The organism is Pseudomonas sp. SWRI92, from assembly GCF_014268685.1.
Lineage (GTDB): Bacteria > Pseudomonadota > Gammaproteobacteria > Pseudomonadales > Pseudomonadaceae > Aquipseudomonas > Aquipseudomonas marvdashtae.
Window position 1 is genome coordinate 115,181 of the sequence record NZ_JABWQY010000013.1, and the last position, 45,606, is coordinate 160,786.

The following is a 45,606-nucleotide window of genomic DNA, read 5'->3' on the forward strand; positions in this document are numbered from 1 at the left end:
GCTTGGTGCCTCGGCCATGGGCTTGCCAAAAATGAAAGTCGAAGCTGTGGCGTAAGGCAACAGTTTGCTGTTGCAGAACGGCGACGAAACGATGGTATGAACCTGGAAGTCAGGATCCTGGCTATGAGCCAGGCAACTGGTCAAGGACCCATGTACGTCACCCGACACGAAAATCACGTTTTTGATCCGATGATTGCGGATGGTTTCAAGCAAGCGCAGGCGCTGCTCGGGAAAGGCCTGCCAGGCATCCCCGCCATTGAAGCTGCGGTCGGGGTAGAGCAGCACGCTCGTCACGACAAATTTGACCCGGGCGGGGCTGTTGATCAGCCAGTCGAAAAGCGATTGTTCCTGTTCTTCATCGAGGATACGCCGAGCGTGCGCCGACAGGTTGCGTCGGGTCCGGGTGTCGGTAACGAACCACTCGATATCGCCATGAGCGAACTGATACCAGTAATGCTTCAAGGAACGACTGAGCGTACCGTCATTTAAAAGTTCGTGCGCCGGGCTGTGGCTGGCCTGATAAAGTTCATACGCTTCAAGAGCATTTACATAAAGGGTCTCATCCCCTTCGTTCTTACTGGCAGGCCAGTTGTCTTCGATTTCATGGTCGTCGAGCATCATGTACGTCGGTGCGCCGGACATCAGTTTTTTAATATGGGGTTGGGAAAAGGCGCTGCGATACTTGAGCAGGATTTCCTTGAAAGTGCGATCCGGGGCAATAATATTCAAGTCATCGAGATATACCTGATCCCCGGTCATTAATACCGCACTGATGGGCGGATTGGCCTGCTCCATGATTCGATTGATACCGGCGAACGTGCGATCCCCCTGTTCCGGTCCTGCCGGAACGCCGAAGGTCATTCGCAGGTATCGGCAGGAGCCAACGATGTAGCTCCGGGCAACGTAAGGCTTGCTAGAGGGTGTTTTCAGTTCATAAATGTCCCTGGGCCACTGCAACGGCAGCTCTTGGATGGTTTCCACCGTATGGGTTGGATTCAAGAGGGTTATCCAGCCGGCCTGATATTCGTAGGCGGTGTCGGCCTGGAGGTCCTCCAGGACGATGACTTCGGACATGTCGCGGTGAGGTGTCAGTTGAACGAATTGTGCTTTTGACCATGCGGTATCACCTTTTCGCCTATAGCGAATACCAGCAAATGCCGGATTCTTATTGTTTTCTTCGCCGCGCAGGAATATGCGTGTGTGGTCGGTAGTTGTGTGGCCGACAATAGGGCCGACAGTTGGCTTTAGCATGTTCGAATCCATTCGAAGTTATATAAATTTAGTGCGAGCTGTCAGTGGGCGCGCTGAACTTATGCTATAGCTCGAGAGGCAATAAATATTGATAGGGGAGGGGGCGATTGCTGTGGGCAATTACTAACAGGGTATGTAGTCTTTTTTTGCGTAACGAGTAGGAAAAGTCGTTTAAGCACACACTGTTTTATTTCACGCAAAAAAAAGCCCCGCCAAATGGGCGGGGTTGAGGTACGAGCGTGGCGCTCGGAAAACGGATTCCCAACGGCCCTCCGCGAGGAGGGCCGTTCGGTGTCACAGCAGGATGGTGCGGATGTCGCCCAGCAGGTCGCTCAGGCGCTTGGTGAAGCGTGCAGCGGCGGCGCCGTTGATCACACGGTGATCGTAGGACAGCGACAATGGCAGCATCAGCTTCGGCTGGAAGGCTTTACCGTCCCAGACCGGCTGGATGGTGGCCTTGGAAACACCCAGGATCGCCACTTCCGGCGCGTTGACGATCGGCGTGAAGCCGGTGCCGCCAATGTGGCCGAGGCTGGAAATGGTAAAGCAGGCGCCCTGCATGTCGTCGGCGGTGAGCTTCTTGTTCCGGGCTTTTTCAGCCAGGGCAGCGGCTTCGCCAGCCAGTTGCAGCAGGCTCTTCTGGTCGACGTTGCGGATGACCGGTACCAGCAGGCCTTCCGGGGTGTCGACGGCAAAGCCGATGTGCACGTACTTCTTGCGAATCACAGCCTTGCCGCTTGGGGCCAGGGAGCTGTTGAAGTCCGGCAGTTCCTTGAGCAGGTGTGCACAGGCCTTGAGCAGCAGTGGCAGCACGGTCAGCTTCACGCCGGCTTTTTCGGCCACGGCTTTCTGTGCAACGCGGAAGGCTTCCAGCTCGGTGATGTCGGCCTGGTCGAACTGCGTCACGTGCGGGATGTTCAGCCAGCTGCGATGCAGGCTCGACGCGCCGATCTGCATCAGGCGAGTCATGGCCACTTCTTCGGTTTCGCCGAAGCGGCTGAAGTCCACTGCCGGAATCGGCGGGATACCCGCGCCGCCGGTGGCGCCTTCGGCCGGTGCGTTCTTGGCCTTCTGCATCATGGCCTTGACGTAGGCTTGCACGTCTTCCTTCAGCACGCGGCCGTGAGGACCGCTTGGGCCAACGGCCGACAGCTCGACGCCGAATTCACGGGCCAGCTGACGCACCGCAGGACCGGCGTGCACCTTGGCACCGCTTGGCGCAGGTGCGGCAGCAGGGGCTGGGGCAGGCTCGGCCTTGGCGGCGGGCGCGGCGGCTGGGGCTGGCGCTGGAGCGGCTTCAGCCTTGGCGGCAGGCGCTGCAGCCGGGGCAGGGGCCGAGGCACCCGCTACTTTCAGCTTCAGGATCAGGTCACCGGTGCCGACTTCGTCGTCCAGTTTGACCTCGACGCTTTCCACCACACCGGCGGCCGGCGATGGGATTTCCATGCTGGCCTTGTCGGATTCCAGGGTGATCAGCGACTGGTCGGCTTCGACGGTGTCGCCGGCCTTGACCAACACTTCGATGATCTTGGCCTTGCCCGACGAACCGATGTCCGGGACATGAATGTCCTGGACCGTGGCCGCGGCAGGCGCAGCAGCGGGTGCGGGAGCCGCTTCGGCAGCCGGTGCGGCGGCAGGCTTTTCAGCCGCCGCCGGGGCAGCGGCAGGGGCGGCCGCTTCAGGCGCCTCGGCGGCGCCCTCGACTTCCAGCTCCAGCAACTCGTCGCCTTCTTTCAGGCGATCGCCCAGCTTCACTTTCAGGCTCTTGATGATGCCGGCCTTTGGCGCGGGCACTTCCATGCTGGCCTTGTCCGATTCAAGCGTCAGGATGCTCTGCTCGGCTTCGATACGGTCGCCGACCTTTACAAACAGTTCAATTACTTCACCTTCACCGCTGCCGATGTCAGGTACGCGAATGAGTTCGCTCACGGAAATTCTCCTCAGCAGTCCAGTGGGTTGCGTTTTTCCGGGTCGATGCCGAACTTGGCGATGGCTTCGGCCACCACTTTAGGTTCGATATCGCCACGGTCAGCCAGGGCTTCCAGGGCTGCCAACACAACGAACTTACGGTCGACTTCGAAGAAGTGACGCAGCTTTTTGCGGCTGTCGCTACGGCCGAAACCGTCGGTGCCCAGCACTTTGAATTCCTTGGAAGGAACCCACTGGCGGATCTGCTCGGCGAACAGCTTCATGTAGTCGGTGGAGGCGATGACCGGACCTTTGCGGCCGTTCAGGCACTCTTCGACGTAGCTCAGTTTTGGCTTCTGGCCAGGGTGCAGGCGGTTGCTGCGCTCTACGGCCAGGCCGTCGCGACGCAGTTCGTTGAAGCTGGTAACGCTCCAGACGTCGGCGCCGACGTTGAACTCTTCACGCAGGATCTTCGCCGCTTCACGCACTTCGCGCAGGATGGTGCCGGAGCCCATCAGCTGGACGTGGTGCGCCGCTTCGCGGGTGTCTTCTTCAAGCAGGTACATGCCCTTGACGATGCCGGCTTCCACGCCGGCCGGCATGGCTGGCTGCTGGTAGGACTCGTTCATCACGGTGATGTAGTAGAAGACGTCCTGCTGCTCTTCGGTCATCTTCTTCATGCCGTCCTGGATGATCACCGCCAGCTCGTAGCCGTAGGTCGGATCATAGGTGCGGCAGTTCGGGATGGTCCCGGCCAGCATGTGGCTGTGGCCGTCTTCGTGCTGCAGGCCTTCGCCGTTCAGCGTGGTCCGGCCGGCGGTGCCGCCGATCAGGAAACCACGGGTACGGCTGTCGCCAGCGGCCCAGGCCAGGTCGCCGATACGCTGGAAGCCGAACATCGAGTAGAAGATGTAGAACGGCAGCATCGGCTGGTTGTGGCTGGAATACGAAGTACCGGCGGCAATGAAGGAGCTCATGGCGCCCGCTTCGTTGATGCCTTCTTCGAGGATCTGGCCCTTCTTGTCTTCGCGGTAGAACATCACCTGGTCTTTATCGACTGGCTCGTAGAGCTGGCCGACGGACGAGTAGATGCCCAGTTGGCGGAACATGCCTTCCATACCGAAGGTGCGGGCTTCGTCCGGGATGATCGGGACGATGCGCGAGCCGATTTCCTTGTCCTTGACCAATTGCGCGAGGATCCGCACGAAGGCCATGGTGGTGGAGATTTCACGGTCGCCCGAGCCGTCCAGGATAGCCTTGAGGGTTTCCAGTGGCGGCGTCGGGAGGCTGAAGCTCTTGGCGCGGCGCTGGGGCACGAAACCGCCCAGTGCGGCACGGCGCTCGGCCAGGTAACGGGCTTCGGCGCTGCCTTCTTCCGGCTTGAAGAACGGCAGGTTTTCCAGCTCGCTGTCCTTGACCGGAATGTCGAAGCGGTCGCGGAACAACTTCAGGCTGTCGACGTCGACTTTCTTGGTGTTGTGCGCGGTGTTCTTCGCTTCGCCGGCACCGGTGCCATAACCCTTGATGGTCTTGGCCAGGATGACGGTCGGTTGCTCTTTGTGATTGACCGCCTGGTGGTATGCCGCATAGACCTTGTATGGGTCGTGGCCGCCACGGTTGAGCTTCCAGATCTCGTCGTCGGACAAGTCTGCAACCATCGCCTTGAGTTCAGGCGAGTTGAAGAAGTGCTCACGGACGAACGCGCCGTCCTTGGCCTTGTAGTTCTGGTACTCGCCGTCGATGACTTCGTCCATGCGGCGTTGCAGGATGCCGTCGACGTCCTTGGCCAGCAGTGGGTCCCAGAAACGGCCCCAGATGACTTTGTTGACGTTCCACTGGGCACCACGGAACACGCCTTCGAGTTCCTGGATGATCTTGGCGTTGCCGCGAACCGGGCCGTCGAGGCGCTGCAGGTTGCAGTTGATGACGAAGATCAGGTTGTCCAGCTTCTCGCGGCCGGCCAGGGAGATTGCGCCCAGGGATTCCGGCTCGTCGCACTCGCCGTCACCCATGAAGCACCAGACTTTCTGCTTGCCGGCCGGGATGAAGCCACGCGCTTCCAGGTACTTCATGAAGCGCGCCTGGTAGATCGCCTGGATCGGGCCCAGGCCCATGGAAACGGTCGGGAACTGCCAGAAGTCCGGCATCAGCCAAGGGTGCGGATACGAGGACAGGCCGTTGCCATCCACTTCCTGGCGGAAGTTGTTCATCTGGTCTTCGGTGATGCGGCCTTCCATGAACGCACGGGCGTAGACGCCTGGCGATGCGTGACCCTGGAAGTAGATCAGGTCGCCGCCGTGTTCGTCGGTCGGGGCCTGGAAGAAATAGTTGAAGCCGATGTCATACAGCGTCGCGCTGGAGGCGAAGCTGGAGATGTGACCGCCCAGGTCAGAATCTTTCAGGTTGGTACGCATGACCATGGCCAACGCGTTCCAGCGCACCAGCGAGCGAATGCGGCGTTCCATGAACAGGTCGCCAGGCATGCGTGCTTCGTGGGTAACGGGGATCGTGTTGCGGTACGGCGTGGTGATGGCGTAGGGCAGTTGCGAACCGCTGCGGGTTGCGAGTTCACCCATACGGGTCATCAGATAATGAGCACGGTCTTCGCCTTCTTTGTCGAGAACCGATTCCAGGGCGTCCAGCCATTCCTGGGTTTCGACGGGATCGAGGTCTTGCATGGCTTGCTCCAGGGCGGAAAGGCTACCAGAATCGGTTGCCTGAGTTTGCGACTGGCCTTGTGGGCAGACGATATAAATTCTTGGATTGCCGAAGGTTGTCTCGGCGGCGTGTAGTTTTACTACAAATCGTCGGCCGTTTCAGCCTTTCGAATGTATAGACGAGTAGTAAAGCTACACCCGAGCGGCTTATGGCCCCTCGTTTCGTTGTGAGAATAATCGTTACTGTTGGTCTTTAGCCAACTCGAACAGGTAAAAACTTGATGCCGGCTGCCAATAAAACCAGAAAATCAGCTATTTATCATCTTTGTTCGACAGTCGATCAGGTAGTGGCTTTTGAAAAAACACTACATCCAGCCTTTCCCGCGCCGATCAAGGATAGACCATGAGCCTGCCCTCGCTAGCCGAAATACCGGCGATTCTCCAGTCATTGGTCAGTCGTGCCGAGCAGTCGTTCCGTGCGGCGGTCGCCGCTCTGGATGACGACCACGGGCTATCGGCCTGGACGGCGCAGCGTTGGTCCGAGTTCCACCGCATCGCCGCCGCCAGTGACTTTGTCATCGAGCAAAGTGTACGAGACCCTTCGATGCTATTGGAACTGGTGCGCAGCGGTGAACTGGACCGCAGCTTCGCCCCGGGTGAGATGCGCGCGCAGATTGCTGCCGCCGTGCAGGCCGCCGAGACCGAGGATGAGCTGGGGCGCGTGCTGCGCCGCCAGCGAACCCGTCAACAGGTGCGGATCATCTGGCGCGACCTGATCCGCCAGGCGGATCTGGTCCAGACCTGTCGCGATCTCTCGGACATGGCCGATACCTGCATCGACCAGGCCTATCAATGGCTGTACCAGCGCCTCAGCCAGCAGTTCGGCACGCCCACCGGGCGACGCAGCGGCGAACCACAGCACATGGTCATCCTGGGCATGGGTAAGCTCGGTGCGGTGGAGCTGAACCTGTCGTCGGACATCGACCTGATTTTCGCTTACCCCGAAGGGGGTGAAACCGCGGGTGTGAAGCGACCGTTGGATAACCAGGAGTTTTTCATTCGGGTCGGCCAGCGCCTGATAAAAGCGTTGGACCCGATGACGGTCGACGGTTTTGTGTTTCGCGTCGACATGCGCCTGCGTCCTTATGGTTCGGCCGGCGCGCTGGTGTTGAGCTTCAACGCGTTGGAACAGTATTACCAGGACCAGGGGCGCGACTGGGAGCGCTACGCCATGATCAAGGCGCGCGTCGTCGCCGGCGACCAAGTGGCCGGCGCGCAACTGCTCGACATGCTGCGCCCATTCGTTTACCGCCGTTACCTGGATTTTTCCGCCATCGAAGCGCTGCGCACCATGAAGCAACTGATCCAGCAGGAAGTACGGCGCAAGGGTTTGGCCGACAACATCAAGCTGGGCTCGGGCGGCATTCGCGAGGTGGAGTTCATTGCCCAGGCGTTCCAGTTGATCCACGGCGGTCGCGACTTGAGCTTGCAGCAGCGCCCGCTGCTTAAAGTGCTGAGCACCCTGGAAGGCCAGGGCTATCTGCCGGCCAAGGTCGTTAATGAACTGCGCCAGGGCTATGAATTCCTGCGTTACACCGAGCATGCGATCCAGGCCATCGCCGACCGCCAGACGCAGATGTTGCCGGACGGCCCGCAAGACCAGGCGCGCATAGCGTTCATGCTGGGCTTCGCTGATTGGCCGACGTTCCATGAACAGTTGATGTACTGGCGCGGCCGCGTGGCGTGGCATTTCGGCCAGGTCATTGCCGACCCGGATGAGGAAGAGGGTAGCGAAGGCGAAGTCGCGGTGGGCGGCGAGTGGTTGCCGTTGTGGGAAGACAGCCAGGATGAAGAGGCAGCGTGTCGTCAATTGGAAGAGGGCGGCTTCGTCGATGCGCCCAAAGCCCTGAAGGCCCTGGCGGCGCTGCGCGCAAGTCCGCAACTGCGCGCCATGCAGCGCCTGGGGCGCGAGCGTCTGGATGCGTTCATTCCGCGCTTGCTGGCCCAGGCCGTGGAGCATGCGAATCCGGATCTGGTCCTTGAGCGAGTGTTGCCGCTGGTAGAGGCCGTGGCCCGCCGTTCGGCCTATCTGGTTTTGTTGACGGAAAACCCCGGCGCCCTGCGACGTTTGCTGACGCTGTGCGCAGCGAGCCCGTGGATCGCCGAGCAGATCACCCGTTTCCCACTGCTGCTCGATGAATTGCTCAATGAGGGTCGCTTGTTCAAGCCGCCCCTCGCGCCGGAGTTGGCAGCGGAATTGCGTGAGCGCCTGACGCGCATTCCCGAGGATGACCTCGAGCAACAAATGGAAGCCCTGCGCCATTTCAAACTGGCTCACCGCTTGCGGGTCGCGGCCTCGGAAATCGCCGGGAGCCTGCCGCTGATGAAGGTCAGCGATTACCTGACCTGGCTGGCCGAAGCGATCCTCGAACAAGTGCTGGCCTTGGCTTGGCGCCAAACTGTTGCCAAGCACGGCGTGCCATTACGCACCGACGGCAGCCTGTGCGATCCGGGATTCATTATTGTCGGTTACGGGAAAGTCGGCGGGCTGGAACTGGGGCATGGTTCCGACCTGGACCTGGTGTTCATCCACGATGGCGACCCACAGGCGGAAACCGACGGCCCGAAACCCATCGACGGCGCGCAGTTCTTCACCCGGCTCGGTCAGCGGATCATTCACTTGCTGACGGCGCAGACCAACTCCGGGCAGTTGTACGAAGTGGACATGCGCCTGCGACCGTCGGGGGCGTCCGGGTTGCTGGTCAGTTCCCTTGGGGCGTTTGCCCGCTACCAGGAAAACGAAGCCTGGACCTGGGAGCACCAGGCGCTGGTGCGCGCCCGGGTCCTGGTGGGCAGCCAGGACGTCGGCCAGGCCTTCGAGAAAGTCCGCGTGCAGGTGCTGGGGCGCAAGCGTGATCTGCCGACGCTGCGCCAGGAGGTCAGCGAGATGCGCGCCAAGATGCGCGACAACCTCGGCAGCAAGGCCACTGCCGCCGGGACCGCGCCGAACGCCTTCGAGGCCACGGCGCCCTTCGACCTCAAGCAGGATGCCGGAGGTATCGTCGATATTGAATTTATGGTGCAATACGCGGCCCTGGCGTGGTCCGAGGAACACCCCACGCTGGTGCGCTACACCGATAACATCCGCATCCTGGACGGGTTGCAGGAGGTCGGGTTGATGCCGGTCGAAGATGCCACGCTGTTGCGCGAGGCCTACAAGGCCTACCGCTCCGCCGCTCACCGCCAGGCCTTGCAGAAAGACGCCGGGGTGATCACTGGCGACCAGTTCGTCGATGAGCGCCGGCAGGTGCTGCGGATCTGGCGTGAGCTGGGGCTGAGCTGAGTTTTGAGTGTGGGAGCGCATAGTCGCGAGAGGGAAATGCGACGACATCGTTGAGCAGGGTCGCTCCCGCGGTTGTAGATTGAAGGCAGCAGGCAACGACCTAAGCCACAGTGATTCTCGAGGCGGGGAGGCGTAGGCCTCCCCGTATCGTTTTTGGAAGCCACATGAATATTCTGATCGTTGGGCCCAGTTGGGTCGGTGACATGGTGATGGCGCAGACACTGTTCCAGTGCCTCAAGCAGCGTCACCCGCAGTGCGAAATCGATGTCCTGGCCCCGGAATGGAGTCGGCCGATCCTTGAGCGCATGCCCGAAGTGCGCAAGGCCTTGAGCTTTCCGCTCGGTCACGGCGTGCTGGAACTGGCGACTCGTCGACGCATCGGCAAGTCCCTGGCTGGCCAGTACGACCAGGCGATCTTGTTGCCCAATTCGTTGAAGTCGGCGCTGGTGCCGTTCTTTGCCGGCATTCCCAAGCGCACCGGCTGGCGTGGCGAGTTTCGCTACGGTCTGCTCAACGACGTGCGCACGTTGGACAAAGAACGTTATCCGCTGATGATCGAGCGCTTCATGGCGCTGGCCTACGAGCCTGGGGTGCGGTTGCCCAAGCCCTATCCGCGACCGAGCCTTGCGATCGACCCGGTGACCCGCGAAGCGGCCCTGGCCAAGTTCGGCCTGAGCCTGGATCGTCCGGTATTGGCCTTGTGCCCAGGCGCCGAGTTCGGCGAATCCAAGCGCTGGCCGGCGGAGCATTACGCCCAGGTGGCCGAGGCGAAGATTCGTGAAGGCTGGCAGGTCTGGCTGTTCGGCTCGAAAAACGACCATTCGGTGGGCGAGGATATCCGCTCGAGACTGATCCCGGGCCTGCGAGAAGAATCGACCAATCTGAGCGGCGACACGTCCCTGGCCGAGGCCATTGATCTGTTGTCCTGCGCCGATTCCGTGGTCTCCAACGACTCCGGCCTGATGCACGTCGCGGCGGCCCTGAACCGTCCGTTGGTGGCAGTCTACGGCTCTACCTCGCCAGGTTTCACGCCGCCCTTGGCCGACAAGGTCGAAGTGGTGCGCCTGGGCATCGAGTGCAGCCCTTGCTTCGATCGCACCTGCCGCTTCGGTCATTACAACTGCCTGCGCCAGCTCATGCCGCCGTCGGTGAACGATGCCCTGGAGCGTTTGCAGGGCACTCCCGTGGAGGTCCGTTAACTTGCGGGTATTGCTGATCAAGACCTCGTCGCTGGGGGATGTGGTCCACACCTTGCCGGCGCTGACCGATGCGGCGCGAGCGATTCCTGGTATCCGGTTCGATTGGGTGGTGGAAGAGGGTTTTGCCGAAATTGCTACCTGGCACCCGGCGGTGGGCAGGGTCATCCCGGTGGCGATCCGGCGCTGGCGCAAGAACCTCTGGCAAACCATCAAGAGTGGCGAATGGCGACGCTTCAAACAAAGCGTGCGCGCCGAAAAATATGACTTGGTGATCGATGCCCAGGGCCTGCTGAAAAGCGCCTGGCTGACTCGCTACGTCAAGGCACCGGTGGCCGGCCTGGATAAGCACTCTGCCCGTGAACCAATGGCCGCGCGTTTTTACTCCCGGCGTCTGGCGGTGGCCCGTGGGCAACATGCGGTCGAGCGCGTGCGGCAGCTGTTTGCCCTGGCGCTGGGGTATGACCTGCCCAAGACCCAGGGCAGCTACGGCCTGAGCGTCGACCGGCTGGTGGAGTTGCCGCGCGCCTACCCTTACGTGGTATTCCTGCATGGCACGACCTGGGAGTCCAAGCACTGGCCCGAGCTTTACTGGCGCCAGCTCACCGAGCGCATGGGCCAGTTCGGCGTGGTGGTGAAATTGCCGTGGGGCAACCCTGCCGAGAAGGCCCGGGCCGAACGCATTGCCAGCGGGCTGCGCAACGCCCTGGTGTTGCCGAAACTGAACCTGGCCGGGATGGGCAAGGTGCTCGCTGGCGCCCAGGCGTGCGTGGCCGTGGATACGGGCCTCGGTCATCTGGCTGCCGCGTTGGACGTGCCGACCATTTCGCTACTCGGCCCCACTAACCCGGTACTGACCGGGGCGTACGGCAAGGGCCAGATTCACCTCGCCAGCGACTTTCCCTGTGCGCCCTGCATGCAAAAACAATGTACGTATCCACCGACCGCCGAAGATGCCCGTCGGTTTGACCTGAAACGCGAGCAGCCCCTGTGCTTCACCCGTGTAAACCCTGAGCGTGTTGCCAGCCACCTGAGCACGTTATTGGCTGAGGAGCCGCGCTGATGCAATTGGCTTTTGTCCTTTATAAATACTTCCCGTTCGGCGGCCTGCAGCGCGATTTCATGCGCATCGCCCTCGAATGCCAGCGACGCGGCCACCAGATCCGTGTCTACACGCTGATCTGGGAAGGTGACGTCCCGCCAGGCTTCGAAGTGCTGGTGGCGCCGGTCAAGGCGCTGTTCAATCATCGCCGCAATGAGAAACTCAGCGCGTGGATGGAGGCCGACCTGGCCAAGCGCCCCGTGGACCGTTTGATTGGCTTCAACAAAATGCCCGGCCTTGACGTCTATTACGCCGCCGATGGCTGCTTTGAAGACAAGGCGCAGAATCTGCGCAACTCGTTGTACCGGCGTTGGGGCCGCTACCGGCATTTCGCCGAGTACGAGCGAGCCGTGTTCGCCAAGGATGCCAAGACCGAAGTGCTGATGATTTCCGAAGTGCAGCAACCGCTCTTCATCAAGCATTACGACACCCCGCTTGAACGCTTTCACCTGCTGCCGCCGGGCATCGCCCAGGACCGCCGCCGGCCTGCTGACGCCGACGAAATCCGCGCCGCGTTCCGGGCCGAATTCGGCCTGGCGGACGACGACTTGCTGCTGGTGCAGATCGGCTCGGGGTTCAAGACCAAGGGCGTGGATCGAAGCCTCAAGGCCCTGGCCGGGTTGCCGGCGGAACTGAAAAAGCGCACCCGGCTGTTTGTAATCGGCCAGGACGACCCCAAGGTATTCCAACTGCAGAGCGCGACGCTGGGGCTCGGCGACAACGTACGGTTCCTCAAGGGCCGTAGCGACATCCCGCGTTTCCTGCTGGGCGCCGACCTGTTGATACATCCGGCCTACAACGAAAACACCGGCACGGTACTGCTCGAAGCGCTGGTGGCCGGGTTGCCGGTGCTGGTCAGCGCGGTGTGTGGATATGCCCATTACATCGCCGAGGCTGACAGTGGCCTGGTGCTGGACGAGCCGTTCGAACAAGCACAGCTCACCGAATACCTGGGCCGGATGTTGAGCGATGCTGGCGCGCGGGCGGCCTGGAGCCGCAACGGTCTGGTCTTTGCCGAGACGGCTGACCTCTACAGCATGCCGCAGCACGCGGCGGATGTGATATTGGCGGAGCACGCTGAATGAAATTGATGTTGGCCGAACCGTTCAAGACCCTTTGGGCTGGACGCGATGCGTTCGTCGAAGTCGAGGCGCTCAAAGGGGAGGTCTATCGTGAGCTGGAAGCCCGGCGCACCTTGCGCACGGAGGTGGACGGGCGCGGCTTTTTCGTGAAGATCCACCGCGGCATTGGCTGGGGCGAGATCTTCAAGAACCTGTTCACTGCCAAGCTGCCGGTACTCGGCGCGGGCCAGGAGTGGAAGGCGATCCAGCGTTTGCAGGAAGCCGGCGTACCAACCATGACCGCCGTCGCGTATGGCGAGAAGGGTAGCAACCCGGCGGACCAGCACTCGTTCATCGTCACCGAGGAGTTGGCCCCGACCATCAGTCTCGAAGATTTCAGCATCGACTGGCTCAAGCAGCCGCCGCAGCCGACGCTCAAGCGTGCCCTGATCGCCGAAGTGGCGCGCATGACCGGCATGATGCACCGCGCCGGGGTCAATCATCGCGACTGCTACATCTGTCACTTTCTCCTGCACACCGACAAACCGGTGACGCCGGGGGATTTCAAGCTCTCGGTGATCGACCTGCACCGCGCCCAGACCCGGCCCGCCATCACCACTCGCTGGCGCAACAAGGACCTGGCGGCGCTGTATTTCTCGGCGCTGGACATTGGCCTGACCCGCCGCGACAAGCTGCGTTTCCTCAGGGGCTATTTCCAGCAGCCGCTGCGCCAGGTCCTGGCCGAAGAGGCGTCGTTGCTGGCCTGGCTCGAAGGCAAGGCCAACAAGCTGTATGCGCGCAAGCAGCGGTATGGGGATGCACTCTGATGTCGGGTTGGAATTTGGAGCCGGCCTACGCTGAGCTGGCAGAGGATTTCGGCAGTCTGGATGCGGTGTTCGCCCTTCAGGGGGAGCGCCTGACGCGCGATCCGCTGTCAGAGGTGATCCGCGTGCAGCGCAACGGCGTCAATTACTACGTCAAGCGCTACACGGGCGCCGGCAAGGGGCTGCGGCGTTACCTGGGCAAGCCACGGGTCAAGTCCGAATGGCAGAACCTCAAGCGTTTCGCCAAGTGGGGCATTCCCACGGCCGAGATCGTCGCTTGGGGCTTGGAGCGGCGTGGCGCGGCCTATGATCGCGGGGCGATGATCACCCGAGAACTGCCACGCACCGAAGACCTTTCAGCCTTGGCCGAGCGACACGATCCGCGCCTGGCCGACCGCGCCTGGGTCGATGGCGTGAGCCGGCAATTGGCCGGATACACCCGGACGATGCATGATCACCGCTTCACCCATAACGACTTGAAGTGGCGCAACCTGTTGATCGATGACCAGGCGCGGCTGTTCCTGATCGACTGCCCGAACGGTGATTTCTGGCGTGGCTTCTGGCTCAAGTACCGGATTACCAAGGACTTGGCCTGCCTGGACAAGGTGGGCAAATATCATTTGTCGGCCACCCAGCGCCTGCGTTTTTATCTGCAATACAACCAGCGTGACCGGCTCGATGCGTGTGACAAAAAACGCATTCGTCACGTGGTGAGATTTTTCGAGGGGCGTGAATGACCGATTACCTGGCCGCTGAAGATCGGGCCTTGCTGGAGCGCCATGGCCTGGACAGCTTCGAAGCCCTCTGGTCGCGCAAACTGGACGCGGTGGATGAGCCCAATACGCTGGGCGGTGGCTGGAGCAGCGTGTTCCGACTGGAGCTCGAAGGGCAGGGCTATTACCTCAAGCGCCAGAACAACTACCTGACCCGGACGTTATCGCACCCCTTTGGCGAGCCCAGCTTTTCCAGGGAGTTTCGCAACATCAGCCGGTATCGCCAGCTGGGCATTCCGGCCTTGCAGGCAGTATTCTACGGTCAACGCAAAGTGGACGGTGAGGTGCGGGCGATCCTGTTGACCCGTGCCCTGGACGGATGGGATGACCTCGATTCGCTCCTGTTGCGCTGGTCGACCCTGACGGCGGCGCAACGCACCACCATCCTCCAGGCCTGCGGGCATCTGGCGCGGCGCCTGCATGGCATGCGTCAGGTGCACGGCTGTTTTTATCCTAAGCATATTTTCTTGCAAGCCACCGAGAGCGGCTATCAGGCGCAGTTGATCGACCTGGAAAAAACTCGCCCGCTGTTGTTCGGACTGCGTGACCGGGTCAAGGATCTGGAACCGTTGCTGCGCCGGGCCCGGGCCTGGACTGAAGCGGATGTGCGCCAACTGCTGTCTGCTTATCTGGGCCAGCCCGTCGACGGTGTGCTGGTTGATGAGTGGATAAACCGGCTAAGCGCGCGACGCACTCATAAGGAGGTTCGCTGATGCATTTGTCCGAACTGAAAAGCGCCGGCCGCAGCCCGAGCCTGCCCCTGAGCCTGGAGCTGGCGGATGCCGCCGGGCCGGCGCAACTGCAGTTGTTGTCGCTGTTGCGGGTATTGCCAGGGCAACGCTACGTTGGTGCTGGCATCTGGCGTGGCCGGCCGGTGCTGGCCAAGTTGCTGGTGGGCAGCAAGGCGCCCCGGCATTTCCAGCGTGAACTGCAAGGCGTTCGCCTGCTGGCGGAGCAGGGACTGACGACACCCTTGCTGTTGGCTGACGGCTTGAAGGAAGGCGAAGGCGGCTGGCTGCTGTTCGAGTTGCTGGAAGGCGCCGAGAGCCTGGGCGATGCCTGGAAGCAAGTCGAGCAGTTGCCAATGCTGGCAGACGAACAAACGGCGGTGCTGGCCGAGGCCTTGGGAGCGATAGCGCAACTGCACGGCAAAGGTCTGTGGCAGGAAGACCTGCACCTGGACAATCTGCTGCGTCATGGCGGCCAGCTCTATCTGATTGACGGGGCGGGTATTCGCGCCGAAACACCGGGGCAACCGTTGTCCCGGCAAAAAGTGCTGGAAAACCTGGGAGTGTTTTTCGCCCAACTTCCCAAAGCCCTCCAGCCGTTCAACGAAGAGCTGTTGGTGTATTACCTGCTGGGCAACGCCGAACACGCGCTGCCCATGGAAGCGCTGCAGAAACAGATCGACAAGGTGCATGCCTGGCGCCTGAAGGATTTTCTCGAAAAAGTCGGGCGCGAGTGCAGCCTGTTCAGCGTACGGCGCGGAGCGTTCGGCCTGCGGGCGATCCGGCGCGATGAAGAAGCGGCCATGATGCCAGTACTGGAGCAGGCCGATGCGTTGCTTGACCAAGGCCACCTATACAAGACCGGCGGCGCGGCCAGCGTCGGCAAAGTCGAGGCGAGCGGCCGGGCCTTGGTGATCAAGCGCTACAACATCAAGAACTTCGCCCACTGGCTCAAGCGCTTCTGGCGCCCGAGCCGCGCCTGGCATTCCTGGCGCGAAGGCCATCGCCTGGCCTTTCTCGGCATCGCCACGCCCAAGCCCCTGGCCTTGCTGGAAAAGCGCTTCCTGTGGCTGCGCCGCGGCGCCTATCTGGTCACCGAACACCTGGCGGGGCCGGACATCATCGAGCGCTTCGCCCCCTACGTGGAAAGCGGTGAGGCGCCCGAACCTGAGTTGCTGGCGCTGGAACGATTGTTCGCCGACCTGATCCGCGAACGCATCAGCCACGGCGACTTGAAGGGCCACAACTTGTTCTGGCAACACGACCGCTGGGCGCTGATCGACCTCGACTCGATGTGCCAGCACCGCACCCAGGCCAGCTTCGCCCCGGCCTATGCGCGGGACCGCGCGCGGTTCATGCGTAACTGGCCTGAGGGGAGTGCGTTGTATCGGGTGATTGATGGGCGCTTGCCCAAGGACGTCGATAGCGCGCCATGAGATCGTTCCCACGCTCCTGCGTGGGAACGCCGCCAGGGACGCTCCGCGTTCCGCTTCCGGGATGAGCCAGAGCGTCACGGGATTCATGCCCACGCAGAGCGTGGCAGCGATCAAAAAGACCCTGCTGTTCACGTGAGGTCGGCACAAGGTGCGCTGCCCTACAAATAGCGCCAGGCAATCGTGTGCTGCACGCGCCCCACTCACCGCTAGAGGCTTGCCGCCGCTTTTAAGCTATAATCCCGCCCTTTAGCTGCCCCGCACCCCTGGCGCGTGGCACATCAATTTTTCGCGGCGCTTGTCGCCCGTATGCAGACATAAGAGGCTAGACCCCTGTGGCATTGACGATTCTTGGCCTGTCCGGCGCCCTTAGCCATGATCCTTCCGCGGCGCTGTACATCGACGGCAAGCTGATCGCGGCGGCCGAGGAAGAGCGCTTCGTACGCGATAAACATGCAAAGAACCGCATGCCCTACGAGTCGGCGAAGTTCTGTCTGGAACAGGCTGGCATCAAGCCGTCCGACGTCGACGTGGTGGCGATCCCCTTTGCCCCGATCAGCCTGTTCGGCGAAGCGCGCTGGCACTACGCCAAGCGTTACTGGTACGCCCCGGACCGCGCCCTTGACGCGATCCTGATGGGCAACCGTCGTTACAAGCGCTATCGCCGCAAAATCGTCTGGTGCCTGGAGCAGCTGGGCTTCGATCCGAAAAAGATCAAGATCGAGCCGGTCGAGCACCATTTGGCGCACGCCTCCAGTGCCTACCACTGCTCGGGCTTCCAGGAAAAAACCGCGATCCTGGGCATCGACGGCAAGGGCGAATACGCCACGACCTTCTTTGGCTACGGTGAAAACGGCAAGATCCACAAGATCAAGGAATTCTTCGACCCGGATTCCCTGGGCGGCCTGTACGGTGCGATCACCGAGTTCCTCGGCTTTGAAATGCTCGACGGCGAATTCAAGGTCATGGGCATGGCGCCTTATGGCGATGCCAGCAAGTACGATTTCTCGCGCCTGGCCTCGTTCGAAAACGGCGAACTGGTGATCAACACCGACTACGCCAACGTGATCGGCCTGCGTCGCTATAAAGAGAAGGGCAAGGGCTTCTATTTCTCGCCGAAGCTGATCGAATGGCTCGGTCCGAAACGCGAAGGCGATATCGCCGACGAGCCGTACATTCACTACGCGGCAAGCATGCAAGCGCTGTTCGAGAAGCTGGCGCTGCAGATGATCGACCACTACTTGGGCGACGTGCTCAAGGAAACCGGCAAGCTGGCGTTCGCCGGCGGCTGTGCACTGAACGTCAAGCTGAACCAGAAAATCATCGCCCGCGACGACGTCAAGGAGCTGTTCGTACAGCCGGCCTCCGGCGACGCCGGTACGGCGGTGGGCGCGGCGGCGTATGTGTCCCATGCCCGTGGCGTGCCAGTGGAGAAAATGGAACACGTCTACCTCGGCCCGGCCTACAGCAACGAAGACGTGATCGCCGCGTGCGCCCGTCATCCGAGCAAGCCTGAATGGCGCAAGATCGACAACACCCCCGAGCGCATCGCCAAGATCATGGTCGACGGCAACCCGGTGGCCTGGTTCCAGGGCCGCATGGAGTTTGGCCCGCGTGCCTTGGGCGGTCGCTCGATCATCGGATGCCCGAGCGCCAGCGGCGTGGCCGATCGGATCAACGAGCAGATCAAATTCCGCGAGCGCTGGAGGCCTTTCTGCCCGTCGATGCTCGACACCGTGGCGCCGCAGATGATCAAGGTCGATCACCCGGCACCGTTCATGACCTTCACCTTCGAAGTGGCCGAAGAATGGAAAACCCGCGTGCCGGAAGTCGTCCATGAAGACGGTACTTCCCGGGCCCAGGTGCTCAAGCGCGAATACAATCCGCGCTACTACGACATGATGAAGGCCCTGGAAGTGCTGACCGGCAACGGCGTGTCGCTGAACACTTCGCTCAACCGTCGTGGCGAACCGATGATCTGCTCGCCGACCGACGCGCTGAACATGTTCTTTGGCTCCGACCTGCAGTACCTGATCATGGAAGACATCCTGGTGGTCAAAGACGGCGTGGACGCTTATGACACGCTCGGCTGAGCGACATGTGCTGCAGTTCTGCCACGGTTATGACGGGCCGTTCCTGGACTGCGCCCGTCAGTACGCCAGCCTGTTCGCGGGCACTGGCTATCGCGTGACGACGGTGTTTCTCACCGGAGCGGCGGATGCGCAAGTCGCCGCCGCGTGCGCCTCGGACGAGGTGCTGTTCATGGAGTACAGCTCCAGCGCCGTTCGCGGCCTGAAGCTGGGCGCCATCGGCGATCTGCGCAGGATCGCCGCTTCGCGCAATTTCAGTTTCTGCATCGCCCATCGCTTCAAGCCGATCTACATCGCCCTGCTGGGTACTCGCCTGCCGGTGATCGGCGTGCACCATGCTTTTGGTGACTATCAACGGCGTACCCGCCGGCTGTTCGCCCATGTTTTTCGCAAGCGCCTGAGCCTGCTCGGGGTGTCCGATGCAGTGCGTGACGACATGCGTCGTTGCCTGCCGAAATGGCCTGCTGCGAAGATCCAGACCCTCTACAACCGCATCGATCTCGACGCCCTGCAAGCCAGTCAGGTGTCCCGGGACGAGGCGCGGCACACACTTGGGCTCCAGGCGAATGCCTGGATTGTCGGCAACGTCGGGCGGCTGCATCCGGACAAGGACCAGGCCACCCTGCTACGAGGTTTTGCCGCTGCACTGGAATATCTGCCGACCAATAGCCAGCTGGCAATCCTGGGCAAGGGACGCCTGGAGCAGGACCTTAAAGAGCTCGCCTTGGAGTTGGGCATAGCCGACCGCGTGTTGTTTCTTGGTCAAGTGCCCGAGGCACGTCGCTATTTTCGCGCCTTCGACGCATTTGCCCTGAGCTCCGACCACGAGCCGTTCGGCATGGTGCTGCTCGAGGCGATGGCGGCCGGCGTTCCGTTGCTGGCCACCGCTTGCGGCGGCGCGAAGGAGGTGGTCGAGGGCGTCGGGATCCTGTTTCCGCTCGGTGACGCCGAGCACATGGCCCAAGGGCTGCAACACCTGGCAGCGATGGGCGATCTGCAACGCCGACAATGCGCCGAGTTGATGCTTGATCGCCTGCGTGAACGCTTTTCGGATCGCGCCGTACGCGAAGCATTCTGGCGTTTGCCCCAAGTGACCGAACTGGCACCGAGGAACTGATGCTCAACCGATTCCAAGGCTGGCGCGAGCGCGGCTGGTCAACCACCGACGCCTCGACCTATGCACAGGCGTGGGAACGTTTCGGCGGCAGCGTGGCGACGCATCCCCTGGTAGTCGAACGGCTGGCCGCGCTGGCCGACATCCCCGTGCGCTACTTGGCGTTCGAGCAGGACGGCGAGCTCAAGGCGGCAATACCGACCTGGGGCCGCGACCTGGCCTTGTCCAAGGACGTGCTCAAGCGCAGCGGCAAAAAAGGCTTGTTCGACTTGGGCAATGCCGAGTTGATCCTGCCAGCGGCACCTGGCGCCCAGGCACCGTTGCGTCATCAGGGGCGGTATCTGTCGGCGCTCAACGAGGGCCGTTTCAGCGGCTTGAAGCTGCAGAAAGAACAGCTGGCCATGGCGCGCCTTCCTGAAGAGCTGTCGAAGAAATTTCGCTATAACCAACGCCGCGAGCTTCGGTTGCTGGAAGAGGCGGGCGGATTGGTGCGGCCGGTTGGCGAATTTCCCAGCGCTGAACTGGCGTCAATCTACTGCGACCTGTTCCAGCGCCGCTGGGGCTTCGCTGCCACCGGCGCCGAGCGCATGGAGGAGGTGATCGAACTGCTGCGCGAATTGCTGATCGGCTCGGTGGTTTTCCTCCACGATGCACCGATTGCCATTCAACTGGTCTATCGCGTCGAAGCGCCCGATTGGATCAGTGTCGAATACGTCAATGGCGGTGTCGACCCACAGACCCGCGAATTCAGCCCTGGCAGCGTGTTGAGCTTCCTCAACACCCAAAGCGCCTGGGAGCACGCCCGCGCCGCCGGCAAGCCCTTGCGTTTTTCGTTCGGCCGGGCGGATCGTGAATACAAAGACCGTTGGTGCAACCCCGTGCCGGTGTTTACCGTATGAACCCGCCCATGAATCGAAAACAACAGTTGCTCACGCGCCATCGTCGCAACAAGCGCCTGGGATTGCTATGCGCGCTCGTTGTGCTGGTGGTACTCGGCGTCTTGGTCGCTTGGTGGTTGCCCTTGGTGCTGGCGCTGCTGGGCTGGATCGCCCACGAGGCATGGTTCGCCGATCATCTGTTCTATTCGCCCCGGGACGATTACCAGTACAACTTCCCGCCGTTCACCCAGCAACCCAAGGTGCATTTGAATGCCGGGCGGCTGCGGCTGGACGAGGGCGTGATACTGGACGACGGCGCGACGCTGGTCCTGGCGCTGCGAATCAGAAGTACCTGGCTGGGACGATTCATTGATCCGGTTGTCGAGTTATTGGGCAACGAAAGTCTGGAACGGCAAACCTTCGAACGCGGGGTCAATGGCCTGCGCTACCTCAACCTCAGCGAGCAGGGCGCCGTGCTGTCCCGGGGTGAGTTGCGCTTGCGTGGGCGTTTTTGCCGCGTGTCGGGTGAACCGATGCTCTGGTCATTCGCGCCCGTGGACGTACGGCACTCGCGCACGATGGTCATCGCGCCCCACGCCGACGATGCTGAGCTGGCCGCTTATGGGCTCTACAGCCAGGCGGACGAAGCGTGGATCGTGACCCTCACCGCTGGCGAAATCGAAGCGCGACATTATCAGCGCATGGGCCTGGGGCGCGCAGACGCCGCACGGCTCAAGGGTCGGCTGCGGGCTTGGGACAGCATCGTCGTGCCGCGCTGGGCCGGCGTACCGCAGGAGCACTGCGTGCAGTTGGGCTACTTCTGCCTGCAACTGGCCGCCATGCAAGCTGCGCCCGGCCAGCCCCAGGGTTCCCGCGAGGCGGACCTGAGCGATACCCGTCTGTTTCGCCAATTGAACCCGTTTGCCTTGCCCGGCGATGCCGATGGCGCCCCGACCTGGAACAACCTGTTGGCGGACCTGCGGGAACTGATACTCAAGGCACGTCCCGAAGTGATTGTGTTGCCGCATCCGGCTCTCGATCCGCACCCCGACCATCTTTGCGCCCACCACGCTGTCCTGCAGGCGCTTGAGGGCCTGGAGTGGCAACCGACCCTGCTGCTGGGCTATGCCAACCACCTGCACGATAACGATCGCTGGCCCATGGGCGACTCGGGCAGCGGCATCGCGTTGCCACCGCATTTCGATCCGGACCGGCCAATGCATCCTCTCAGCCTGCCGCTGACACTGGCGGGCCTGCATGACAAGGCGATGGCGCTGGGCATGATGCACGACCTGCAGCCGCCTGCCCCGTTCAAGCGCCGCCTGCGTCGTGGCATCCAGCGCCTGCTGGCTGGGCGTAGGGAATCGCCCTATGGCGAGAATGAATTCTTTCGCAAGGCTGTGCGCCGCCATGAACTGTTCTGGCGGCTTTAAGGGCCCAGGGGGCAACACCGCCTCCGGCTATCTATCAAGTCGTTCGGTGCCGCAAGGAAGACGATGAAAGTTCTATTTCTGGTGCAGAAAGAACAACGGGCCATTCTGGATCGGCTCTATGAAGGCGTGGCCGCTCATTGCGAGTGCGATTTGCGTTGGCTCGACAGTGCGGAACAACGCAATCTGCGAGGCTATTTCCGACGTCACGTGGATGTATCGAGCTACGACCGGATCGTATTTTTCCTGCGCTTCAAGCAGGAAATTCGCCAGGCCAGCTTCATTCGCACGATCCCCAACCTGGTGATCCTCGAACATGACGCCTACCAGAACTACATTCCGTGCAAATACACGGGCAAGTTCAGCGCCCATTACCGTCGTCTGCCGTGGGTGAGGGTCATCAGCTCCGGTTTCATGGTGACGGAACGCCTGCGTGCGGAAGGATTCGATGCGGTTTTCGTTCCCAAGGGCTACGATCAATCGTTGTTGCAGGACCGGCAGCGCGAACGGGACATCGAACTGGCCTTTGTCGGCAGCACCAACAGCGTCGCCTATAGTGGTCGCAAGGCGCTGTTGGATGAATTGGCGCGCGTTGAGCCGTTGGTGGTAACCCGTACCAAGTCCGGCGAAGAGTATTGCGAGACGCTCAATCGGATTCGTTTTTTCGTCAGTGCCGACGTGGGCATGGGCGAGTACATGATCAAGAATTTCGAGGCGATGGCCTGCGGCTGCGTGCTGCTGGCGTTTGACCAAGGCGCCGAGGAAGCTCGGGCGCTGGGGCTGCAGGACATGCATAACGTGGTGTTGTATCGGGACATCCCGCAACTTCAGGAAAAACTTTCCCGGCTGCGTGCGGACCCCGAATTGGCGCACAGTATCGCCCGCAACGGCCACAGGCTGGCGCTGGAACAGTTCAGCTTCGCGCGTATCGGACAGAAAATCGTGGAAGCGCTGGAGCCGCCCTTGCGGCCGCGTGGACCTTTGAGTCTGTTGGAGCGATTGCGCCAGAAACTGGGCATTTAATAAAACCGTTATGCCATCCAACGACAGGGTGGCATTTGACTAAATGGTATTTCAGTGCAGTTTTCCGACGATAGTGACATCACTCTTGTGGTCACCAGTTGCGGCCGGCTCGATCTGCTCAAGCGGACGCTCGAGAGTTTTGACCGTTTCAATACGGCGTCTATTCGCGAAGTGTTCATTACTGAAGACGCAGGCGATGAAGGCGTGCACGCGGTGATTCCCGATCACTGGAAGGAGCGCTGCACGGTATTCGTCAACCAGCCGAAACTGGGACAGCTGGCATCAATCGACCTGGCCTACGGACACGTCAAGACGCCCTATGTTTTCCACTGCGAGGATGACTGGGAGTTCTACCGCCCGGCGTTCGTGGAAGACTCGCTGACGATCCTGAAATTGCGTCCCGAGATTCTCCAGGTATGGCTGCGCAATTATGTCTATGACCTGTGCGTACACAGTCCCTATATCCGCTTGGGCGAGCGTGAGCTGATCGGCGGCGTGCCGTGCTATCCCCTGATCTCGGATAAGCCTGAGTGGCAGAGTTTTTCTCTCAATCCGGGCTTGCGGCGGCTGAAGGAATATCAGCTCTGCGCGCCTTTTGCCGGTTTCGGTGGTGAAAAAGCCCTGTCGCTCCGCTACGCGCAACTGAACTTGACCGCAGTCACGCTCGAAGGGGATGCTGTTTTACATACAGGATTCGGTGTTCATGTCGAAGTTCCTGTCGAACGCCAGCGCAAGGCGCGTCGCAGGCGCCGTGAGCAAATCAAACTTTTCCTGATCCTTTTGCTCGGAGTGTGCGTTGGCTGGCTTATCAATTATTGAGCTTCTCGAAGCACGAGTCCGGGTCCGCGATCAAAGGTTTGCCGCTCGATGAGCATCATCAATGTCATGTGGGCAGGCGGTTCGCCATTCGCTTCGGTGCATAAAGTCCATCGCCAGATCCTTTCGCAGATCGATCCCGCCGTGCCCGTCAAGACATGGCTCCTGCAAGGCTCGGAATCCGCTTGCCAAGACAATGCGGGCCCGGCACGGGAGTGGAATCTGACGTCGGCGCGTCTCAAGGGCCGCCACTTCTGGCGCCTTTTCAGGCCCTGGATGCACAGCCGTTTCCGTCAGGGCCTGCTCGACAGCGATGCCCGAGTGGTATTGCTCGATGGTCTCGGCGTGGCGCGTACGCTGTTGCCCGTCTTGAAGGACATGCCGCAGATCCGCGTGGTCGTGATATTCCATGGTGCGACACGGCTCAACGCCATGGGTCGGGAATTGTTGTGTGGCTTCCCGCCGTCACGCCTTGCTTTGGCAGCAGTCTCCGAGACGTTGGCGGCATCGCTGCAGGAGGAGCTGGGCATCCAGGTCACTGCGTTGCGCAGTGCATTCGATCCTGTCGCATTTCAATCGTGCCTCGTCCCTCGCGAAGAAGCTCGCGTTCGGCTGGGCGGGGCTGCGACGGCCACGCATATATTCGGCGCGGTAGGACGGCTGGTAGACAAAAAAGGTTTCGCCAACCTGTTGGAGGGCTTTGCCCAGGCCGCAATCGACCAGCCTGGCTGGCGCCTGGTGATTGTCGGCGAAGGGCCGGCCCGGGCGGCATTGGAGGCACGGATCGCCCAGCCAGACCTGGCCGGGAAGGTGTTGTTGACTGGGCATCTGGAGGACGTTGCGACGCTCTATAAAGCGTTCGACTGGGTGCTGATTCCCTCTTTCGAAGAGGGGCTTGGCCTGATTCTCCAGGAAGCGATCCTGGCCGGCACTCCGGTGCTGGCCAGTGATCTGGCCGTGTTCCGCGAGCAGGTGGGCGATGACGGCTGGTATGCGCCTGCCGGTGACGAAGCCGCGTGGAGCGAAGCCATCACCCGGGCCTCACAGGCTTCGGCCGAGGCGATCGCGGCGGCGCAGTACCAGGCTTTGGCACCAGAGGCGGCATGGGCGAGTTTTTGCCAAACCGCCCGGGAGTTGATTTCAGGTAGCGATTAAGGCGTTTTCCAACGCCTGCATTGGAAAGCTCCCGTTCAGGTTCTCCCGCGCAATATAACGAGCGAAATGCTGCAGGTTGCGGCGTGCCAGATAGCGCGGCAATGGAGAGCGTAAAAACCGCATGTCAGCCACATCGATCAGCCCCAGGGTGTTTTCCGGGGTGACAACGATGTTGCCCAAGTGCAACGAGCGAAAATAAATGCCACTGGCATGGAGGCTGCGGATCAGTTCGATCAGGTCTGGAAGACGCTGTTGCCAGCTGAAATCTTCATGATTCGATAATTGGCGCAGGGTTTTTCCGGGAAGCGGTCGATAAAGTACGGCGGTCATGCCGGGCTTCTGCAGCTTGTAGTAGGCCAGCACTTCGAGGGTCGGTACGCCGAGTTCCTTCAAACGGGCCGCGTTGCTGATGAACCGCGTCGAGTAGGGCCTTAGAAGGGCCGAGGAAAAAAAACGCTTGCGGCGAAACATTTTTAGGATGTTTCCATCCTGCAACAGATAGACTTTTGGGCCGTAGCTGTCGGCCTCCAGAATGCTGGCGCCTTCAATCATTAGATTCAAAGCGGCTTGGGGAAGCCGTGAGGATTGCATCGTAGGGAAACCTTGTTGAAAGAACGGTGCCGTGGCGGGCCATGATGCCCAAAAGTTTTTGTTTTCACCATGCCGGTTTGGCTGGTACACCGTTTAGGAGCGTTAGATGCAAGCAACACGTTGGGCGCAGGGCTGGATGGCCCTTGGCTTGTTTTGGTTTTTGTTGGCGATAGCCTTGGCACCCACCAATAAGGTTTATCAGCAAGGGTTGATCGCTTTGGTCTGGTTGCCGGCGATCCTGTTTGCCTGGCCGGCGCGCCACAGGTTGGTGGAGCTGTGGCGCGCCCAGCGCTTGATTTATGGGGCACTGTTGGCATTGATGGCGTGGGCGCTGGTGACGCTGCTCTGGGCCGAGGCGCCGGAGCCCGCCCGCGAAGCCAAGCGGCTGCTCTACATCCTGGTGTTCCTGTTGTTCTTCCCGATTTTCGCCAATGGCCAGCCGGAGCGCGTGATCCGTGTCATGCAGTGGGGCGGATTGGGGCTGGCCCTGACGGCCCTGATGGCCATCGTTCAGTTCTACATTATCCAGGATCATCGCTGGGTGGCGCGTCTCGAAGGGCTGGGTGAATTGTCGCATCCGATCCTGGGTGGATACGTGATTGGCTTGGCGGCGATCTGGATGCTGCACTGGGTGCCGCGTCGTATCGGGCTCCAGGTTCTTTGGGCGGTGGCCCTGGCACTGCTGGGGTTATTTGTGGTGATGAGTCAGAGCCGCGGCGCGGCGCTGGCCTTGTTGCTCAGCGTACTGGCCATGCCGCTTTATTGCCGGGACGGGCGTACCCGCGTGATAGCCGCTACGGCCCTGGTGCTGGCGATGCTGACGTTCTGGCTGCTGGAACCCTTGGTGATGGCCCGTGGTGCCTCCTATCGTCCTGAGATTTTCATGTCGAGCATGCACATGATTGGCGAGCGTCCTTGGGGCGGTCTTGGATTGGCGGGGGATTATCGCGTCCCCGTTAACGGTCGTTTTTTTGACCATGCTCATAATCTGTTCAGCCATGTTGCCATTCAGTTGGGCCTGCCGGGGCTGTTGCTGTGGTGCGTTGTCTGGTTCGCGGTGCTGCGCGAGGCCTGGCGTGCCCGGGACACCGTGCTGGGCCGAGGCGTATTGGGCATGTGGGTGTTTTCGTTCCTGGCGATGCAATTCGACGCCGCGAGCCTGACGGGGACTCCCCGCGCCGAATGGTTCATCAGCTGGTTGCCGATCGGCCTGGCCAGTGTTTTGGCCTGGGCGCGGGCCAAGCCCGGTGGCTGTGATAAAATCCCGCGCTCTTCCTAACCAGTGAGCTCGACGATGAGTGACGCACCGCCCAAAGCGGAACAGGATTCCAGCCTGAAAATCTATTTCAGGCTGCTGGGATACGTCAGACCCTACGTGGGCATTTTCCTGCTGAGTATCGTGGGTTTCGTGATCTTTGCATCCACCCAGCCCATGCTGGCCGGGATTCTCAAGTATTTCGTCGATGGCTTGAGCAATCCCGATGCGGTGCTTTTTCCTACCGTGCCGTACCTTCAGGACTTGAAGCTGCTGATGGCCGTGCCGCTGTTGATCATTCTGATCGCGGCCTGGCAGGGCCTGGGCTCATTCCTGGGTAACTACTATCTGGCGAGGGTCTCGCTGGGGTTGGTGCATGACCTGCGGGTCGAGTTGTTCAACAAGCTACTGGTCCTGCCCAACCGCTACTTCGACACCCACAATTCCGGCCACCTGATTTCCCGGATCACGTTCAACGTGACCATGGTCACCGGCGCTGCCACCGATGCGATCAAAGTGGTGATCCGCGAAGGCCTCACCGTGGTGTTTCTCTTTGCCTACCTGGTGTGGATGAACTGGAAGCTGACCCTGGTGATGCTGGCGATCCTGCCGCTGATCGCGGTGATGGTCAGCAGTACCAGCAAGAAATTCCGCAAGCAAAGCAAAAAGATCCAGGTGGCCATGGGCGACGTGACCCACGTCGCCTCCGAGACCATCCAGGGCTATCGCGTAGTGCGCAGCTTCGGTGGCGAGGCCTACGAAGAACAGCGCTTTGCCAGCGCCAGCCAGGGCAATACCGACAAGCAACTGCGCATGACGCGCACCGGCGCGGTTTATACGCCGATGCTGCAGTTGGTGATCTACACCGCCATGGCGGCCCTGATGTTTCTGGTGCTGTTCCTGCGCGGCGACGCCACGGCTGGCGACCTGGTCGCCTACATCACTGCGGCGGGTTTGTTGCCCAAGCCGATTCGCCAGCTCTCCGAGGTCAGCTCTACCATCCAGAAAGGGGTGGCGGGTGCCGAAAGCATCTTCGAACAACTGGACGTCGAGCCTGAGGTCGACAACGGGACGGTAGAGCAGGAACGCGTCAGTGGCCGTCTCGATGTACGCAACCTGAGCTTTACCTACCCCGGCTCCGATCGGGAAGTGCTCAAGGACATCAGCTTTACCGCAGCTCCCGGGCAGATGATCGCCTTGGTTGGACGCTCGGGCAGCGGCAAGTCCACCCTGGCCAGCCTCATCCCGCGTTTCTATCATCACGACATGGGTCAGATCCTGCTCGACGATGTGGAGATCGAAGACTATCGACTGCGTAATTTGCGTCGCCACGTCGCCCAGGTGACCCAGCACGTCACACTCTTCAATGACACCGTGGCCAACAATATCGCCTATGGCGACCTGGCCGGAGCACCCCGGGCCGATATCGAAAAAGCCGCCCAGGACGCCTACGCCATGGACTTCATCGCGCAGCTCCCTCAAGGCCTCGACACCGAGGTGGGTGAGAACGGTGTGCTGTTGTCCGGCGGCCAGCGCCAGCGCCTGGCAATTGCCCGGGCCTTGCTGAAAAACGCGCCGTTGTTGATTCTCGACGAGGCCACCTCAGCGCTGGACACCGAGTCCGAGCGGCATATCCAGGCCGCGCTGGATCAGGTCATGAAGGGCCGCACGACCCTGGTCATCGCTCACCGCTTGTCGACGATCGAAAAAGCCGACCTGATCCTGGTCATGGACCAGGGGCGTATCGTGGAGCGCGGCACCCACGGCGAACTCCTCGCGCAGAACGGCTATTACGCTCGTCTCCACGCCATGGGGCTGGATGCCCCCTCGCAGGACATCGCCTGAATCCAGGACGTGCTGCAAGAGGTTGAGCTGCCCCGGGCCTGCGAGCAGATAACTGCGCTGCCGCAGGAGCCACAAAGGGGCAGCGCTTCGCGTCACAGCCATGGACGAGCCTTTCTCAACCCTGTGCTAATATCGCGGCCCTGTTCATTTTGTATGTGGGATGCTCCATGAAGTTGTCCATGCCGCGATTCGATCAAGCCCCTGTATTGGTGGTCGGCGATGTCATGCTCGACCGCTACTGGCATGGCGGTACATCACGGATTTCCCCCGAGGCGCCGGTTCCGGTGGTCAGGGTCGAGCACATCGAGGATCGTCCCGGCGGTGCCGCCAACGTTGCCTTGAACATCGCCGCCCTCGGCGCGCCGGCCTCCCTGGTGGGCGTGACCGGTGACGACGAAGCTGCCGACAGCCTGGCCAACAGCCTGGAAGGTGCCGGCGTGCGGGCGATATTCCAGCGCATCGCGCATCAGCCGACCATCGTCAAGCTGCGGGTCATCAGCCGTCACCAACAACTGTTGCGGATCGATTTCGAAGAGCCGTTCGCCACCGATCCCCTGTCCCTTGGCGCGGAGGTCGACAAGCTGCTCGAAGGCATCAAGGTGCTGGTGTTGTCGGACTACGGCAAAGGCGCATTGAAAAACCATCAAGTGCTGATCCAGGCCGCCCGTGCCCGTGGCATTCCGGTCCTGGCCGACCCCAAGGGCAAGGATTTTTCCATCTACCGTGGTGCGAGCCTGATTACCCCGAACCTCAGCGAGTTCGAAACCATCGTCGGTGGTTGCGCGGATGAGCATGAATTGGTGAGCAAAGGCGCGCAGCTGATGCACGACCTTGAGCTCGGTGCGCTGCTGGTCACCCGGGGCGAGCACGGCATGACCCTGTTACGTCCAGATCATCCGGCCTTGCACCTGCCAGCCCGTGCCCGTGAAGTGTTCGACGTGACGGGTGCCGGCGACACGGTAATTTCCACCCTGGCCGCTGCAATCGCTGCTGGCGAGGAACTGCCCCACGCGGTCGCCCTGGCGAACCTGGCGGCGGGTATCGTCGTCGGCAAGCTCGGTACTGCGGCCATCAGCGCTCCGGAGCTGCGTCGCGCCATCCAGCGCGAAGAGGGTTCCGAGCGCGGCGTGTTGGGGCTGGAGCAATTGCTGTTGGCCGTCGACGATGCGCGTGCGCACAACGAGCGAATCGTCTTCACCAACGGTTGCTTCGACATCCTGCATGCTGGCCACGTGACCTACCTTGAGCAGGCCAGGGCCCAGGGCGATCGCTTGATCGTCGCGGTCAATGACGATGCTTCGGTGAGCCGCCTGAAAGGGCCGGGTCGTCCGATCAACAGTGTCGACCGACGCATGGCGGTCCTGGCCGGCCTTGGCGCGGTGGACTGGGTGATCTGCTTCAGCGAAGGCACGCCGGAAAATCTGCTGCGCCAGGTCAAGCCGGATGTGCTGGTCAAGGGCGGCGATTACGGGATCGACCAGGTCGTGGGCGCCGATATCGTCGCGGCCTATGGCGGCACGGTGAAGGTGTTGGGGCTGGTGGAAAACAGCTCAACGACGGCGATTGTGGAAAAGATCCGTAATAACTGAGCCTTTGCGCAAGAGCCAGCTCCTGTGGCTGGGGAGCTTTCGTGGCGAGGGAGCTTGCTCCCGCTTGGGTGCGCAGCGCCCATAAAAATGGGGTCGCTGCGCAACCCAGCGGGAGCAAGCTCCCTCGCCACAAGAGCATTTTCAGATCGCTGTGACTAACGCACCACCTTGCTCGGCACGATCTTCTTGAGCAACTGCCGGGCCTTGCCCTTCAGACGGGTCAGCCCGGACTCCTTCCCGAGCGGTGTCAGCCCTTGTTGTCGCAGCCAATCCTTCCAGCGAATCCGCTCATCGCGCACCAGCCACCCGTCCTGCCGGGCGAAGCTCTCCGCCAGGTACAAGCCGCGGGTGCTGGCTGGGTACAGTTGATCCTTCTTCAGCGTGTACAGCTCAGGCAGCGGTTGTCCGTCCAGCAGCGGCATCAGGTAAAGGTCGGGACGCTTGCGATCCAGGCGCGCCACCAGTTGGTCGCCTTCCAGGCGTTCATCGACATGAAACAGGCTCAGGGATTTGGCTTCCTTGGGCACGTCCAGGCGCAAGTCATAAATCAGCTGCAGCGATGCCGTAGGCAAATGCACGTAGGCCCTCGGGCGTTCGATCAATTGCAGATTGGCACAACGCACTGGGCGGGCCGAACCGGAGAGCGGAGCCAGGCGGAACGGCAAGGCTTCACGGTAATGCAGGGCGCTTGAATACGGCGCGGGCAACCAAGTGTCGTTGAAACGTCCGCCGAGCCAGCCCTCAGGGGTTTCCAGCAGGCATTCTTCGGCAATTTCGTTGATGGCGGTAAGCAGCGGCAGGTTCAATTCATGGGCCGGAACGTAACCAGAAATCAACTTGAGGACCACATCGCCGCGATCCTGGCGGCGTTGACGCACGAGTACCCAATAATCGCGATTTTGCCAATGCAGGGTCAGGCGCACCGAGACGCCGAGGTTCGCCAGCTTCAGGGTAAAACGCTCGGCGTCGTCCACGGTGACGGGTTTGCGGCGTTGCAAGGTCTGGGCGAAATTGAGCGGCATCCCCACGCTCTGGTACGTCAGGCCTTCAGGCGTTGCTTCGACGAAAAGGGGCAGGGTCTTGAAGTTGCTCGGGTTCTTTCTGATGAGCGTACGCGGCATGTCGGCTCCTTCCTTATGGCCGCGCGAGGCGGCTTCAGTTTTGACGCAGGACGCGGGCTACGGTCGCGACGTTATGGGCGAGGTGCAGCGGATCAATCGTGCCGACAATAGCACTGGCAACCCCCGGGTGCTCAAACAACAGTTCGAAGCTCGCCCGAACCGGGTCCTCCCCGGGGCTCAGGCACACGTGACCGCTGGCCAGGGCTTTTTTCACCAGGATCGCCTTGCCGTGCTCGCTGGCGTAGTCAATGACAGCCTTTTCGCTTCGTTCGTTCAGATTGTAGGTGACCATCGCGCAGTCGCCTTGCTCCAAGGCTTTCAAACCACCGTCCACGGTCTTGCCGGAAAACCCGTAGCCGCCGATCTTGCCCTCGCGCTTGAGCGCCGCCAGGGTTGGGTAGACTTCGCTGTCGTTGAGAATCGCCAGGTCATTGCCGTCCGAGTGCACCAGCACCAGATCGATATACTCGGTTTCCAGGCGCTTGAGGCTGCGCTCTACCGAGAACCGCGTATGGGCCGCGCTGAAGTCATGGCGCGATTGGCCGTCGCTGAACTCTTCGCCGACCTTGCTGACGATCACCCAGTCGCGACGCTGGCCGCGCAGCAGCGGCCCAAGACGTTCTTCGCTGCGGCCATAGGCCGGCGCGGTATCGATCAGGTTGATACCAAGGTCGCGCGCCAGCTTGAGCAACATGCCCGCTTCGCTGTCATCCGGGATTCGGAAGCCATTTGGGTATTTGACGCCTTGGTCGCGTCCGAGCTTGACCGTGCCCAGGCCCAGGGGCGAAACCATCGGGCCGTTATGGCCCAGCGGACGACGCAGGTCGTGCAGTGTCGGTTGGCTCATGGCAGCAATTGCTCCCACGCGGGTATGCCCATCGGGGGCTTTGGCAGCTCCGGGAGCGGGGCGGGGTGGCTGGGTTGGATGCCATCGCGTTGCAGCGCGGTAATCACCCGATCAGCGAAATCCGGGGCCAGGGCCAGCTTGGTCGGCCAGCCCACCAGCAGGCGATCCTGTTCGGCGAGAAAGGCGTTGTCCGGTCGGGTCAGGCCCGATTGCAGCGGTTCGGCGCGGTCGACTCGCAACGTTGCCCATTGCGCGGTGCTGAGGTCGATCCACGGCAGCAACTGGCCGAGCTCTTTCTGGGCCACGGCAATCTGCGCGGCGGGCTCACGGGCGACGGCATCGCCTTCAGCGAGATCGCCACCCAAGTACCAGACCCACTGGCCATCGGCGGCCGGATGGGTGGTCACGGTGACGCGCGGCTTCGGTCCGCCGCCCAGGCAATGGGCATAAAGCGGCTTGAGGCCCGGCCCCTTGGCCAGGACCATGTGCAGCGGTCGGGTCTGCATGGCTGGCTGGTCAAGGCCCAGGGCGGCGAGCAGGTTGGCGGTGCCACCTCCAGCGCTGAGCACGATGCGTTGGGCGCGGATCTCGCGATCATCGACCTTCAGTCCGACCAACTGGCTTTCTTTGCGCAACGGCTCGATGTGCTGTCCGGCCAGCAGGCTGTCGCCGGCCAACTCCGCCAGGCGTGCGATCAGGCTGGGGACATCCACCACCAGCTCGGCCAGGCGATAGACCTTGCCCTTGAAACGCTTGTCTTGCAGGGCTGGCGGCAGTTGCTCGCCCTTGACTTGGTCGACGCGTCCGCGCACGGCCTTGCTGGCGAAGAAACTGGTGAGATTGCCGGCCAAGGTGCCAGGGGACCAGAGGTAATGGGCGTCGGACAACAAACGCACGCCGGACAGGTCCAGCTCACCGTCGCCCTTCAAGGCCTCGCGCCAGCGCAGCGGCATGTCGGCGATGGCTTCCGAGGCACCGGTCAGGGCTCCGTGCAGTGCGTACTTCGCGCCGCCATGGATGATGCCCTGGGATTTGACACTCTGCCCGCCGCCGAGGCTGGCGCTTTCCACCAGCACGGTTGAAAATCCCAGGCGGCGCAAGCGCGCGTTCAGCCAGAGGCCGGCGACTCCGGCGCCGACAATCAGGATGTCGGTGGAAATAACGGATGGCATGCAGCGACCTCGGAGGAAATGAAGCGGCAAGTTTCAAGCTTCAAGCTGCAAGTTACAAGCGAGAGGGTATCGCTTTGCTCGCAGCTTAAAGCTTGGAGCTTGCGCTGCTTCAGTGCCCTGCGGTCTTGGAAAACAGCTGGATCACCACCACTCCCAACACAATCAACGCCATCCCCAGAATGGCCGGCACGTCCAGTTTCTGCCCATAGATGAACAGCGCCGCGACGCTGACCATGACGATGCCCATCCCGGCCCAGACCGCGTAGGCCACGCCCACCGGTACGGTGCGCACCACCAGCGTCAGCATCCAGAACGCGATGCCGTAGCCGGCGACGACCAGCAGCAAGGGCAGCGGGGTGCTCAGGCCTTTGACCGCTTTCATTGAAACGGTGGCGATCACTTCGGCGCAAATGGCGATGGCCAGGTAGTAGTAGGCGTTCATAGGCTGTTCCTCTTTGACTGTTACGTGTTTCGTTGCGACCATTTTAGAGATCGCGCAGATGCGGTAAAGTCATTACCTATCTGCAATAGAGATAGGTCGACCATGAACGTTCAATGGAATCTTGAGCAGCTGCGGTTGTTCGTCGAAGTCGCCGAGAAGCGCTCGTTTTCCGCCGTGGCCCGGGACCAGCGCAAGGCCCAGTCGGCCATCAGCAGCGCAATTGCGTTGTTGGAGGCCGACTTGGGGGTGAGCCTGTTCGAGCGCAGCAGTGGCCGCCAGCCCAGGCTCACCGATGCTGGCGAGGCGCTGCTGGAAGAGGCCAGGGAAGTCTTGCGCCAGTGTGAACGCCTGAATGGTCGTGCCCTGGCGCTGATGCGCGGACAGGAAGCGTCGCTGCGCCTGGCTCAGGACGAGGCCATGCCTTATCAACCGGTGATCGACAGCCTGGCGGCACTCGCCGAACAATTTCCTACGCTCGAAGTGCAACTGGCCAGCGCCGCCCAAGGCGATGTGGCGCGCAAGCTGGTGGAACGTCGCGCCGATCTCGGGCTGCTGTTCTACCACGACCAGATCCCCGAGGCGCTGGAACGCCGGGTACTGGGCAGCGTCGAGATGGTCACCGTATGCGGAAGGAGTCATCCACTGGCGCATCACGGTTATGTCACCTGCCGGGAAATGGCCCGGCACCGCCAGTTGTTGATGGCGACCCAGTCGAGCGTTTATCCGGGCAGTGAGCAGGCTAGCCCGCAGGTCTGGCGGGCCGACAGCTTTTATGTGCTGGCCGAATGGCTGAGGTGTGGCCTGGGCTGGGCGTGGTTGCCACGGCATGTTGTGCAATACCCGGCCTACGTGGGGGATATGGTCGAACTCAGCAGCGAATGGACCCCGCCGGCGTTGGTGGTGGAACTGGTCTGGCGTCGCGACGAACCCTTGGGACCAGCCGCGCGTTGGCTGGCGGAACGTTTTGCCGTGCAGTTGCAGGCGATCGGCTGAAAAACCGATAAACTCCGCCGCCATGAACAGAACTCTCTATAGCGCATTGTTTTATCTGGGGCTGCCACTGGTAGCGATTCGGCTCTGGCTGCGGGCTCGCAAGGCGCCGGCCTATGCCCGCCGTATTGGCGAGCGCTTCGCTTGGGGCTTGCCGGCGATGATGCCGGGCGGCATCTGGGTCCACGCGGTGTCGGTGGGCGAAAGCATTGCCGCTGCGCCGATGATCCGCGCCTTGCTGCAACGTTATCCACAGCTGCCGATCACCGTGACCTGCATGACACCCACCGGTTCGGAACGAATCAAGGCGCTGTTCGCCGATGAACCGCGGGTCCAGCACTGTTACCTGCCTTATGACTTGCCTTGCGCGGCCAAGCGTTTTCTCGACCAGGTTCGCCCGAAACTGGCGGTGATCATGGAAACCGAGCTGTGGCCCAACCACATTCACCAATGCGCCAGGCGCGGCATCCCCGTGGCGTTGGCCAACGCCCGGCTGTCGGAGCGATCGGCGCGCGGCTACGCTCGCTTTCCCAAACTGACCCGGCCGATGCTCGCTGAAATGAGCCTGTTTGCTGTCCAGACCGAAGCCGAGGCCGAGCGCTTCCGTCAGTTGGGCGCCCGCGCGCAAACCGTCGAAGTGACCGGCTCCATCAAGTACGACCTGACCGTCGACTCGCAACTGCTGGAAAACGCCAGTACCTTGCGCCAGCAATGGCAAGCGGTAGATCGCCCGGTGTGGATCGCCGCCAGCACACACGAGGGTGAAGATGAAGTGGTGCTCGACGCTCACCGCCGGTTGCTAGCCAGTTATCCCGATGCGTTGTTGATCCTGGTGCCGCGTCATCCGGAACGTTTCGACTCGGTCCATCAGCTTTGTGAGAACGAAGGGTTTGCCACGGTCCGGCGCTCCAAAGCTCAACCGGTCACCGCGCAAACCTCGGTGCTGCTGGGCGATACCATGGGCGAACTGCTGTTTCTCTATGCGTTGGCCGACAGTGCTTTTGTCGGCGGCAGCCTGGTGCCCAACGGCGGGCACAATCTGCTCGAACCGGCGGCGTTGGCAAAACCGGTGCTCAGTGGCCCGCACCTGTTCAACTTCCTCGAAATCGCCGCGCAACTGCGTACGGCCGGGGCGTTGCAGGAAGTCGATGATGCCCAAAGCCTGGCCTTGGCGGTACAGCGTCTGTTCGAACTGCCCCGCGACGCCCAGCGCATGGCCGAGGCTGGGCTGAAAGTGATGCGCAGCAACCAGGGCGCCTTGCAGCGTTTGCTGGACGGGTTGGGACGGTTGCTCGACTGAGCTGTTGTGGCGAGGGGATTTAGCGAAACGTCGCACCGCCCCGCTGGGGTGCGAAGCACCCCCCTTCAAACTGCCTGACACACCGTGCTGCCAGGTTTTGGGGCTGCTATGCAGCCCAGCGGGGATAAATCCCCTCGCCACAGGGGATTCGTCGCCGGTGTGTTACTGCGTCGGCCGCGAGCGCAGTTGCTCCGCTGCTGCCTGGGCCAGGTCCGGCGGCAGGAAATCCTTGTCGGGGTTGTAGTCGGGCTTGAGGTAGCGTGACAGGGCCTGCAAGTCTTCGGGGCTCAAGGTGCCGGCGGCCTGCTTGAGGCGCAGGTTATCGAGGATGTAGTCATACCGGGCGTTGTTGTAGTTGCGCACCGAGGTGTACAGCTGACGCTGGGCATCCAGCACATCGACGATGTTGCGGGTGCCGACCTGGTAGCCGATTTCCGTGGCTTCCACCGCGCTCTGGTTGGAGATGATCGACTGGCGCCGGGCCTGGACCTGCTCCACATCGGTGTTCACCGCACGGTGCAGGTTACGGGTGTTCTCCACCACCTGCCGGCGCAGGCTTTCGCGCTGCTGCTCGGTCTGGGTGAGCTGCGAGTAGGACTCGCGCACCTGGGAGCTGGTCAACCCGCCGCTGTAGATCGGAATGCTCAATTGCAGGGCCAGTGTGCGCTGTTCGACGTCGCCGCTATATGACCGACCAAATGCATTCGGGTTGCTGAAGCCCAGGGCGTCGTTGTCACCTTTTTCGTACCTCGCCACCGCATCCAGCGTCGGCGCATGCCCGGCCTTGCGTTGGCGCAAGGTGTCTTCGGCGGCCGTCACAGCATAGTTGCTGGCCAACAGGTTCAGGTTTTGCTTGGCGGCGGTGTCGACCCAGGCCTTGGCATCATTGGGCGCCGGCGGCAGGATCGGCAGGGTGTGGACGACGCCCTGGAGCGAGTTGTACTGGCGATTGGTCAAGGTGATCAGCGCTTCGAACGCATCGTCGACCTGGCGCTGCGCCAGGATCCGGTTGGCGCGTGCCGTGTCGTAGCTGGCCTGGGATTGCAGCACATCGGTCTTGTCCGACAGCCCGACGTCGAAGCGTTCGTTGGATTGGTCGAGCTGGCGCTTGAACGCCGCTTCCTCGGCCTTTGTCGAGGCCAGGTTGTCCTGGCTGCGCAGCACATTGAAATAGCTTTCGGCGCTTTGCAGGATCAGGTTCTGTTCGGTCGCCGACAATTGCAGCGAGGCTTGTTCGTTCACCGATTTCGCGGCTTGGAACTGGAACCAGCGGTCGGCACGAAACAGCGGTTGCGAGAGGGTGGCCTGATACGAGCGGGCGCTGCGATTGGCTACCGCCGCAGGCTGGTCGATATCGGTGCGCACGTTGGCGACTTCAGCTCCGCCGGACAGATTGGGCAGCAACCCGGCGCGGGCCTGGGGCACCACTTCCTTCTGGGCGCCATACTGGGCGCGGGCAGCGGCCAGGTCGGCGTTGTTGTCCACCGCTTCCTGATACACGCTTACCAGATCGGTTTTGGTCGTTAAAGGCGCTTCGGCGGCCCAGGCCATTCCATTGGACGCACAAGACACGGCCAGGGCCAGTGAGAGTTTGCGCAGCATGAGGCGATCCCTAAGTTCAAGATTGAGTGCGCATAACAGGCGCGCGGCGTAGCGAGTGTAGTTGCGCCTGGGCACGGCAACAATCCTGTATATACGCCATTCATCACGCCTTTTGCCCTGGCGATGGCGTTCTCTCGTGGTTGTGTCTAGACTGGCCGGGTTCTTGTCGGGGTGCCTTGCTATGAGGCTGAGATCGAATAATTTCGGATCCCGTTGAACCTGATCAGGTTAGCGCCTGCGTAGGGAACAAGATTTCTCGTCACCCGGCGAGTCCTCTTGTGCTTCGTCCGGGATGTTGTTCGACAATCGACTTTCGATCTTCGAACATGCTCGAGCAGCAAGCACAGCGTCCGCACTTTCGTGCAGGGACGCGTCCATTCGTTACAGGTTCGCTCCGACAAAAATCCACTGCCTGGATGTGTGTCTGGAGAGCCCGTGATGACGACAAAATCAAAAAACGCGACCAACCTCAGTGAATCGGCCCAGGTCGATCAGCAATCGGTTCAGCCCTTTACCCGCTCGCAAAAAATCTACGTCCAGGGCAGCCGCCCGGATATCCGCGTGCCCATGCGCGAAATCAGCCTCGACGTGACCCCGACCGACTTCGGCGGCGAAATCAACGCGCCGGTGGTGGTGTATGACACGTCGGGCCCGTATACCGACCCGAACGTGATCATCGACGTACGCAAAGGCCTGGCCGACGTGCGTTCGCCGTGGATCGAAGCCCGTGGCGACACCGAGCGCCTGGCCGGCCTGAGCTCCAACTTCGGCCAGGAACGCCTGGCCGACCCCGAACTGACCAAGCTGCGCTTCGCCCACGTGAACAACCCGCGTCGCGCCAAGCCAGGTGCCAACGTCAGCCAGATGCACTATGCGCGCAAAGGCATCATCACCGCCGAGATGGAATACGTCGCCATCCGCGAAAACATGAAGCTGGAAGTCGCCCGCGCCGCCGGCCTGCTGGACCAGCAGCATGCCGGCCACAGCTTCGGCGCCAGCGTGCCGAAAGTCATCACCCCGGAATTCGTGCGCGATGAAATCGCCCGTGGCCGCGCGATCATCCCGGCCAACATCAACCACACCGAACTGGAACCGATGATCATCGGCCGTAACTTCCTGGTGAAGATCAACGGCAACATCGGCAACAGTGCGCTGGGTTCGTCCATCGAAGAAGAAGTGGCGAAGCTGACCTGGGGCATCCGCTGGGGTTCGGACACGGTCATGGACCTGTCCACCGGCAAGCACATCCATGAAACCCGCGAGTGGATCATCCGCAACTCGCCCGTGCCGATCGGCACCGTGCCGATCTACCAAGCCCTGGAAAAAGTCGGCGGCGCCGCCGAAGACCTGACCTGGGAACTGTTTCGCGACACGCTCATCGAACAGGCCGAGCAGGGCGTCGACTACTTCACCATCCACGCCGGCGTGCTGTTGCGCTATGTGCCGCTGACCGCCAAACGGGTGACCGGTATCGTGTCCCGTGGCGGCTCGATCATGGCCAAGTGGTGCCTGGCGCATCACAAGGAAAACTTCCTCTACACCCACTTCGAAGACATCTGCGAAATCATGAAGGCCTACGACGTCAGCTTCTCGCTGGGCGATGGCCTGCGTCCGGGCTCGATTGCCGACGCCAACGACGCAGCGCAGTTCGGCGAGCTGGAAACCCTCGGCGAGCTGACCAAGATCGCCTGGAAGCACGACGTGCAATGCATGATCGAAGGCCCCGGCCACGTGCCGATGCAGTTGATCAAGGAGAACATGGACAAGCAGCTCGAGTGCTGCGACGAGGCGCCGTTCTACACCCTCGGCCCGCTGACCACCGACATCGCGCCGGGCTACGACCACATCACGTCCGGTATCGGTGCGGCGATGATCGGCTGGTTCGGTTGCGCGATGCTTTGCTACGTCACGCCGAAGGAACACCTCGGCTTGCCGAACAAGGATGACGTGAAGACCGGGATCATCACCTACAAGATCGCCGCCCACGCGGCTGACCTTGCCAAGGGCCACCCGGGCGCGCAGATCCGCGACAACGCCCTGAGCAAGGCGCGTTTCGAGTTCCGCTGGGAAGACCAGTTCAACCTCGGCCTGGACCCGGACACCGCCCGCTCGTACCACGACGAAACCCTGCCGAAGGACTCGGCCAAGGTGGCGCATTTCTGCTCGATGTGCGGGCCGAAATTCTGCTCGATGAAAATCACCCAGGAAGTGCGCGAGTACGCCGCCAACCAGCGCATTGAAGCGGTGGATGTGGATGTTGCCCAGGGCCTGGCGGAGCAGGCGGAGCGGTTCAAGCAGGAAGGTAGTCAGCTTTACAAGAAAGTCTGATCCGAGCATCGCTCACCTGTGGCGAGGGAGCTTGCTCCCTCGCCACATCGGCGACCCAAAACAATAATCTCCCCTGAGATATCTCTGTGAACATCCAACCCAGCACCTACTCCCCAGACACCGCCGTGCCCCTGGACAAACGCGTCTTCGGCGCCCGCGATCTGTTTTCCCTGTGGTTCTCCCTCGGCATCGGCCTGATGGTCTTGCAGGTCGGCGCCTTGCTCGCGCCGGGCCTGGGCCTGAGTGGTTCGTTGCTGGCGATATTCCTCGGCACGCTGGTGGGCGTCCTGTTGCTGGCGGCGGTCGGGGTGATCGGCAGTGACACAGGCCTGTCGGCCATGGCCGCCCTCAAGCTGAGCCTGGGTGGCAAGGGCGCGAGCGTGCCGGCGGTGTTGAACCTGTTGCAACTGATCGGTTGGGGCTCGTTCGAAATCATTGTCATGCGCGACGCCGCCAGCCTGCTCGGCGCCCGGGCCTTCAGCGAAGGCAGCCTGGGCTCGAACCCGCTGCTGTGGACGCTGTTTTTCGGCGCCCTGGCAACCCTGCTCGCCGTGAGCGGGCCGCTGACCTTCGTGCGTAAGGTCCTGCGTAAATGGGGCATCTGGCTGCTGCTGGCCGCGTGCATCTGGTTGACCTGGAACCTGTTCGCCAAGGCTGACCTGGCGGCGCTGTGGGCCCAGGCGGGCGATGGCTCGATGCCGCTGGCGGTGGGGTTTGATATCGCCATTGCGATGCCGCTGTCGTGGTTGCCGCTGATCGCCGACTACTCGCGCTTCGGCAAACGCGCCAGGAATGTCTTCGGCGGTACGGCCGTGGGCTTTTTCATCGGTAACTTCTGGCTGATGAGCCTGGGGGTGGCCTACACCCTGGCGTTCGCCCCGAGCGGTGAAGTCAACGCGTTGCTGCTGGCCCTGGCGGGTGCTGGATTGGGTATTCCGCTGCTGCTGATTCTGTTGGACGAGTCGGAAAACGCCTTCGCCGACATCCACTCGGCGGCGGTGTCCAGCGGCATGCTATCGGGGTTGAAGGTCGAGCACCTGGCCTTGGCGATTGGCGTCATCTGCACCCTGATCGCCTGCTTTGCGCCGTTGGCGCAGTACCAGAACTTCCTGTTGCTGATCGGCTCGGTGTTCGCGCCGCTGTTCGGCGTGGTGCTGGTGGACCACTTCATCCTGCGCAAACGCAGCAGCCAGGTCGTGTCAGCCGCGTTGCGCTGGCCGGCATTGTTGGCCTGGCTGGGTGGGGTGAGCACGTATCACCTGCTGGCCAACTTCTACCCTGACATCGGCGCAACCCTGCCATCGTTGATTCTGGCAGGGTTGCTGCAGCTGTTGCTGGGCCGGGCTTTCAGCTACGGCCAGGGAACAGCTCGGGCTTGAGGATGCCGTTGAGGCGTGGGTAGGCGATCTTCAGTTCGATGTGGCCCAGGGCGTACGGCGCGATGGTGCTCACTTCGTACTTGAGGATCACCCCGCCATAGGTCAGCGCGATGTGTGGGGTTTTCTGGAAGGACCACTGTTTCAGGAACTCCGGTTCCTGATCCAGCTTGGTGCTGATCAGCCAACTATTGTGGGCGACTTGCGCAGCTTTCCAGAACGCCTCTTCCTGGCCCGGCAGCAGCATGTCTGACAGCTCCAGCACCTTGTGTTGCTGGCGCGAATAGTTGATGAAGCCGCGCCCCGGCGTGCCGTGGGCACCGCCGGTGTCCAGGTAGCTGGACAGTTCGATGATCACCAAGCCGTCATGCTGCTCGCGTACCTTGGCTTGCAAATAGCTGCTATTGCGTGGTGCGGCGTTGCGCAAAAACTGCTCGCGATAGGCCGCCAGCGTCGGTGCCGCCGGGGCGTCCGGTGAGGTGCGGGTCATTTGCAGCAAGCGTTTCTCAATGATGCTGTCCAGCGCGGGCTCGGCGGGAAAGCGCAAGGTGTCGATATTGACCAGCGGGCAGTCGGCACTGGCGCAGCCAGGCTGCAGCTGCTCCGACGCATCGCGAGTGGTCTCCAACGGAGCGCGATAATTGGGCTGGAACAGGCTCTGGCAAGCGCCCAGGGTCAGGGCAATGGCGGCCAGCGAAGCAATCTTGAAAAGCGACATGGGCGTCCTTCGTGAAACAGGGAAAGGCAAAAAGTTACCCGCTTCGACTGTCAGCAGGGCAATCAGTTCGCCACTAAGCTCATTAGAGTGAGTTTGCAGGCAGCCGTCTATCCCGATGACCGGAAAGGGGCTGCATCAAACGGTACGGGCGCGTTAGGATGGCGCGAAGCCGAGGCTGGAACCTCGCATCGATCCACTGTAAACGAGGACTGTCATGACTGATTTCACCAATGCCACACCGAACGCCGTAGAGGTCGTCAAGCGCGAGAGCTGCTTCCAGGGTTTCTACAAGCTCGACCGCGTGCACCTGCGCCACGAGTTGTTCGCCGGTGGCATGAGCCGTGAAATCAGCCGCGAGCTGTTCGTGCGCCATGACGCGGTGTGCGTGCTGCCCTATGACCCGCAGCGCGACGAAGTGGTGCTCATCGAGCAGTTTCGCGTCGGCGCCATGGGCAAGAGTGTCAACCCTTGGCTGGTGGAACTGGTGGCAGGCCTGATCGACAAGGATGAGCAGCCGGAAGAAGTTGCTCATCGCGAAGCGCAGGAGGAAGCTGGGCTTGTCTTCGCGGCGCTCTGGCCGATGACCAAATATTTCCCCTCGCCGGGCGGCAGCGATGAGTTCGTGCACCTTTACCTGGGGCGTTGCGACAGCGCTGGGGCAGGTGGCCTGCATGGGCTGGAGGACGAAGGCGAAGATATCCGCGTAAAGACCTGGGCTTTCGAAGACGCGCTGCAAGCAGTGCGCGACGGGCGTATCTGCAACGCGGCCAGCATTATTGCCCTGCAATGGCTGGCCTTGAATCGCGATGAAGTGAGGGGGCTATGGTCCTGAACAAGCTGCGCGACCGCTATCGCGTCGATCTGGTGGGGTTGCAGGCCGCCTGCGAGGCTAACTACGCCCGCCTGATGCGCTTGTTGCCGGACATGCGCAACGACCCGGCGCCGCGCCGAATCGCCGTGACCCATGGCGACCAGATGCTCGGTGTGCTGGCCCTGGAAGTGCTGCAGACCTGTCCCTACACCACCACCTTACAAGTGCGCCAGGAACACAGCCTGCCCTGGCTGCCGGTGCCGCAGCTGGAAGTGCAGGTCTATCACGATGCGCGCATGGCCGAGGTAGTCAGCGCCGAACATGCACGACGCTTTCGTGGCATCTATCCTTACCCCAATGCGTCAATGCACCAGCCGGATGAAAAAGCCCAGTTGAACCTGTTCCTGGGGGAATGGCTGAGTCATTGCCTGGCGCTGGGCCACGAGTTCGAAGTCGTTCGGTAGTTGTGAACCGGTTCCGGTTCGCGGGTTTCCCCTTTCGATCATCCCCCAGCATAATTGCGGCTTCATGCAACGGCGTGATTGCGCCTGGGAGAGAGCGATTTGCCGAGCGTATCCAGCTTGACCACGGCCGATGCGGCGTTGTTGGTCCAACTGTCTGACAGTCATTTGTTCGCCGAGGCCGATGCTTCGTTGCTGGGCATGAACACCCGCGACAGCCTGCGCGAGGTCGTTGACCTGGTGCTCAGGCAGCAGCCGAACATCGACTTGATGCTTGCCACCGGGGATTTGTCCCAGGACGGCACGCTGGAGTCCTACGCGGCATTTCGGCAACTGACTGCGCGAATCGAAGCGCCGGCGCGGTGGATCCCCGGCAACCATGATGAGCCGCGGGAGATGCTTGAGGCGGCGGTCAAGAGCACGTTGCTCGATCCGGTGGTGGACATTGGCAATTGGCGGGTGACGATGCTCGATTCGGCCGTGCCAGGTTCGGTGCCGGGGTTTTTGGCCGAGGAGCAATTGATTCTGTTGGCCAACGCGCTGAGTGAAGCGCCGGAGCGGCATCACCTGGTGTGCCTGCATCATCATCCGGTGTCGATTGGATGTGTGTGGATGGAGCCGATCGGGTTGCGTAATCCAGAGGCGCTGTTTGCGGTGCTGGATCGGTTTCCTCAGGTGCGTGCGGTGTTGTGGGGGCATGTGCATCAGGAGATCGACCAGGTGCGCGAGGGGGTTCGGTTGTTGGCTTCGCCTTCGACGTGTATTCAGTTTGAACCGGGGAGTGAGGATTTTGCGGTGGGCTCGCAGGCGCCGGGGTATCGGTGGTTGCGGCTCTTGCCGGATGGGCGGTTGGAGACGGGGGTTGAGCGGTTGGTTGGTTTTGCGTTTACCCCTGACTATGGCTCCAACGGGTATTGAGCTGTTGGACGCGGCGGACTGGCCGCCGGTCTGTCTTTGTTGACCGGATACATATACGTTGCCGCGGTGACACTAGTTATGGTCCCGCTCTTACGGCGTCTCGCTTTTGACCAGCCGGAATGCCGGCCCAGGCAAAAGCAAGCAAAACACGTCGCGACGCATGTCCCGGGCGATGCCCCTCGGATTCATAGGATCTGCCGGTAGGCCTGTACATCCAGCACGCTGGTTGCCAGCCCGGTCGCTGGTGTATAGATGGGGCCTTGTACCGTTGTGAATTTAACGCCCTTGGTACCCAGCGACACATAGCGCTCGCCTTCATCGCGCTCGGTGAAGTAGGTGTAGGAGTGTTTTTCCATCGCTTTGTAGTGCGTTGCGTCTTCAACCATTTTCGCACTGAGCGATAGCAGGTCGGCGTCGGTCAGTTCGAGGGACTTGTTCAGCTTCGTCCCCCAACGCCGCAGGCATGCTTCGGCGAGGTGGCGGACCAGGCGGCCCGGCTCGGTCAGGACGCTTGGTCCGCTGACGCCATCCCCTGCGGCGTTGCCGACCAGGGTGGCGTGTCGGCCAGGCATCGGGAGGATGCTGGTTTTGGTGCCGGTGGCGGTTTGAGGTATCACGCAACTGAAGCCTTTCGAGCGCTCATCCCTGGCATAAATGCCCACGTACTCTTTCACGTTTGGATTGAGCTTGACTCGATGCTCCTGGAAGTTACCGATACCCGGCACGGGATCGATGGCGAAGATATTGACTGGAATGTTTTTAAGTTCGGCGTCCTTGAACATGGCGTTGGCCAGCATATGACAACTGATACCGCCGCGACTCCAACCCACGAGATTGACTTGCGTAGGGATAATGCCATTGCGGAAAGTTTTAATGATTTGTTCCTGTAGTTTTTGTTGGGTAATGCTGCGGTCGCCATAGTTATATTTGCGCCAAAACCAACTGCCTTCGCTCTTTACATCCTCGATTGGAATGCCGGCGGCTTTCAAGCGGTTATATTCCGCCTCGGTCAGTTGTTCGCGTTGCCAGTCGCTCTTGCCTTTGATGAGGTTGAGGGCGTGCTGCACGTTTTCTTCCCAGCCTTTGCCGAAGAGCGTTCCGGAAAGTCCGTAGTCCTTGGTGCGGGTGAGCAGTTCATCGGCTTGCAGGTTGCTGGTGCCGGGGCCATTGATCACGGCCCACTCGGCGAACTCGCGTCCTGCATGATTTGATGCGAGGGTGGTTACCAGTTCGCCGTTCCAATAGTTTTCATTGCTGCTGTCGAACTTGGTTGAGCCAGTTCCGCAAAAAAATATAGTTACGATTGTCATTTTTCTGTCTCGTTATTGGTAATAAGGAGTTGGTAGATTAGTTTCGGCTGGCATTGTTTTGGAAGGGGGGTGTTGTTGCGGGGTTTGTAAGGAGTTGGTATGGGGGGTTGGTTGCTGTGGGGTAAGTAAGGCGAAAGTTCTGTTGGGG

36 protein-coding genes and 1 riboswitch (1 of these 37 running past the window's edge) are annotated in these 45,606 nt (G+C 61.5%); of the genes, 25 read left to right on the top strand and 11 right to left on the bottom strand.

Translation table 11 applies throughout. The annotated features are described in order from the left end of the window. The 3 genes from HU762_RS19465 to aceE form a co-directional block, all read right to left on the bottom strand. Positions 1-1,251: the 5' portion of an alkaline phosphatase D family protein gene (locus HU762_RS19465; RefSeq protein ID WP_186639836.1), read on the bottom strand. Its footprint begins 144 nt before the window's first position; the window shows 1,251 of its 1,395 coding nt (coding positions 1-1,251); it begins with the start codon at positions 1,249-1,251; its stop codon lies off the left edge, out of view. A 294-nt stretch (positions 1,252-1,545) separates the two neighbouring features. Next, complete coding sequence (gene aceF, locus HU762_RS19470; protein ID WP_186639768.1) at positions 1,546-3,180, bottom strand: dihydrolipoyllysine-residue acetyltransferase; 1,635 nt, start codon at positions 3,178-3,180, stop codon at positions 1,546-1,548. Positions 3,181-3,191: 11 nt separating this feature from the next. After that, entirely contained in the window at positions 3,192-5,837 is a 2,646-nt protein-coding gene (aceE, locus tag HU762_RS19475) for a pyruvate dehydrogenase (acetyl-transferring), homodimeric type (RefSeq protein ID WP_186639770.1), read from the bottom strand. Positions 5,838-6,219: 382 nt separating this feature from the next. Here aceE and glnE point away from each other — a divergent pair, with 382 nt between their 5' ends. The 15 genes from glnE to HU762_RS19550 all read left to right on the top strand — a co-directional run bounded on the left by glnE (position 6,220) and on the right by HU762_RS19550 (position 24,782). Beyond that, positions 6,220-9,159 carry a bifunctional [glutamate--ammonia ligase]-adenylyl-L-tyrosine phosphorylase/[glutamate--ammonia-ligase] adenylyltransferase gene (gene glnE, locus HU762_RS19480; protein ID WP_186639772.1) on the top strand — a complete coding sequence of 980 codons (2,940 nt, stop codon included), beginning with the start codon at positions 6,220-6,222 and terminating at the stop codon, positions 9,157-9,159. A gap of 164 nt (positions 9,160-9,323) precedes the next feature. After that, the gene (gene waaF / locus HU762_RS19485; RefSeq protein ID WP_186639774.1) at positions 9,324-10,358 is read left to right on the top strand and encodes a lipopolysaccharide heptosyltransferase II; all 1,035 of its coding nucleotides are present in this window, start codon (positions 9,324-9,326) and stop codon (positions 10,356-10,358) included. 1 nt (position 10,359) lies between these two features. Then, the gene (waaC, locus tag HU762_RS19490) at positions 10,360-11,418 is read left to right on the top strand and encodes a lipopolysaccharide heptosyltransferase I (RefSeq protein ID WP_186639776.1); all 1,059 of its coding nucleotides are present in this window, start codon (positions 10,360-10,362) and stop codon (positions 11,416-11,418) included. Beyond that, the gene (locus HU762_RS19495) at positions 11,418-12,542 is read left to right on the top strand and encodes a glycosyltransferase family 4 protein (RefSeq protein ID WP_186639778.1); all 1,125 of its coding nucleotides are present in this window, start codon (positions 11,418-11,420) and stop codon (positions 12,540-12,542) included. The genes waaC and HU762_RS19495 overlap by 1 nt, the downstream gene beginning before the upstream one ends. Continuing rightward, the gene (gene rfaP, locus HU762_RS19500; RefSeq protein ID WP_186639780.1) at positions 12,539-13,345 is read left to right on the top strand and encodes a lipopolysaccharide core heptose(I) kinase RfaP; all 807 of its coding nucleotides are present in this window, start codon (positions 12,539-12,541) and stop codon (positions 13,343-13,345) included. The genes HU762_RS19495 and rfaP overlap by 4 nt, the downstream gene beginning before the upstream one ends. Continuing rightward, a complete protein-coding gene (locus HU762_RS19505) occupies positions 13,345-14,079 on the top strand; it encodes a lipopolysaccharide kinase InaA family protein (protein ID WP_186639782.1) in 735 nt (244 codons plus the stop codon). The genes rfaP and HU762_RS19505 overlap by 1 nt, the downstream gene beginning before the upstream one ends. Continuing rightward, a complete protein-coding gene (locus HU762_RS19510) occupies positions 14,076-14,828 on the top strand; it encodes a lipopolysaccharide kinase InaA family protein (RefSeq protein ID WP_186639784.1) in 753 nt (250 codons plus the stop codon). Before HU762_RS19505 ends, HU762_RS19510 begins: the two co-directional genes overlap by 4 nt. Next, positions 14,828-16,279 carry a lipopolysaccharide kinase InaA family protein gene (locus HU762_RS19515; protein WP_186639786.1) on the top strand — a complete coding sequence of 484 codons (1,452 nt, stop codon included), beginning with the start codon at positions 14,828-14,830 and terminating at the stop codon, positions 16,277-16,279. The genes HU762_RS19510 and HU762_RS19515 overlap by 1 nt, the downstream gene beginning before the upstream one ends. Before the next feature lie 332 nt (positions 16,280-16,611). Then, positions 16,612-18,369 (top strand): carbamoyltransferase, encoded by a 1,758-nt coding sequence (locus HU762_RS19520; RefSeq protein ID WP_186611834.1) that lies wholly within the window; start codon positions 16,612-16,614, stop codon positions 18,367-18,369. Then, positions 18,353-19,483 (top strand): glycosyltransferase, encoded by a 1,131-nt coding sequence (locus tag HU762_RS19525; protein WP_186639788.1) that lies wholly within the window; start codon positions 18,353-18,355, stop codon positions 19,481-19,483. The genes HU762_RS19520 and HU762_RS19525 overlap by 17 nt, the downstream gene beginning before the upstream one ends. Further along, positions 19,483-20,379: an antimicrobial resistance protein Mig-14 gene (locus HU762_RS19530; protein WP_186639790.1), complete on the top strand. Its 897-nt coding sequence runs from the start codon at positions 19,483-19,485 to the stop codon at positions 20,377-20,379. The genes HU762_RS19525 and HU762_RS19530 overlap by 1 nt, the downstream gene beginning before the upstream one ends. An 8-nt stretch (positions 20,380-20,387) precedes the next feature. Beyond that, a complete protein-coding gene (locus tag HU762_RS19535) occupies positions 20,388-21,791 on the top strand; it encodes a PIG-L family deacetylase (protein ID WP_186639792.1) in 1,404 nt (467 codons plus the stop codon). 63 nt (positions 21,792-21,854) lie between these two features. Then, positions 21,855-22,811, top strand: a complete 957-nt coding sequence (locus HU762_RS19540) for a glycosyltransferase (protein ID WP_186639794.1) — start codon at positions 21,855-21,857, stop codon at positions 22,809-22,811. Between the two features lie 54 nt (positions 22,812-22,865). Then, positions 22,866-23,630 carry a glycosyltransferase family 2 protein gene (locus HU762_RS19545; RefSeq protein ID WP_186639796.1) on the top strand — a complete coding sequence of 255 codons (765 nt, stop codon included), beginning with the start codon at positions 22,866-22,868 and terminating at the stop codon, positions 23,628-23,630. Positions 23,631-23,678: 48 nt separating this feature from the next. Further along, on the top strand, positions 23,679-24,782 hold the full coding sequence (locus tag HU762_RS19550; protein WP_186639798.1) for a glycosyltransferase: 1,104 nt from the start codon (positions 23,679-23,681) through the stop codon (positions 24,780-24,782). Here HU762_RS19550 and HU762_RS19555 read toward each other — a convergent pair. Further along, positions 24,768-25,373, bottom strand: coding sequence for a toluene tolerance protein (locus tag HU762_RS19555; protein ID WP_186639800.1), 606 nt, complete (start codon positions 25,371-25,373; stop codon positions 24,768-24,770). The genes HU762_RS19550 and HU762_RS19555 overlap by 15 nt on opposite strands. Positions 25,374-25,479: 106 nt before the next feature. Between HU762_RS19555 and HU762_RS19560 the strand changes: the two genes are divergently transcribed. The 3 genes from HU762_RS19560 (at position 25,480) to hldE (ending at position 30,062) form a co-directional block, all read left to right on the top strand. Continuing rightward, the gene (locus tag HU762_RS19560) at positions 25,480-26,652 is read left to right on the top strand and encodes an O-antigen ligase family protein (protein ID WP_186639802.1); all 1,173 of its coding nucleotides are present in this window, start codon (positions 25,480-25,482) and stop codon (positions 26,650-26,652) included. A 15-nt stretch (positions 26,653-26,667) separates the two neighbouring features. Beyond that, positions 26,668-28,473: a lipid A export permease/ATP-binding protein MsbA gene (gene msbA / locus HU762_RS19565; RefSeq protein ID WP_186639804.1), complete on the top strand. Its 1,806-nt coding sequence runs from the start codon at positions 26,668-26,670 to the stop codon at positions 28,471-28,473. Positions 28,474-28,640: 167 nt separating this feature from the next. Further along, positions 28,641-30,062 carry a bifunctional D-glycero-beta-D-manno-heptose-7-phosphate kinase/D-glycero-beta-D-manno-heptose 1-phosphate adenylyltransferase HldE gene (gene hldE / locus HU762_RS19570; RefSeq protein ID WP_186639806.1) on the top strand — a complete coding sequence of 474 codons (1,422 nt, stop codon included), beginning with the start codon at positions 28,641-28,643 and terminating at the stop codon, positions 30,060-30,062. A 155-nt stretch (positions 30,063-30,217) separates the two neighbouring features. Here the strand turns inward: hldE and HU762_RS19575 are convergent, their stop codons facing one another. The 4 genes from HU762_RS19575 to HU762_RS19590 form a co-directional block, all read right to left on the bottom strand. Next, the gene (locus tag HU762_RS19575) at positions 30,218-31,183 is read right to left on the bottom strand and encodes a metal ABC transporter ATPase (RefSeq protein WP_186639809.1); all 966 of its coding nucleotides are present in this window, start codon (positions 31,181-31,183) and stop codon (positions 30,218-30,220) included. A gap of 34 nt (positions 31,184-31,217) precedes the next feature. Then, positions 31,218-32,030 carry an aldo/keto reductase gene (locus HU762_RS19580; protein ID WP_186639811.1) on the bottom strand — a complete coding sequence of 271 codons (813 nt, stop codon included), beginning with the start codon at positions 32,028-32,030 and terminating at the stop codon, positions 31,218-31,220. After that, a complete protein-coding gene (locus tag HU762_RS19585) occupies positions 32,027-33,202 on the bottom strand; it encodes an FAD-dependent oxidoreductase (protein ID WP_186611847.1) in 1,176 nt (391 codons plus the stop codon). Before HU762_RS19585 ends, HU762_RS19580 begins: the two co-directional genes overlap by 4 nt. A 109-nt stretch (positions 33,203-33,311) precedes the next feature. Then, the gene (locus tag HU762_RS19590) at positions 33,312-33,644 is read right to left on the bottom strand and encodes a multidrug efflux SMR transporter (RefSeq protein WP_186611848.1); all 333 of its coding nucleotides are present in this window, start codon (positions 33,642-33,644) and stop codon (positions 33,312-33,314) included. Between the two features lie 102 nt (positions 33,645-33,746). Here HU762_RS19590 and HU762_RS19595 point away from each other — a divergent pair, with 102 nt between their 5' ends. Both HU762_RS19595 and waaA read left to right on the top strand, forming a co-directional pair. After that, the gene (locus HU762_RS19595) at positions 33,747-34,637 is read left to right on the top strand and encodes a LysR family transcriptional regulator (RefSeq protein WP_186639813.1); all 891 of its coding nucleotides are present in this window, start codon (positions 33,747-33,749) and stop codon (positions 34,635-34,637) included. 22 nt (positions 34,638-34,659) lie between these two features. Beyond that, on the top strand, positions 34,660-35,934 hold the full coding sequence (gene waaA / locus HU762_RS19600; RefSeq protein ID WP_186639815.1) for a lipid IV(A) 3-deoxy-D-manno-octulosonic acid transferase: 1,275 nt from the start codon (positions 34,660-34,662) through the stop codon (positions 35,932-35,934). A gap of 162 nt (positions 35,935-36,096) precedes the next feature. Here waaA and HU762_RS19605 read toward each other — a convergent pair whose 3' ends face one another. After that, positions 36,097-37,536, bottom strand: a complete 1,440-nt coding sequence (locus tag HU762_RS19605; protein ID WP_186639817.1) for a TolC family outer membrane protein — start codon at positions 37,534-37,536, stop codon at positions 36,097-36,099. 157 nt (positions 37,537-37,693) lie between these two features. Then, a riboswitch (TPP riboswitch) is annotated at positions 37,694-37,799 on the top strand. Positions 37,800-37,974: 175 nt separating this feature from the next. Between HU762_RS19605 and thiC the strand changes: the two genes are divergently transcribed. Then, positions 37,975-39,864 carry a phosphomethylpyrimidine synthase ThiC gene (gene thiC / locus HU762_RS19610; RefSeq protein ID WP_186639819.1) on the top strand — a complete coding sequence of 630 codons (1,890 nt, stop codon included), beginning with the start codon at positions 37,975-37,977 and terminating at the stop codon, positions 39,862-39,864. Between the two features lie 86 nt (positions 39,865-39,950). Then, positions 39,951-41,243 (top strand): putative hydroxymethylpyrimidine transporter CytX, encoded by a 1,293-nt coding sequence (cytX, locus tag HU762_RS19615; protein ID WP_186639821.1) that lies wholly within the window; start codon positions 39,951-39,953, stop codon positions 41,241-41,243. Here cytX and HU762_RS19620 read toward each other — a convergent pair. After that, positions 41,212-41,958: a DUF3298 domain-containing protein gene (locus tag HU762_RS19620; RefSeq protein WP_186639823.1), complete on the bottom strand. Its 747-nt coding sequence runs from the start codon at positions 41,956-41,958 to the stop codon at positions 41,212-41,214. The two genes, cytX and HU762_RS19620, sit on opposite strands and share 32 nt — an antisense overlap. Positions 41,959-42,172: 214 nt before the next feature. Here HU762_RS19620 and HU762_RS19625 point away from each other — a divergent pair, with 214 nt between their 5' ends. The 3 genes from HU762_RS19625 (at position 42,173) to cpdA (ending at position 44,148) form a co-directional block, all read left to right on the top strand. Beyond that, entirely contained in the window at positions 42,173-42,790 is a 618-nt protein-coding gene (locus HU762_RS19625; protein WP_186639825.1) for an NUDIX domain-containing protein, read from the top strand. Then, positions 42,781-43,233 (top strand): DUF1249 domain-containing protein, encoded by a 453-nt coding sequence (locus tag HU762_RS19630; RefSeq protein ID WP_003186471.1) that lies wholly within the window; start codon positions 42,781-42,783, stop codon positions 43,231-43,233. Before HU762_RS19625 ends, HU762_RS19630 begins: the two co-directional genes overlap by 10 nt. 99 nt (positions 43,234-43,332) lie before the next feature. Next, on the top strand, positions 43,333-44,148 hold the full coding sequence (gene cpdA / locus HU762_RS19635) for a 3',5'-cyclic-AMP phosphodiesterase (protein ID WP_186639827.1): 816 nt from the start codon (positions 43,333-43,335) through the stop codon (positions 44,146-44,148). A gap of 185 nt (positions 44,149-44,333) precedes the next feature. Here the strand turns inward: cpdA and HU762_RS19640 are convergent, their stop codons facing one another. After that, positions 44,334-45,458 carry a hypothetical protein gene (locus HU762_RS19640; RefSeq protein WP_186639829.1) on the bottom strand — a complete coding sequence of 375 codons (1,125 nt, stop codon included), beginning with the start codon at positions 45,456-45,458 and terminating at the stop codon, positions 44,334-44,336. Positions 45,459-45,606: the final 148 nt, after the last annotated feature.

Coding starts and splice junctions, on each gene's coding strand:
- aceE (WP_186639770.1), bottom strand. CDS start 5,837: ATGCAAGACCTCGATCCCGTCGAAACCCAGGAATGGCTGGACGCCCTG.
- glnE (WP_186639772.1), top strand. CDS start 6,220: ATGAGCCTGCCCTCGCTAGCCGAAATACCGGCGATTCTCCAGTCATTG.
- waaF (WP_186639774.1), top strand. CDS start 9,324: ATGAATATTCTGATCGTTGGGCCCAGTTGGGTCGGTGACATGGTGATG.
- HU762_RS19495 (WP_186639778.1), top strand. CDS start 11,418: ATGCAATTGGCTTTTGTCCTTTATAAATACTTCCCGTTCGGCGGCCTG.
- rfaP (WP_186639780.1), top strand. CDS start 12,539: ATGAAATTGATGTTGGCCGAACCGTTCAAGACCCTTTGGGCTGGACGC.
- HU762_RS19505 (WP_186639782.1), top strand. CDS start 13,345: ATGTCGGGTTGGAATTTGGAGCCGGCCTACGCTGAGCTGGCAGAGGAT.
- HU762_RS19510 (WP_186639784.1), top strand. CDS start 14,076: ATGACCGATTACCTGGCCGCTGAAGATCGGGCCTTGCTGGAGCGCCAT.
- HU762_RS19515 (WP_186639786.1), top strand. CDS start 14,828: ATGCATTTGTCCGAACTGAAAAGCGCCGGCCGCAGCCCGAGCCTGCCC.
- HU762_RS19525 (WP_186639788.1), top strand. CDS start 18,353: ATGACACGCTCGGCTGAGCGACATGTGCTGCAGTTCTGCCACGGTTAT.
- HU762_RS19530 (WP_186639790.1), top strand. CDS start 19,483: ATGCTCAACCGATTCCAAGGCTGGCGCGAGCGCGGCTGGTCAACCACC.
- HU762_RS19535 (WP_186639792.1), top strand. CDS start 20,388: ATGAATCGAAAACAACAGTTGCTCACGCGCCATCGTCGCAACAAGCGC.
- HU762_RS19540 (WP_186639794.1), top strand. CDS start 21,855: ATGAAAGTTCTATTTCTGGTGCAGAAAGAACAACGGGCCATTCTGGAT.
- HU762_RS19550 (WP_186639798.1), top strand. CDS start 23,679: ATGAGCATCATCAATGTCATGTGGGCAGGCGGTTCGCCATTCGCTTCG.
- HU762_RS19555 (WP_186639800.1), bottom strand. CDS start 25,373: ATGCAATCCTCACGGCTTCCCCAAGCCGCTTTGAATCTAATGATTGAA.
- HU762_RS19560 (WP_186639802.1), top strand. CDS start 25,480: ATGCAAGCAACACGTTGGGCGCAGGGCTGGATGGCCCTTGGCTTGTTT.
- msbA (WP_186639804.1), top strand. CDS start 26,668: ATGAGTGACGCACCGCCCAAAGCGGAACAGGATTCCAGCCTGAAAATC.
- hldE (WP_186639806.1), top strand. CDS start 28,641: ATGAAGTTGTCCATGCCGCGATTCGATCAAGCCCCTGTATTGGTGGTC.
- HU762_RS19575 (WP_186639809.1), bottom strand. CDS start 31,183: ATGCCGCGTACGCTCATCAGAAAGAACCCGAGCAACTTCAAGACCCTG.
- HU762_RS19580 (WP_186639811.1), bottom strand. CDS start 32,030: ATGAGCCAACCGACACTGCACGACCTGCGTCGTCCGCTGGGCCATAAC.
- HU762_RS19585 (WP_186611847.1), bottom strand. CDS start 33,202: ATGCCATCCGTTATTTCCACCGACATCCTGATTGTCGGCGCCGGAGTC.
- HU762_RS19590 (WP_186611848.1), bottom strand. CDS start 33,644: ATGAACGCCTACTACTACCTGGCCATCGCCATTTGCGCCGAAGTGATC.
- HU762_RS19595 (WP_186639813.1), top strand. CDS start 33,747: ATGAACGTTCAATGGAATCTTGAGCAGCTGCGGTTGTTCGTCGAAGTC.
- waaA (WP_186639815.1), top strand. CDS start 34,660: ATGAACAGAACTCTCTATAGCGCATTGTTTTATCTGGGGCTGCCACTG.
- HU762_RS19605 (WP_186639817.1), bottom strand. CDS start 37,536: ATGCTGCGCAAACTCTCACTGGCCCTGGCCGTGTCTTGTGCGTCCAAT.
- thiC (WP_186639819.1), top strand. CDS start 37,975: ATGACGACAAAATCAAAAAACGCGACCAACCTCAGTGAATCGGCCCAG.
- HU762_RS19620 (WP_186639823.1), bottom strand. CDS start 41,958: ATGTCGCTTTTCAAGATTGCTTCGCTGGCCGCCATTGCCCTGACCCTG.
- HU762_RS19625 (WP_186639825.1), top strand. CDS start 42,173: ATGACTGATTTCACCAATGCCACACCGAACGCCGTAGAGGTCGTCAAG.
- HU762_RS19630 (WP_003186471.1), top strand. CDS start 42,781: ATGGTCCTGAACAAGCTGCGCGACCGCTATCGCGTCGATCTGGTGGGG.
- HU762_RS19640 (WP_186639829.1), bottom strand. CDS start 45,458: ATGACAATCGTAACTATATTTTTTTGCGGAACTGGCTCAACCAAGTTC.